General features: G+C 71.8%; 45 protein-coding genes, 3 tRNA genes and 2 pseudogenes (2 of these 50 running past the window's edge). 23 read left to right on the top strand and 27 right to left on the bottom strand.

All coding sequences use genetic code 11. The annotated features are described in order from the left end of the window. From IO33_RS0101275 to IO33_RS0101240, 8 genes are all read right to left on the bottom strand, one after another. Positions 1 to 135, bottom strand: the 5' portion of a protein-coding gene (locus IO33_RS0101275) for a cytochrome P450 (RefSeq protein WP_031159053.1). 1,080 nt of this gene lie to the left of the window's left edge; only the first 135 of its 1,215 coding nucleotides appear in the window; the start codon lies at positions 133 to 135; its stop codon lies off the left edge, out of view. Next, positions 132 to 758 carry a GTP-binding protein gene (locus IO33_RS0101270; RefSeq protein ID WP_031159050.1) on the bottom strand — a complete coding sequence of 209 codons (627 nt, stop codon included), beginning with the start codon at positions 756 to 758 and terminating at the stop codon, positions 132 to 134. Before IO33_RS0101270 ends, IO33_RS0101275 begins: the two co-directional genes overlap by 4 nt. Beyond that, on the bottom strand, positions 736 to 1,089 hold the full coding sequence (locus IO33_RS0101265; protein ID WP_031159048.1) for a DUF742 domain-containing protein: 354 nt from the start codon (positions 1,087 to 1,089) through the stop codon (positions 736 to 738). Before IO33_RS0101265 ends, IO33_RS0101270 begins: the two co-directional genes overlap by 23 nt. Continuing rightward, entirely contained in the window at positions 1,086 to 1,508 is a 423-nt protein-coding gene (locus IO33_RS0101260; protein WP_031159046.1) for a roadblock/LC7 domain-containing protein, read from the bottom strand. The genes IO33_RS0101265 and IO33_RS0101260 overlap by 4 nt, the downstream gene beginning before the upstream one ends. A 2-nt stretch (positions 1,509 to 1,510) precedes the next feature. After that, entirely contained in the window at positions 1,511 to 2,896 is a 1,386-nt protein-coding gene (locus IO33_RS50235) for an ATP-binding protein (RefSeq protein WP_051926348.1), read from the bottom strand. A 647-nt stretch (positions 2,897 to 3,543) separates the two neighbouring features. After that, positions 3,544 to 3,620 (bottom strand) — tRNA-Ile (locus tag IO33_RS0101250). Positions 3,621 to 3,795: 175 nt separating this feature from the next. Beyond that, positions 3,796 to 3,868: transfer RNA gene (locus IO33_RS0101245), tRNA-Asn, on the bottom strand. 6 nt (positions 3,869 to 3,874) lie between these two features. Continuing rightward, positions 3,875 to 3,947 (bottom strand) — tRNA-Asn (locus IO33_RS0101240). 160 nt (positions 3,948 to 4,107) lie between these two features. Here IO33_RS0101240 and IO33_RS0101235 point away from each other — a divergent pair. From IO33_RS0101235 to IO33_RS0101220, 4 genes are all read left to right on the top strand, one after another. Beyond that, positions 4,108 to 4,413: a hypothetical protein gene (locus tag IO33_RS0101235; protein ID WP_031159040.1), complete on the top strand. Its 306-nt coding sequence runs from the start codon at positions 4,108 to 4,110 to the stop codon at positions 4,411 to 4,413. Positions 4,414 to 4,512: 99 nt separating this feature from the next. Then, a complete protein-coding gene (locus IO33_RS0101230) occupies positions 4,513 to 5,952 on the top strand; it encodes a xylulokinase (protein ID WP_031159038.1) in 1,440 nt (479 codons plus the stop codon). Between the two features lie 151 nt (positions 5,953 to 6,103). Next, positions 6,104 to 7,837, top strand: a complete 1,734-nt coding sequence (locus IO33_RS0101225; protein WP_031159035.1) for an ABC transporter ATP-binding protein — start codon at positions 6,104 to 6,106, stop codon at positions 7,835 to 7,837. Further along, on the top strand, positions 7,837 to 9,765 hold the full coding sequence (locus IO33_RS0101220) for an ABC transporter ATP-binding protein (RefSeq protein ID WP_031159033.1): 1,929 nt from the start codon (positions 7,837 to 7,839) through the stop codon (positions 9,763 to 9,765). Before IO33_RS0101225 ends, IO33_RS0101220 begins: the two co-directional genes overlap by 1 nt. Positions 9,766 to 9,798: 33 nt before the next feature. Here the strand turns inward: IO33_RS0101220 and IO33_RS0101215 are convergent. The 5 genes and pseudogenes from IO33_RS0101215 to IO33_RS0101195 form a co-directional block, all read right to left on the bottom strand. After that, positions 9,799 to 11,062 (bottom strand): annotated as a pseudogene (locus IO33_RS0101215) (RNA polymerase sigma factor). 94 nt (positions 11,063 to 11,156) lie between these two features. Next, a complete protein-coding gene (dnaG, locus tag IO33_RS0101210; RefSeq protein WP_031159028.1) occupies positions 11,157 to 13,067 on the bottom strand; it encodes a DNA primase in 1,911 nt (636 codons plus the stop codon). A gap of 93 nt (positions 13,068 to 13,160) precedes the next feature. Then, positions 13,161 to 14,423 (bottom strand): NAD(P)/FAD-dependent oxidoreductase, encoded by a 1,263-nt coding sequence (locus tag IO33_RS0101205; protein WP_031159025.1) that lies wholly within the window; start codon positions 14,421 to 14,423, stop codon positions 13,161 to 13,163. Between the two features lie 104 nt (positions 14,424 to 14,527). After that, positions 14,528 to 15,805 (bottom strand): deoxyguanosinetriphosphate triphosphohydrolase, encoded by a 1,278-nt coding sequence (locus tag IO33_RS0101200; RefSeq protein ID WP_031159023.1) that lies wholly within the window; start codon positions 15,803 to 15,805, stop codon positions 14,528 to 14,530. A gap of 115 nt (positions 15,806 to 15,920) precedes the next feature. After that, positions 15,921 to 16,781, bottom strand: a complete 861-nt coding sequence (locus IO33_RS0101195; protein ID WP_031159020.1) for a sirohydrochlorin chelatase — start codon at positions 16,779 to 16,781, stop codon at positions 15,921 to 15,923. Between the two features lie 154 nt (positions 16,782 to 16,935). Here IO33_RS0101195 and IO33_RS0101190 point away from each other — a divergent pair, with 154 nt between their 5' ends. The 4 genes from IO33_RS0101190 to IO33_RS0101175 all read left to right on the top strand — a co-directional run bounded on the left by IO33_RS0101190 (position 16,936) and on the right by IO33_RS0101175 (position 22,496). Continuing rightward, positions 16,936 to 17,616, top strand: coding sequence for a SanA/YdcF family protein (locus tag IO33_RS0101190; RefSeq protein ID WP_031159018.1), 681 nt, complete (start codon positions 16,936 to 16,938; stop codon positions 17,614 to 17,616). Positions 17,617 to 17,618: 2 nt separating this feature from the next. After that, positions 17,619 to 19,088: a hypothetical protein gene (locus IO33_RS0101185; RefSeq protein ID WP_031159016.1), complete on the top strand. Its 1,470-nt coding sequence runs from the start codon at positions 17,619 to 17,621 to the stop codon at positions 19,086 to 19,088. A gap of 112 nt (positions 19,089 to 19,200) precedes the next feature. Next, positions 19,201 to 21,609 carry a molybdopterin oxidoreductase family protein gene (locus IO33_RS0101180; protein WP_031159013.1) on the top strand — a complete coding sequence of 803 codons (2,409 nt, stop codon included), beginning with the start codon at positions 19,201 to 19,203 and terminating at the stop codon, positions 21,607 to 21,609. A gap of 56 nt (positions 21,610 to 21,665) precedes the next feature. Then, the gene (locus IO33_RS0101175) at positions 21,666 to 22,496 is read left to right on the top strand and encodes an arylamine N-acetyltransferase family protein (RefSeq protein ID WP_031159010.1); all 831 of its coding nucleotides are present in this window, start codon (positions 21,666 to 21,668) and stop codon (positions 22,494 to 22,496) included. A gap of 9 nt (positions 22,497 to 22,505) precedes the next feature. Here IO33_RS0101175 and IO33_RS0101170 read toward each other — a convergent pair whose 3' ends face one another. Further along, positions 22,506 to 22,949 carry a gamma-glutamylcyclotransferase family protein gene (locus tag IO33_RS0101170; protein ID WP_037684699.1) on the bottom strand — a complete coding sequence of 148 codons (444 nt, stop codon included), beginning with the start codon at positions 22,947 to 22,949 and terminating at the stop codon, positions 22,506 to 22,508. Between the two features lie 139 nt (positions 22,950 to 23,088). Here IO33_RS0101170 and IO33_RS0101165 point away from each other — a divergent pair, with 139 nt between their 5' ends. From IO33_RS0101165 to IO33_RS0101130, 8 genes are all read left to right on the top strand, one after another. Beyond that, entirely contained in the window at positions 23,089 to 24,741 is a 1,653-nt protein-coding gene (locus tag IO33_RS0101165; RefSeq protein WP_031159005.1) for a M4 family metallopeptidase, read from the top strand. Between the two features lie 296 nt (positions 24,742 to 25,037). Beyond that, positions 25,038 to 25,547, top strand: a complete 510-nt coding sequence (locus IO33_RS0101160) for a hypothetical protein (RefSeq protein WP_031159002.1) — start codon at positions 25,038 to 25,040, stop codon at positions 25,545 to 25,547. Between the two features lie 121 nt (positions 25,548 to 25,668). After that, positions 25,669 to 26,304 carry a class F sortase gene (locus IO33_RS0101155; RefSeq protein ID WP_031159001.1) on the top strand — a complete coding sequence of 212 codons (636 nt, stop codon included), beginning with the start codon at positions 25,669 to 25,671 and terminating at the stop codon, positions 26,302 to 26,304. A 154-nt stretch (positions 26,305 to 26,458) separates the two neighbouring features. Next, positions 26,459 to 27,673: an NAD(P)/FAD-dependent oxidoreductase gene (locus IO33_RS0101150; protein ID WP_031158999.1), complete on the top strand. Its 1,215-nt coding sequence runs from the start codon at positions 26,459 to 26,461 to the stop codon at positions 27,671 to 27,673. Next, positions 27,673 to 30,303 carry a nitrite reductase large subunit NirB gene (nirB, locus tag IO33_RS0101145; protein ID WP_031158996.1) on the top strand — a complete coding sequence of 877 codons (2,631 nt, stop codon included), beginning with the start codon at positions 27,673 to 27,675 and terminating at the stop codon, positions 30,301 to 30,303. The genes IO33_RS0101150 and nirB overlap by 1 nt, the downstream gene beginning before the upstream one ends. Then, on the top strand, positions 30,300 to 30,650 hold the full coding sequence (gene nirD, locus IO33_RS0101140; RefSeq protein WP_031158992.1) for a nitrite reductase small subunit NirD: 351 nt from the start codon (positions 30,300 to 30,302) through the stop codon (positions 30,648 to 30,650). Before nirB ends, nirD begins: the two co-directional genes overlap by 4 nt. A 44-nt stretch (positions 30,651 to 30,694) precedes the next feature. Next, positions 30,695 to 31,279, top strand: a complete 585-nt coding sequence (locus IO33_RS0101135; protein ID WP_031158990.1) for a TetR/AcrR family transcriptional regulator — start codon at positions 30,695 to 30,697, stop codon at positions 31,277 to 31,279. A 101-nt stretch (positions 31,280 to 31,380) separates the two neighbouring features. Continuing rightward, complete coding sequence (locus IO33_RS0101130; protein WP_031158988.1) at positions 31,381 to 32,160, top strand: SDR family NAD(P)-dependent oxidoreductase; 780 nt, start codon at positions 31,381 to 31,383, stop codon at positions 32,158 to 32,160. Between the two features lie 6 nt (positions 32,161 to 32,166). On the opposite strand, the gene IO33_RS0101125 is transcribed toward IO33_RS0101130, so the two are convergent. From IO33_RS0101125 to IO33_RS0101115, 3 genes are read right to left on the bottom strand one after another with little or no spacing between them, the layout of a single operon-like run. Beyond that, entirely contained in the window at positions 32,167 to 33,000 is an 834-nt protein-coding gene (locus IO33_RS0101125) for a carbohydrate ABC transporter permease (RefSeq protein ID WP_031158986.1), read from the bottom strand. Further along, positions 32,993 to 33,895, bottom strand: coding sequence for a carbohydrate ABC transporter permease (locus IO33_RS0101120; RefSeq protein WP_031158985.1), 903 nt, complete (start codon positions 33,893 to 33,895; stop codon positions 32,993 to 32,995). The genes IO33_RS0101125 and IO33_RS0101120 overlap by 8 nt, the downstream gene beginning before the upstream one ends. Next, a complete protein-coding gene (locus tag IO33_RS0101115) occupies positions 33,892 to 35,160 on the bottom strand; it encodes an ABC transporter substrate-binding protein (protein ID WP_031158982.1) in 1,269 nt (422 codons plus the stop codon). The genes IO33_RS0101120 and IO33_RS0101115 overlap by 4 nt, the downstream gene beginning before the upstream one ends. Positions 35,161 to 35,534: 374 nt before the next feature. Here IO33_RS0101115 and IO33_RS50230 point away from each other — a divergent pair, with 374 nt between their 5' ends. After that, the gene (locus tag IO33_RS50230; RefSeq protein ID WP_157857781.1) at positions 35,535 to 35,924 is read left to right on the top strand and encodes a DUF4232 domain-containing protein; all 390 of its coding nucleotides are present in this window, start codon (positions 35,535 to 35,537) and stop codon (positions 35,922 to 35,924) included. A gap of 201 nt (positions 35,925 to 36,125) precedes the next feature. Here the strand turns inward: IO33_RS50230 and IO33_RS0101105 are convergent, their stop codons facing one another. Together IO33_RS0101105 and IO33_RS0101100 are read right to left on the bottom strand one after the other, a co-directional pair. Beyond that, positions 36,126 to 36,524 (bottom strand): cupin domain-containing protein, encoded by a 399-nt coding sequence (locus tag IO33_RS0101105; protein WP_031158977.1) that lies wholly within the window; start codon positions 36,522 to 36,524, stop codon positions 36,126 to 36,128. Further along, positions 36,521 to 38,032: an MFS transporter gene (locus IO33_RS0101100; protein ID WP_031158975.1), complete on the bottom strand. Its 1,512-nt coding sequence runs from the start codon at positions 38,030 to 38,032 to the stop codon at positions 36,521 to 36,523. The genes IO33_RS0101105 and IO33_RS0101100 overlap by 4 nt, the downstream gene beginning before the upstream one ends. A gap of 80 nt (positions 38,033 to 38,112) precedes the next feature. Here IO33_RS0101100 and IO33_RS0101095 point away from each other — a divergent pair, with 80 nt between their 5' ends. Next, entirely contained in the window at positions 38,113 to 38,787 is a 675-nt protein-coding gene (locus tag IO33_RS0101095; protein WP_031158972.1) for a TetR/AcrR family transcriptional regulator, read from the top strand. Between the two features lie 46 nt (positions 38,788 to 38,833). Here the strand turns inward: IO33_RS0101095 and IO33_RS0101090 are convergent, their stop codons facing one another. The 4 genes and pseudogenes from IO33_RS0101090 to IO33_RS52035 all read right to left on the bottom strand — a co-directional run. After that, entirely contained in the window at positions 38,834 to 41,125 is a 2,292-nt protein-coding gene (locus IO33_RS0101090) for an FtsX-like permease family protein (protein WP_031158969.1), read from the bottom strand. Further along, positions 41,122 to 41,808 carry an ABC transporter ATP-binding protein gene (locus IO33_RS0101085; protein WP_031158966.1) on the bottom strand — a complete coding sequence of 229 codons (687 nt, stop codon included), beginning with the start codon at positions 41,806 to 41,808 and terminating at the stop codon, positions 41,122 to 41,124. The genes IO33_RS0101090 and IO33_RS0101085 overlap by 4 nt, the downstream gene beginning before the upstream one ends. Positions 41,809 to 41,873: 65 nt before the next feature. Beyond that, positions 41,874 to 42,287 (bottom strand): hypothetical protein, encoded by a 414-nt coding sequence (locus tag IO33_RS49105; RefSeq protein WP_031158964.1) that lies wholly within the window; start codon positions 42,285 to 42,287, stop codon positions 41,874 to 41,876. A gap of 781 nt (positions 42,288 to 43,068) precedes the next feature. Next, positions 43,069 to 43,386 (bottom strand): annotated as a pseudogene (locus IO33_RS52035) (protein spdB); the annotation flags it as partial. Between the two features lie 406 nt (positions 43,387 to 43,792). Here IO33_RS52035 and IO33_RS0101070 point away from each other — a divergent pair. After that, positions 43,793 to 44,311, top strand: coding sequence for a hypothetical protein (locus IO33_RS0101070; RefSeq protein ID WP_031158960.1), 519 nt, complete (start codon positions 43,793 to 43,795; stop codon positions 44,309 to 44,311). Positions 44,312 to 44,625: 314 nt separating this feature from the next. Here the strand turns inward: IO33_RS0101070 and ppdK are convergent, their stop codons facing one another. Continuing rightward, positions 44,626 to 47,346, bottom strand: a complete 2,721-nt coding sequence (gene ppdK, locus IO33_RS0101065; protein ID WP_031158957.1) for a pyruvate, phosphate dikinase — start codon at positions 47,344 to 47,346, stop codon at positions 44,626 to 44,628. A gap of 406 nt (positions 47,347 to 47,752) precedes the next feature. Beyond that, positions 47,753 to 48,973 carry an ROK family protein gene (locus tag IO33_RS0101060; RefSeq protein WP_031158955.1) on the bottom strand — a complete coding sequence of 407 codons (1,221 nt, stop codon included), beginning with the start codon at positions 48,971 to 48,973 and terminating at the stop codon, positions 47,753 to 47,755. Positions 48,974 to 49,103: 130 nt separating this feature from the next. Between IO33_RS0101060 and IO33_RS0101055 the strand changes: the two genes are divergently transcribed. From IO33_RS0101055 to IO33_RS0101045, 3 genes are all read left to right on the top strand, one after another. Beyond that, positions 49,104 to 50,561, top strand: a complete 1,458-nt coding sequence (locus IO33_RS0101055; RefSeq protein WP_031158953.1) for an MGH1-like glycoside hydrolase domain-containing protein — start codon at positions 49,104 to 49,106, stop codon at positions 50,559 to 50,561. Further along, positions 50,558 to 52,495 carry an amylo-alpha-1,6-glucosidase gene (locus IO33_RS0101050; protein ID WP_031158952.1) on the top strand — a complete coding sequence of 646 codons (1,938 nt, stop codon included), beginning with the start codon at positions 50,558 to 50,560 and terminating at the stop codon, positions 52,493 to 52,495. The genes IO33_RS0101055 and IO33_RS0101050 overlap by 4 nt, the downstream gene beginning before the upstream one ends. 164 nt (positions 52,496 to 52,659) lie before the next feature. After that, positions 52,660 to 54,447 (top strand): alkaline phosphatase family protein, encoded by a 1,788-nt coding sequence (locus IO33_RS0101045; RefSeq protein WP_390982187.1) that lies wholly within the window; start codon positions 52,660 to 52,662, stop codon positions 54,445 to 54,447. A 37-nt stretch (positions 54,448 to 54,484) separates the two neighbouring features. On the opposite strand, the gene dusB is transcribed toward IO33_RS0101045, so the two are convergent. Together dusB and IO33_RS0101035 are read right to left on the bottom strand one after the other, a co-directional pair. Further along, a complete protein-coding gene (gene dusB / locus IO33_RS0101040; protein WP_031158950.1) occupies positions 54,485 to 55,618 on the bottom strand; it encodes a tRNA dihydrouridine synthase DusB in 1,134 nt (377 codons plus the stop codon). Positions 55,619 to 55,698: 80 nt separating this feature from the next. Then, complete coding sequence (locus IO33_RS0101035) at positions 55,699 to 56,574, bottom strand: helix-turn-helix transcriptional regulator (protein ID WP_031158947.1); 876 nt, start codon at positions 56,572 to 56,574, stop codon at positions 55,699 to 55,701. A 101-nt stretch (positions 56,575 to 56,675) separates the two neighbouring features. Here IO33_RS0101035 and IO33_RS0101030 point away from each other — a divergent pair, with 101 nt between their 5' ends. Next, positions 56,676 to 57,671: the 5' portion of an MFS transporter gene (locus IO33_RS0101030; RefSeq protein WP_037684691.1), read on the top strand. The gene runs 426 nt beyond the window's last position; only the first 996 of its 1,422 coding nucleotides appear in the window; the start codon lies at positions 56,676 to 56,678; its stop codon lies beyond the right edge, outside the window.

Genomic DNA, 57,671 nt, shown 5'->3' with positions numbered 1-57,671 from the left:
GGCCAGCTCCACGGGGACCAGCGGTCCGAAGACGCGGCGCATGCGCTCGTAGGCGGCGTGGGGGTCGGCGGCGAACTCGGCGTCATAGAGGGCGACCGGCGCCGGCGGGGTCGCCGCGGGGTCGAGGGGGGTCATGGGAGAGGCTCCACAAGGGGGGCGGGGGTGTGACGGGCGGTCAGGAACTCGATGAGGGTGATGAGCGCGTACACGCAGGACCGGCGGTCCCGGGCGTCGCACTCGGTCAGCGGGGTGTCGGGATCCAGCGCGAGTGCCTGGCGGACCTCGTGCAGGGGGTAGCGGGGCGCGTCGGGAAAGACGTTGATGGCGACGGCGTACGGCGTCTGCTGCTCCTCCAGCAGGCTCAGCACCTCGTGCGAGCCCTCCAGGTCGCGGGCGTCGGCCAGCACCAGGGCGCCCAGCGCTCCTTCGGTCAGGCCCTCCCACAGGGGGCGGAAACGGGTCTGCCCCGGGGTGCCGAACAGGTACAGGACCAGCCGGTCGTCGAGCAGATGGATGCGTCCGAAGTCCATGGCGACCGTCGTGGTCGTCTTGTGCGGCGTGCCGCGCAGGTCGTCCACGCCGACACTCGCCTGGGTGATCGGCTCCTCCATGCGCAGCGGCGTCACCTCGGAGACACTGCCGACGAAGGTCGTCTTGCCGACCCCGAACGCCCCGGCCACGACGATCTTCGCCGACCGGGTCACGGCAGGGGCCAGATAGTGAACGGCGGGCTGGTCAGACAAGTTCGCGGAGTCCACGCAGCACCTCCTCCAGCAGGTCGAGTCCGGGCCGGCCCTCCTGGACCGGGGCGGGGCTGGTCAGATGGCCGCTGTCCATCAACGACGAGACGAGGATGCGGACGGTGGAGGGCGGCAGCTCCAGCGCGGCGGCGATGTCCGCCACGGCCAGACCGCCCCGTCCGCCGGAGAACAGGCGCATCACCCTGCGGGCGTCCGGCCCCAGTCGTTCGGTGGGGCCGGACGCGGCGATGAGGACCGTCTCCAGGCGCACGTCCCGGCTGGGGCGGTTCCGTCCGCCGGTACGGACGTAGGGCCTGATCAGGTCCGGGTCATGCCGCGGACCCGTCATGTCGCGGTGCCGCCTTCCAAGGCGGGGCCGCGGTCCGAGACGCCCATCTCGTGGCCGAGCCGTGCGGCCAGCCGCACCATGTGATGGCTGATCAGGCCCACGTCGGCCGCGGGGCCGGTGGTGACCACCGACAGCATCGTGTTGTGCGCCGCCGCGGTCGTCAGCCCGATGCGGCCCTGTGACTCGATGAGCAACTGGCACATCCCCTTGCCGCCGACGTGCTCGTCCCAGGCCTTGCCGGCGGCGCGCAGCGACGCGGTCACGGCGGCGAGTTTCTCCGCGTCCTCCTGGCCGATCGTCGTCGTACGGGCCTGCAGCAGGCCGTCGCCGCTCATCAGCACCGCGTACTCGACGCCCTCGACGCAGCCGAGCTCCTGGTCGAGCAGCCATCCCAGGCTGTTGCTGTGCGTGTCGCGCATGGTCAGTGTCCTTCGGTAAGTCCGGTGTCTTCGTCGGTCTGGCGCCCTCGGCGGCTGCCGGCCGCCCAGGCGGCGGCGACGCTCGGCCGGCCCGGTACGGCCGGCGTGTCGGGCGCCGGCGCGGGCGCGGGGTGTGTCCTGGCCGGTCGTTGACGGACGGTCAGTCCGCTTGCGGTGGTCGCGGCAGCCGCCGGGGCCGCGGGGTTCCGGGGGGCCGGCACGGCCGCGGGGCTGCTGGTGGCGACGGCCGCGGGGGTGGTGGCGGCGACGGCCGCGGGGGTGGTGGCGGGCGGGCCGGCGGTGGAGAACACCAGGAGGTTCTTCGGCAGCACCAGCACGGCCCGGGTGCCCTGGTAGATGTTCGGCGCGCTCAGCTCGACCCGGAAGCCGTAGCTCTCGGCGAGCAGCGAGGCGACCCGCAGGCCCGTCTGCGGATGGGCGCCGAGCTGGGTGATGTCGTCGCGGTCCTTGCCGGACATGATGTCGCTGGCCCACATCAGCCGCTCGTCGTCCATCCGCAGTCCGGCGTCGTCCACGGTCAGGAAGCAGGCGTGGTGGCCCTCCTCCACCGAGACGTGCACCCGCGCGGTCGGCGGGGAGTAGCGCAGGGCGTTGTCCAGCAGCACCGCGAGGGTGTGGACGACCGCCTCGACCGCGCGGCTCTGCACCGCGACGGTGTCCAACTCGTGGTGCTCCACCCGCTGGTAGCCCTCGATGCGGCCCATCGACGCGCGGATCACATCGCTGAGGGAGGTCTGCGGCCAGCGCCTGGAGAGTTTGTCGCCGGCCAGTACCGCGTAGCCCTGTGCGGTGAGCAGCATCTGCTGCGCGGTGTGGTCGATGTGCACCAGCGTGGCGTACGCCTCGTCGTCCTGGTGGGAGCGCACCCCCTGGCTGATCTCCCGGCTCAGCCGGGACGCCCGTGCCACCACGTTGGACGCGAAGCTGCGCACGGCCGCACGCGTCGCCTCCCGCGACTCCCGGCGGGCCTTGGCTATCTCGTGGTCCGCCGCGGACCGGATCTCGGCGACCCGGTGGTCGGCCGCGGCCTGCGCGTCCTCCCGCACCCGCACCACGGCGGCGGCCGCCTGTCCGGCGACGTCACGGAGCCGGCCGGCCAGGGGCGTGTGCATCAGCGGCGGGGGCAGCGGGAGGTCTGCCCCGCGATGCCCGCCGGGGCCGGCGGCGGCGATCGCGGGCAGCACCTCGGAGGCCAGCTGGCCCATGGCGTGCTCCGCGGCGCGCAGTTGCCGGGTGAGCTGTTCCGCATGGCCCTGGAGCTGGTCGGCCCTGCCTCGCTCGCGTCGGTAGGAGCGGTGGAAGTGTCCAGCGGTCCCTGCGGCCGCCACCGCGACCACGGCACCGACGGCCAGTATCAGATCGGTCATCAAGTCCTCTGCAGAGTGTCCGAGCCGCGAACCGGTCAGTGGATGGGGAGCCGACGGCGGTGGCGGTCCCCGCCAGGCGGGACGGCACTGCCGTCGGCGCAGCGGACCTCGTCGGCCGCCGCTCGCCCGGAGGACATCCATCTGGATGCGGACATGACAGGCCAAAAGCCGGGAATGCACGCGCCGGCGATCCCGCGCACCGCCGGCCCTGTCACGAGGGACGGGCACGGTGGACGGGAAGTGCGGGATACGGCGGGACGGCGGACACGCCCTCACAGGAGGCATCCCGGGTAAGGCGGCGGGTGCGGCGGGCAGGGTGTCCTCCGGGTACGCGGTCATGTCGCCCTGCGCCACGTCCGCGACGCCCGCCGGCCGGCTTCGATCCGGTCCGAGCCTATCGGCAGACCAGTACGGTGTTCGACGGTCCCCTGCCACAACTCTGTGAAGGATCGGCGGCGGCCCGGCATGTCGTCGCACGTCCCTCCCCCTCGAACGGCGCCCCCGTTCCCCTCGCCTGCGTCCAGATGCGAACGTGCCGCAGTGTAACGAGGTCGGGACAGTGCGTGGGAGGGCCGTCCACGAGAGGGGCGCCTGGCGCCCCGTTCCGGGGTCCGGCCAGGTCACATCGTTTCTGCACCTGTGGCGCCTGGTGGGGCGGGTGGGACTCGAACCCACGGCCGACGGATTATGAGTCCGCTGCTCTAACCGGCTGAGCTACCGCCCCATAGCGGCGTGTCGCGTACAAGTGTGCGCGCCGTCTGCCGCAGCATAGCCGCTCATACGATCTCCTGCTTCGGATGGTCGGCTTCTGCGCTGCTCATGACCCTGAGGACATCGGCGCAGGCGCGGCGGTTCCCGTGGACATGAAAAAGGACCCCCAAGGGGTCCTCGTTCACGCGCTCCCCCGACTGGACTCGAACCAGTAACCTGCCGGTTAACAGCCGGCTGCTCTGCCAATTGAGCTACGGAGGACCGAAGCTCCCCCGACTGGACTCGAACCAGTAACCTGCCGGTTAACAGCCGGCTGCTCTGCCAATTGAGCTACGGAGGATCGCCTCGATTGCATCGAACGTACCTCCCTGGGTATTCGCCAGGGGGCGGGCGCTCGCTGCGACACATACATTAGCGCAAGCAGGGGGGTGCTCCGCCAATCGGTTCCCCCGGCGCCCCACGTCGCACCAGTAGACCCAGGCAAGGGAAGGGTGGCAGCCATGCGCTACCGGCTCACGTTCGTCGCCGGACTGGCCCTCGGTTACGTACTCGGCACGAGGGCCGGACGCGAGCGCTACGAGCAGCTGAAGAAGTCCGCTCAGCGGATCGCGCAGAACCCCGCGGTCCGCAACACGGCCGAGTCCGCCGCCCAGCAGGGCCGCCGGTACGCCGGCAAGGCCTTCCACACGGTCAGCCACAAGGTCGGCGACCGGGTCCCCGAAACGGTGGCCCAGCGGGTGCGTTCCCTGCGGGAGCGGAGCCTGGACGGCACCCCCGAGGACGACTGGGGCACGAGCAACACGTAGGGGAACTTCCCTCGGCCGGACGAGCTGTCCGGCCGAGGGACACGGGCACTGTCCCGCCCTCGGCCACCGCATCCTCAGGAATGCTGCAAAATTCTCCGTATGGGGATAGTCGCCGGCTTGGACAGCTCGCCTGATTTCACTCGCATCGTGGTCTGCGACGCGGACACCGGTGCCGTACTGCGGCAGGGATACGCCCCGCATCCGGTGGAGGGTCGCCCGAGCGACGTGGATCCGCAGGCCTGGCTGCTCTCCCTGGGCGAGGCCGCCGGCGGCGGCCTGCTCGAAGGCGTGCAGGCCATCGGTGTGTCGGCGCAGCAGAACGCCGTGGTCCCGCTGGACGCCCAGGGCAACACCGTGCGCCCGGCGCTGGTCGGCGGCGACAAGCGGGCCCAGATCGCGGCGGCGGATCTCGTCGACGCGCTCGGCGGCCGGGAGGCCTGGGCACAGGCGGTCGGCTGTGTCCCGCAGGCCGCCCAGCCGGTCACCAAGCTGCGCTGGCTCGCGAAGAACGAACCCGAGAACGCCCGCCGGACGGCCGTACTCCTCCAGGCGCACGACTGGCTGGTCTGGCAGCTGCTCGGACGTCCCGTGCGCAGGACCACGGATCGCGGCGGGGCGTCCGGTACCGGGTACTGGTCGGCCGCCACCGGCGGCTACCGGCCCGACCTGGTCGAGCTGGCGCTCGGCCATCAGGCGATGCTGCCGGAGGTGATCGGCCCGTCGGACGCGGCCGGTACGACCCCGGAGGGGCTGCTGATCTCCGCCGGCACCGGCGAGACCATGGCCGCCGCGTTCGGGCTCGGCATCGGGCTGGGCGACGCGGTGGTCTCCCTCGGCGCCTCGGGCTCGGTGATGGCCGTGCACCCGGAGGCGCTCGCCGACCAGTCCGGGATGATCACCTCGCTCGCCGACGCCACCGGCATGCATCTGCCGGTCGTCACCACGCTGAACGCCGTACGCACCCTGCGCGGCACCGCCGAACTCCTCGGGCTGCCGGACCTGGAGAGCCTGTCCGAGCTGGCGATGAAGTCCACGCCGGGCGCGCACGGACTGGTCCTGCTGCCCTATCTGGAGGGTGAGCGGACGCCGAACCTGCCGCACACCGCCGGGACGATCGCCGGGCTGCGGCGCGAGTCCATGAAGCCGGAGCATCTGGCGCGGGCCGCGTTCGAGGGCATGCTGTGCGGGCTCGCCGACGCGCTGGACGTGCTGCGCGGGCGGGGCGTGGAGGTGCGGCGGGTCTTCCTGCTCGGCCCGGCCGCCGAACTGCCCGGCGTGCAGGCCTCGGCGCCCTCGCTGTTCGGCGCGCAGGTCGTCGTGCCGCAGCCCGCGGACTACGCGGCGATCGGCGCGGCCCGGCAGGCGGCCTGGGCGCTCGGTGTGTCCCAGGGCACACTCGACCCGCGCACCCCGCCGGCCTGGCAGGGTGCGGCGGCGCAGGTGCTGGAGCCGGGCGACGAGCTGGCCGTGGGGCAGGCGGTGCGGCAGCAGTTCACGGCCGTACGGGAACAGACCCATCCGGGGGCGTTTGGCCTGTGACGTCCCCCGACGCCCGACAACACCCCGGACCCGTAGGGCGGTAAGAGCTTCGCCAACGGGTTAATGAGTTGAGGTAACGCGGGTGGAGTGTTCGACGATAGGGGCCACGGGCACACCGACCAGCCCCGTCGCCGACTCCGAGAGACCTAGCGTGCTCATACGACTTCTGCGTTCCTGTCTCAGGCCCTACAAGAAACCCATCGCCCTGCTGGTGCTGCTGCAGTTCCTGCAGACCTGCGCCACCCTCTATCTGCCCACCCTGAACGCGCACATCATCGACAACGGTGTCGTGAAGGGGGACACGGATTACATCCTGTCCTTCGGCGCCCTGATGATCGGCATCTCGCTGGCTCAGGTCGTGTGCAACATCGGTGCCGTGTACTTCGGTGCGCGGACCGCCTCCGCACTCGGCCGGGACGTGCGCGCCGCCGTCTTCGACCGGGTCCAGTCCTTCTCCTCGCGTGAGGTGGGCCATTTCGGGGCGCCCTCGCTCATCACGCGTACGACGAACGACGTACAGCAGGTCCAGATGCTGGCCCTGATGACGTTCACGCTGATGGTGTCGGCTCCCATCATGTGCGTCGGCGGCATCGTGCTGGCCCTCGGCCTGGACGTACCGCTGTCCGGGGTGCTCGTCGCCGTCGTGCCGGTGCTGGCGATCTGCGTGACGCTCATCGTGCGCCGGCTGCGGCCGCTGTTCCGGTCGATGCAGGTCCGCCTGGACACCGTGAACCGGGTGCTGCGGGAGCAGATCACCGGCAACCGGGTGATCCGCGCCTTCGTCCGCGACGAGTACGAGCAGGAACGGTTCGGGAGGGCCAACGGCGATCTCACCGAGATGCAGCTGGCCACCGGCCGGATGCTCGCGCTGATGTTCCCGATGGTCATGACCGTGGTGAACCTGTCGTCGATCGCGGTGGTGTGGTTCGGCGCGCACCGCATCAACAGCGGCGGGATGCAGATCGGCGACCTGACCGCGTTCCTCGCCTATCTGATGCAGATCGTCATGTCCGTGATGATGGCCACCTTCATGTTCATGATGGTGCCGCGCGCGGAGGTGTGCGCCGAGCGCATCCAGGAGGTCCTCGGGACCGATTCCAGCGTGGTTCCGCCGGCGGCGCCCGTCACCGAGCTGCGCGCGCACGGGCACCTGGAGATCCGGGGCGCGGGCTTCCGCTATCCGGGTGCCGAGGAGCCGGTGCTGAAGTCCATCGACCTGGTGGCCCGGCCGGGCGAGACGACCGCCGTGATCGGCTCCACCGGCAGCGGCAAGTCGACCCTGCTCGGGCTGGTCTCGCGGCTGTTCGACGCCACCGAGGGCGAGGTCCTCGTCGACGGCGTGGACGTGCAGCAGGTCGACCCGAAGCTGCTCGCGCGGACGGTCGGCCTGGTGCCGCAGAAGCCGTACCTGTTCGCGGGCACGGTCGCCACCAACCTGCGCTACGGCAATCCGGACGCCACCGACGAGGAGTTGTGGCACGCGCTGGAGGTGGCGCAGGCCAAGGACTTCGTGAGCGAGCTGGAGGCCGGTCTGGACGCGCCCATCGCCCAGGGCGGTACGAACGTCTCGGGCGGTCAGCGCCAGCGGCTCGCCATCGCCCGCACCCTCGTCCAGCGCCCGGAGATCTACCTCTTCGACGACTCCTTCTCCGCGCTCGACTACGCCACCGACGCGGCCCTGCGCACCGCGCTCTCCCACGAGACCGCCGAGGCGACCGTCGTCATCGTCGCCCAGCGGGTGGCGACCATCCGGGACGCCGACCGGATCATCGTGCTGGACGAGGGCCGGGTCGTCGGCTCCGGCCGGCACCGGGACCTGATGGCGGGCAACGAGACGTACCGGGAGATCGTGCTCTCCCAGCTGACGGAAGCGGAGGCTGCCTGATGGCCGGGCCCATGGGACGCATGATGGCCGGAGGCGGCCCCGACCAGCGCTCGATGGACTTCAAGGGGTCGGGCAAACGGCTCGTCTCCCAGTTCAGACCGGAACGCCTCACGATCTACGGCCTGCTGCTGTGCGTGGTCGTCAGCGTGGGCCTGAGCGTCGTCGGCCCGAAGATCCTGGGCCGGGCCACCGACCTGGTCTTCTCCGGCATCATCGGCCGGCAGATGCCGGCCGGGGCGACCAGACAGCAGGTCCTCGACCAGATGCGGGCCCATGGCCGGGGCCGGATCGCGGACATGCTGATGAGCACCGACTTCACCCCCGGCAAGGGCATCGACTTCGATGCCGTCGGGAACACCCTGCTGCTCGCGCTCGGCACGTTCCTGATCGCCGGCCTGCTGATGGCGGTGGCGACCAGGCTGGTCAACCGCGCCGTGAACCGCACGATGTACCGCATGCGCGAGTCCGTGCAGACGAAGCTGTCGCGGCTGCCGCTGTCGTACTTCGACAAGCGCCAGCGCGGCGAGGTGCTCTCCCGCGCCACCAACGACATCGACAACATCGGGCAGACGCTCCAGCAGTCGATGGGCCAGCTGATCAACTCGCTGCTGACCATCATCGGCGTGCTCGCGATGATGTTCTACGTCTCCTGGATCCTCGCGCTCGTCGCGCTGGTCACCGTGCCGCTGTCGTTCCTCGTGGCCACCCGGGTCGGCAAGCGGTCGCAGCCGCACTTCGTGCAGCAGTGGCGCTCCACCGGCAAGCTGAACGCGCACATCGAGGAGATGTACACCGGGCACACCCTGGTGAAGGTGTTCGGCCGGCAGGAGGAGTCGGCGAAGCAGTTCGCCGAGCAGAACGAGGCGCTGTACGAGGCCGCGTTCAAGGCGCAGTTCAACAGCGGTGTGATGCAGCCTCTGATGATGTTCGTGTCCAACCTGAACTACGTCCTGGTGGCGGTCGTCGGCGGTCTGCGGGTCGCGTCCGGCACCCTCTCCATCGGTGACGTCCAGGCCTTCATCCAGTACTCGCGGCAGTTCTCGATGCCGCTGACGCAGGTCGCCTCGATGGCGAACCTGGTGCAGTCCGGTGTCGCCTCGGCCGAGCGGATCTTCGAACTCCTGGACGCGGAGGAGCAGGAGGCGGATCCGGTGCCGGGCGAGCGGCCGGAGGAACTGCGCGGACGGGTCCGGCTGGAGCACGTGTCCTTCCGGTACGACCCCGAGAAGCCGCTGATCGAGGACCTCTCGATGACGGCCGAGCCCGGTCACACCGTGGCGATCGTCGGCCCCACGGGTGCCGGCAAGACGACCCTGGTCAACCTGCTGATGCGGTTCTACGACGTGTCGGGCGGCCGGATCACCCTGGACGGCGTGGACATCCGGCGCATGTCCCGCGACGAGCTCCGCTCCGGCATCGGGATGGTGCTGCAGGACACCTGGCTGTTCGGCGGCACCATCGCCGAGAACATCGCCTACGGCGCGTCCCGCAAGGTCACCCGCGGCGAGATCGAGGAGGCCGCGCGGGCCGCGCACGCCGACCGGTTCATCCGGACGCTGCCCGACGGGTACGACACCGTGATCGACGACGAGGGGACGGGGGTCAGCGCGGGTGAGAAGCAGCTCATCACCATCGCGCGGGCGTTCCTGTCCGACCCGACGATCCTCGTGCTGGACGAGGCGACGAGCTCGGTCGACACCCGCACGGAGGTGCTGATCCAGAAGGCGATGGCGAAGCTGGCGGCGGGGCGGACGTCGTTCGTGATCGCGCACCGGCTGTCCACGATCCGGGACGCGGACACGATCCTGGTGATGGAGAACGGGTCCATCGTCGAACAGGGCGCGCACGCCGAGCTGTTGGCGGCCGACGGTGCGTATGCCCGGCTGTACAAGGCGCAGTTCGCACAGGCCGTGGCCGAGGTGGACTAGTCAGCGCGGGGGCCGCCGGCGGGCGGCCCCCGCTCAGTCCAGGTAACCCCTCAGCTGATCCGCGAAGGCGTGGTCCCGGAGCTTGTTCAGGGTCTTGGACTCGATCTGCCGTATCCGCTCCCGCGTCACGCCGAACAGCCGGCCTATCTCCTCCAGCGTCCGCGGGCGGCCGTCGATGAGGCCGTAGCGGAGCTGGACGACCTTGCGCTCGCGCTCGCCCAGCGTGGACAGCACCGCTTCCAGATGCTCCCTCAGCAGCAGGAACGCGGCCGACTCGACAGGGCTCGCCGCATCCCCGTCCTCGATCAGGTCGCCGAGGGCCACGTCCTCCTCCTCGCCGACCGGGGCGTGCAGGGAGACCGGTTCCTGGGCGAGGCGCAGTACCTCGGAGACCCGCTCGGGCGGCAGGCCGAGGTGGGCGGCGACCTCTTCGGGTGTCGGCTCGTAGCCCCGCTCCTGGAGCATGCGGCGCTGCACGCGGACGACCCGGTTGATCAGCTCGACCACGTGGACCGGGACGCGTATGGTGCGCGCCTGGTCGGCCAGGGCCCGTGACATGGCCTGGCGGATCCACCAGGTGGCGTACGTCGAGAACTTGTAGCCCCGGGCGTAGTCGAACTTCTCGACGGCCCGGATCAGTCCGAGGTTGCCCTCCTGGACCAGGTCGAGCATGGTCAGGCCGCGGCCGACGTACCGCTTGGCGACGGAGACGACGAGCCGCAGGTTGGCCTCGATGAGCCGCCGCTTGGCCATCCGCCCCATGACGACGAGCCGGTCCAGGTCGAGTGCCAACTGGCCTTCCAGATCGGGGGTGTTGCCCAGCTTCTCCTCGGCGAACAGGCCGGCCTCCACCCGGCGGGCGAGTTCGACCTCCTCGGCGGCGGTGAGCAGCGGGATACGGCCGATCTCGCGCAGGTACTGGCGGAACAGGTCGGCCGAGGGGCCGCCGGTCTCGGCCCTGGCGGGGACCCGGATCCCTACGGGTTCGCCGGCCTCCTCGGGTTCGTCCCTGAGCGCTTCCGCCGGCGGTTCCGTCGGTTCGGTGGATATCGCCTCCGGGTGCGCGGCGGCGCGGCTCTGCGGGGGCACGGCCATGAGAACGTCCGTCTCCGCGTCCGGCTCGTCCGCGGTGGTGCTGGTGGCGCTGTCGGTCTGAGTGAGGGTCTGGGTCTGCACGGGGGCGACCTCCAGGATGATCGCTGCTGAAGGTGTGCGGCAGCGGTACTTCGGGAGTGGAGAGTCGACGGCCTGCGCTCCGAGGACTCGGGCACCGCCCCCAGTGTGGGGGAAGACGCATCCCCGCCACGAGGGGCTTGCGGTGACTTTTTGCGTCCGTTCCGTCACCCGGCGGTTACTCGGTCAGCCGGACTATGCGACTGGCAAAGGCGCCTCTACAGCGCCTGTGCCCCGCGCTCCCGCAGCGCCTGGTCGTACTGCTGGAGGATCCACAGCTCGTTCTGTACGGCGGCCAGCTGGGCGGGGTCGCCGCCGGCGGCCAGGCGGGTCAGCTGGGACTGGATGTCGCGGATGCGGCGCTCGACGGCGCGGCGCCGGATCTGCACCAGGACCGTGCCGGCGTAGGTCTCGTCCACCGTGCGGCGCAGGATCGGCTCGACGGCCAGCTCGGTGACCATGGCGCGGACCGTGTCGTCGGGCGCGGCCTCACGGACGCGGACCAGGTACTCCTGCGGGTCCGGGACGCCGTACTCGGCGCCGCCCGACTCGGCGACCGCCTGGCGCACGGCCGCGTACGGAGGGGCCGTGAACTCGTCCAGGCCGTAGGCGTCGAAGGCCGGGGAGACCAGTTCGGGGCGCTGCAGGGCGAGTTTGAGCAGTTCGCGTTCGGCGGCGTAGACGGGGTTGCGCAGGGTCAGCGCCGGGCCGGAGGCGGCGGTCTGGGGGGCGGCGGCCGCCCACTGCTGTTCGGGTCCGCGTGAGCGGTCCTGCTGCGGGCCCCTGCCGCCGCGGTCCCTCGCCCAGCGGGCCAGCTGGGCGACACGCCGGACCACGAACTGGGTGTCGAGGATGCCGAGCATGCCGGCCAGTTCCACGGCCACCTCGTGCTGGGCGCCGCTGTTCTTGATCCGGGCGACGATCGGGGCGGCCTCGTCCAGCGCCGCCGCGCGGCCCGCCGGGGTGTCCAGGTCGTACCGGTTCACGATCTGGCGGAGCGCGAACTCGAAGAGCGGGGTGCGCGGTTCCGCCAGGTCGGCCACGGCGTCGTCGCCCTTGGCCAGGCGCAGCTCGCAGGGGTCCATGCCGTCGGGCGCGATCGCGATGTACGTCTCGGCGGCGAACTTCTGGTCGTCCTCGAAGGCACGCAGGGCGGCCTTCTGACCGGCCGCGTCGCCGTCGAAGGTGAAGATCACGCGGGCCGAGCCGTTGTCCATCAGCAGCCGGCGCAGGATCTTGATGTGCTCGCCGCCGAAGGCCGTACCGCAGGTCGCGATCGCGGTCGTCACACCGGCCAGATGGCAGGCCATGACGTCCGTGTAGCCCTCCACCACGACCGCCCGGCTGGACTTCGCGATCTCCTTCTTCGCCAGGTCGATGCCGTACAGCACCTGGCTCTTCTTGTAGATCGCCGTGTCGGGGGTGTTCAGGTACTTGGGGCCGTTGTCCGCCTCGTACAGCTTGCGGGCGCCGAAGCCGACGACCTCGCCGCCGATGTCGCGGATGGGCCACATCAGGCGGCCCCGGAACCGGTCGATGGGTCCGCGGCGGCCCTCCTGGGAGAGCCCGGAGAGGATCAGCTCCTTGTCCGTGAAGCCCTTGCCGCGCAGGTAGCGGGTGAGGTGGTCCCAGCCCTGGGGGCTGTAGCCGACGCCGAAGTGGACGGCGGCGGCCTGGTCGAAGCCGCGCTCGGCGAGGAAGATCCGGCCGGTCTCGGCCTCGGGGCCGGTGGCGAGCTGCTCGGCGTACCACTGCGCGGCGATCTTGTGTGCCTCGACCAGGCGGATGCGTTCGCCGCGCTGGTGGGCCGGGTTGTACCCGCCCTCCTCGTAGCGCAGCGTGATGCCGGCCTGGGCGGCGAGCCGCTCGACCGCCTCCGAGAAGGAGAGGTGGTCCACCTTCATCACGAAGGTGATGGTGTCGCCGCCCTCCTGGCAGCCGAAGCAGTGGAAGAGTCCCTTGCTGGGGCTGACCTGGAAGGACGGCGACTTCTCGTCGTGGAACGGGCACAGGCCCTTGAGGTTGCCGCCGCCCGCGCTGCGCAGCTGGAGGTACTCGGAGACCACGGCGTCGATCGGGACCGCGTCCCGTACCGCCTTCACGTCCTCGTCGTTGATCCGTCCTGCCACGCGTGAATTCTACGGGGGCGCAGTGACACCCGTGGGGCACGCGCGGCGCCCCGGAAGGAGCGCGGGCGCACGACGGCAGGCCCTGGCAGCCGCCTAGGCGAGCGAGTCCAACGGGACATGCGGGTCGGCCAAGGCCTCGGGATCCACCGGCACCGCGGCGCGGATGAGCCTCTGGATCTGCTCTGTGACATCCCACACGTTCACGTTCATCCCGGCCAGCACGCGTCCCTCCTTCACCCAGAACGCGATGAACTCCCGCTTTCCGGCGTCGCCCCGGATCACCACCTCGTCGTAGGAGCCGGGCGGGGCCCAGCCGCTGTACTCCATGCCGAGGTCGTACTGGTCGGTGAAGAAGTAGGGCACCCGGTCGTAGCCGACGTCCTGGCCGAGCATGGCCCGGGCCGCGGCCGGGCCGCCGTTCAGCGCGTTCGCCCAGTGCTCGACCCGCAGCCGGGTGCCGAACAGGCCGAGCGGGAAGGACGCCACGTCACCGGCCGCGTAGATGTCCGGGTCGGAGGTGCGCAGCCGTTCGTCCACCGCGACGCCGCCGCCTCGCGCCCGGTCGGCCAGCTCCAGTCCCGCCGCCTCCGCGAGAGCGACCCGCGGTGCCGCGCCGATCGCGGCGAGGACGTCGTGGGCGGGGTGCTCCTCGCCGTCGTCGGTGCGGGCGGCGAGGACCATGCCGTCCTGGCCGACGATCTCGGTGAGCCGCCGCCCGAAGTGGAAGCGGACGCCGTGCTCGCGGTGCAGCTCGGCGAAGACGTTGCCCAGCTCGGGGCCGAGCACCCCGTGCAGCGGGGTGGGTGACGGCTCGATCACCGTGACCTCCGCGCCGTACTCGCGGGCCGCCGCCGCGATCTCCAGGCCGATCCAGCCGGCGCCCGCGATCACGAGGTGACCGTTGTCCCGGCCGAGGTGCTGGAGGACGCCCTTGAGCCGCTCGGCGTGCGCGAGCCGGCGCAGGTGGTGCACGCCGGCCAGGTCGGTGCCCGGGATGTCCAGGCGGCGGGGCTCGGCACCGGTGGCGAGCAGCAGCTTGTCGTAGCGCACGAGGGTGCCGTCGTCGCCGAAGCGGACCGTCTTCGCCGTACGGTCGATGCGGTCGACGGTCTGGCCGAGGTGCAGCTCGATGTCGTTCTGCGCGTACCAGGCGGGCTCGTGCACGAAGACGCTGTCGCGCTCCTCCTTGCCGAGGAGGTAGCCCTTGGACAGGGGCGGGCGCTCGTAGGGGTGGTCGCGCTCGTCGCTGATCAGTATCACCCGGCCGGTGAAGCCCTCCGCCCGGAGCGTCTCGGCCGCCTTGGCGCCGGCGAGACCGCCTCCGACGATGACGAATGTCTGATCCGCGTCGACCACTTGATGCCTCCTCGTAAGGGTGCCGCCACATGCGAGCCTCCCGCACGCAGCCTGCCGCGGGAAGAGGGGGTGACCCGATCAGGCCACTGCCGGTCACGTTCCTCTCACATATGCCCCGTCAGTCTCGCGTGCAGCGAGCGCGCCGAGACGTCGGTGAGGGAGGCGATCTGGTCGACGATCACCCGCTTGCGCGCGTGGTCGTCGCCTGCCCCGTCGAACAGGGCCCGAAACTGCGGGTCGAGGCCGTCGGGCGCGCGGGCGGTGAGCGCCTCCGCCAGCTCGGCGACGATCACCCGCTGGTCCGCGCGCAGCCGCTCCTGCTCGGCGCGCTGCATCACATACCGGTCCGCGACCGCCTTGAGCACCGCGCACTCCATGCGGGCCGCGCGGGGTACGACGAGTTCGGCGCCGTACCGGGTGAGCCGGCCGGTGCCGTACGCGGCGCGCGTGGCACCCTCGGCGGCCAGGCAGAACCGGCCGATGAGCTGGCTGGTCGCGTCCTTCAGACGGGCCTGCGCGACCGCTGTGCCGTCGTAGCCGTGCGGCCACCACTCCTCGTCCTGGAGCCGGTCGAGCGCGGCGTCGAGTTCGGCGGGGTCGGTGCCGGCGGGGACGTACCGGCCGACGGCGACCTCGAACACCGCCTGCCGCTCGGGCTCCGCGTGCAGGCAGTTGGGGTCGATGTGGCCGGCGTGCAGGCCGTCCTCGATGTCGTGCACCGAGTACGCCACGTCGTCGGACCAGTCCATGACCTGCGCCTCGAAACAGGTGCGGGTGCCGGGGGCGTGCTCCCTGACCCAGTCGAACACCGGGCGGTCGTCCTCGTAGACGCCGAACTTCCGTGACGCGGGGTCGGTGGGGTGGGCGCCGCGGGGCCAGGGGTACTTGGTGGCGGCGTCGAGGGCGGCGCGGGTGAGGTTGAGGCCGACGGAACGCTTTTCGGTGAACCGTTTGGGTTCGATGCGGGTGAGGAGCCTCAGGGACTGGGCGTTGCCCTCGAAGCCGCCGCAGTCGTCCGCGAAGGCGTTCAGGGCCTGTTCGCCGTTGTGGCCGAAGGGAGGGTGGCCGAGGTCGTGGGCGAGACAGGCGGCTTCCACCAGGTCGGGGTCACAGCCGAGGGCCGCGCCGAGTTCGCGGCCGACCTGGGCGCACTCCAGGGAGTGGGTCAGGCGGGTGCGGGGGCTGGCGTCCCACACCTGGCTGCGGGTGCCCGGCGTGACCACCTGGGTCTTGCCGGCGAGGCGTCGCAGGGCCGCGGAGTGCAGGATGCGGGCGCGGTCGCGCTGGAAGGCGGTGCGGCCGGGGCGTTTGTCGGGCTCGGGGGCCCAACGCTCCGCCGAGGTGGGGTCGTAGGGGCCGTCGTCGAGTGTGGTGCCTTCCATTCTTCGACAGTATGCCCACTCGTCTGCCGAGGTCTGTTGTCGGGCGGGTGCGGGTGCGTCGTGGCTTGTCGCGCAGTTCCCCGCGCCCCTTACCCGGTACTTCGCCGCTGCTTCGTCAAGCCGAAGCCAGTTCCGCCTGCCTCGTCACCCTCGCCTCGTCGTACCGGTGCAGGACCAGGCGGGCCATCGCCGGGTGGGCGCCGAGCGGGGCCGCGGCGATCCACGGTGCCGCCTGCGCGCACTGCGCGGCGAAACGCCCCGGTGCCGTGAGGTACGACGCGATCGCCACCCGGTGCCGGCCGCGGGCCGCCAGTGCGCGGACGGCCGCCGGGACCGTCGGGGCCGCCGCCGAGGCGTAGGCGGGGACGACCGGCACTCCCAGCCGGTCCGCGAGGAGGCGGGCGGTGCGGCGGGTGTCCGTCGCCGAGTCGGGGTCGCGGGAGCCGGCGGCGGCGAGGACGACCGCGCTCGCGCGGCGGGCGGCCGGGTCCATGGCCGTGGGCCAGCCCGCCTCGACGAGACGGTCGTACAGGGTCTCCGTCAGGAGCGGGTGCGGCCCCAGCGGGGCGGCCACCCGGGTGCCCGCCCGCGCCGCGGCGGCCATCTCGGGGATGTCGTGTCTGACGTGGTAGCCACGCGAGAGGAGCAGCGGGACCAGGACGGCGGGGGCGTCGCCGAGGGCGGTGAGGGTGTCCGGGAGGAGGGGCGCGTTCAGCTCGATGTGGCCCAGGTGGACGGCCAGGCCGGGGCGCAGTTCGCGTACGCGGTCCCGCAGGGTCCGTACGGTGTCCAGCGCGCGCGGGTCGCGGCTGCCGTGGGCGACCAGGACGAGCGCGGGCGGGGCCGGGCGGCGGCGTACGGGCGGGGGGACGAGCCGGAGCTGCCCGGTGAGCCGGCTGCCGATGCTGTGCATGAGGTGCGCCGTGCTGTCGAGGTGGAGGTCGGACTCGGAGCGGGAAGGGTGCGACGCCGTCATGGAAGGATCCTGCCGGGGTCAGGTTGCGGGGCCGTTGCCGGGCCGTCACGAGCGTTTTCCGCCGCATCACGTCGTACGGATGCTCGATGTGAGGCGAACCGGATCGCGGTCGCCGGCGTCCTCCATGGTCGACGAGGCGATCCGTGGGGGCCGTATGAAGATCCGACGACCGCGGCTGCCGCGCACCCGTCAGGGGCAGCGGCGGCTGGTGCAGGCCGTGATGGCCGGGTGTGTGCTGGCGCTGCTGCCGGCGACGTGGCTGTACGTGTCCACGGCGGACCGGCTGCGCACGACGGCGGACGCCCCGCGTGCGGAGGTCGCCGTGGTGTTCGGGGCCGGGCTGTGGAACGGGGAGCCGTCGCCGTACCTCGCGCACCGGCTGGACGCGGCGGCGAAGCTGTACCGGGCGGGGCGGGTCGAGGTGCTCCTGGTCACCGGCGACAACAGCCGCAAGGACTACGACGAGCCCGACGCCATGCGCGCCTACCTCACCCGGCACGGGGTGCCGGACCGGCGGATCGTCAGCGACTACGCCGGGTTCGACACCTGGGACTCCTGTGTGCGGGCCAAGAAGATCTTCGGCGTGGACCGGGCCGTACTGGTCAGCCAGGGTTTCCACATCCGCCGGGCGGTGGCGCTGTGCCGGGCGGCGGGGGTCGACTCGTACGGGGTCGGGGTCGACGCGAAGCACGACGTGACCTGGTACTACGGCGGTACGCGCGAGGTGTTCGCGGCGGGCAAGGCGGTGCTGGACGCGGTGTTCCATCCGGATCCGACGTTCCTCGGCCCGCGGGAATACGGGGTCACGAAGGCGCTGGCGGGGGCGCGGGGCTGAGCATGGAGATCACGGACCTGACGCCCGCCGAGCGGCGCGTCCGGGACGCCTTCCCGCTCGGCGAGGGGGTCGACTTCCGGGAGGGCGAGGACGAGGACGCGGCCTCGGGTGCCGCGTGGGGTCCCGAGCGGACGCTGCGGACGGAGGTGCTGCGGGAGCTGCTGCTGGACGGCCCGGTGCGGGAGGGCCGGATCGCCGGTCTGAAGGTGTGGGGCGCGCGCATCACCGGTCGGCTGGACCTCCGGTACGGCACCGTCGCCCATCCGGTCCGGCTGCGCTCCTGCCACTTCGAGGAGGCGCCCGACCTGTACGGGGCACGGGTCGTCGCTCTGGTTCTGAGCGACTCGGTGCTGCCGGGGCTGACGGCCGGGAACCTGCGCGCGGACGGGGTCGTGCGGATCACCTGCTGCCGGATCACGGGGCCGGTACGGCTCCAGGGGGCGCGGCTGTCCGGGGCCTTCTTCGCCAACGGGGCGCGGCTCGGCACACCCGGCGAGGTCCCCGAGGAGGCCGTGCTCCAGCTCAACCACGCCGAGGTGGCCACGGACGTGTGGGCCCCGGAGCTGGTCGCACACGGAAAGGTGCACATGAACGGGGCGGTCGTGCGCAATCAGGTGAACCTCAACGACGCGGAGCTGAACGCCCCCGGTGCCACCGCGCTGCACGCCGAGGTCCTCACGGTCGGCACCGATCTGCACGCCATGCGGCTGCGCGTCCGCGGCCGGGTCAATCTGGGCGGTGCGCGGATCCCCCGTCAGCTCAACCTCGCCCACGCCCGGCTGTCCCACCCGGGCGGCCAGGCCCTGCGCGCCAGCAGCAGTGTCGTCGGCGAGCTGTGGCTGCGGGAGGCCGAGCCGATCGAGGGGGCCGTCAATCTGCGCCGGGCCCAGCTCGACCTGCTGCACGTGCCGCCCGAGGTGTGGCCCCGGCAGGTGCAGACCGACGGACTCGGCTACCGCGTCCTGACCCCGCACCTGCCGGCCGCGCAGCGCCTTCCGCTGCTCGAACGCGAGCCCGACGGTTACCTTCCGCACCCCTACGAGCAGCTGGCCGCGGCGTACCGCACGGTGGGCGACGACGGCGCCGCCCGCACCGTCCAGCTGGCCAAGCTCCGTCGGCACCGGCGCACCCTGCCGCCGTACGCCCGGCTGTGGGGCTTTCTCCAGGACGCGGCCGTCGGCTACGGTTTCCGCCCGATGCGGGCCGCGGGCTGGCTGCTGCTCCTGCTGTGCACGGGCACACTCGCCTTCGCCCTGCACCATCCGCCCGCGCTCAAGCCCTCCGAGGCGCCCGCGTTCAACCCGCTCTTCTACACCCTGGACCTGCTGCTGCCGATCATCGACTTCGGCCAGGAGGGGGCGTTCGCGCCGCGCGGCTGGTACCAGTGGCTGGCGTATCTGCTGGTCGCCGCGGGCTGGGTGCTGGCGACGACGATCGCGGCGGGCGTCACCCGCTCCCTGAACCGGCAGTAGGCACCGGGCCGCGGGACCTCACGCCGTCCCCGGCCCGGCTGGGAGGCCGCCGTGGCGGGCGCGTAACCCGAAGCGGTCGGGGCCGTAACACGGTCGGCGCAGGCTGGGCGGCATGGAGACGATCGCCTCGACGCCCACCCACTGCCCGTACTGCGCCCTGCAGTGCGGGATGAACGTCACGCCCCTGCCGCAGGGGGGCGTCGAGGTGACCGAGCGGACGGACTTCCCGGTGAACCGGGGCGCGCTGTGCGGCAAGGGCCGTACGGCGGCCGAGGTGCTCTCGCCGGCGGTGCGGCTGACCTCGCCGCTGGTGCGGTCCGCCGGCCGGCTGGTCGAGGCGAGCTGGGCGGAGGCACTGGACCGGATCGCCGAGCGGCTCGCGGGGACGCGGGAGGGGTACGGGGCGGACGCGCTGGGCGTGTTCGGCGGCGGCGGGCTCACGAACGAGAAGGCGTACGCGCTGGGCAAGTTCGCCCGGGTGGTCCTCGGCACCTCGCAGATCGACTACAACGGCCGGTTCTGCATGTCGTCGGCCGCGGCGGCCGGCACGAAGGCGTTCGGCCTCGACCGGGGCCTGCCCTTCCCGCTGGAGGACATCCCGAAGACCGGGTGCGTGATCCTCGTCGGCTCCAATCTCGCCGAGACCATGCCGCCGTCCCTGCGGTTCTTCACGGAACTGCGGCAGAACGGGGGCACGTTGATCGTCGTCGACCCGCGCCGCACGCGCACCGCCGAGCAGGCCGACCTGCATCTCGCGCCCCGGCCCGGCACCGATCTGGCCCTGGCGCTGGGTCTGCTGCACCTGGTGGTGGCCGAGGGGCGGACGGACGAGGAGTACATCAGGCGGCGGACGACGGGCTGGGAGGAGGCGCGGGCGGCGGCGATGGCGCACTGGCCGGAGCAGGTGGAGCGGATCACGGGGGTGTCCGTTCCCCGGCTCCGCGAGGCCGTACGCCTGTTCTGCGAGCCGGAGGCGGCGATGGTGCTCACCGCGCGCGGGCCGGAACAGCAGTCCAAGGGCACGGACACGGTGGGCGCGTGGATCAACCTGTGCCTGGCGACCGGCCGGGCGGGCCGCCCGCTGTCCGGGTACGGCTGTCTGACCGGGCAGGGCAACGGGCAGGGCGGCCGCGAACACGGCCAGAAGGCCGACCAGCTGCCCGGCTACCGCAAGCTGGACGACCCGGCGGCGCGGGCGCATGTGGCGGGCGTGTGGGGGGTGGCCCCCGAGGCGCTCCCCGGCCCGGGGCGCAGCGCGTACGAACTCCTCGACGCCCTCGGCACGGACATCCGGGCGCTGCTGCTGATGGGCTCCAACCCGGTGGTGTCGGCGCCGCGCGCGGCCCATGTCGAGGGGCGGCTGCGCTCGCTGGACTTCCTGGCGGTGGCCGACGTCGTCCTGTCCGAGACGGCGGAGCTGGCGGACGTCGTCCTGCCGGTCACCCAGTGGGCGGAGGAGACGGGCACGACGACCAGCCTGGAGGGCAGGGTCCTGCTGCGCCGCCGTGCGGTCGCCCCGCCGCCCGGGGTGCGCAGCGACCTGTACGTCCTGCACGAGCTGGCGGCCCGGCTGGGGGTGGAGAAGGGCTTCCCGACGGACCCCGAGGAGGTCTTCGAGGAGCTGCGCCGGGCGAGCGCGGGCGGCCCCGCCGACTACTCGGGCATCAGCTACCGCCGCCTGGCGGAGGAGAACGGCGTGTTCTGGCCGTGCCCGGCCCAGAACACCGACACCGACACCGGCCCGGCCGCGCATGGCGACAGCAGCATCCCCACGGCTCCCGCCGGACGGCCGACGGCCCCACCCGCACTCACCGGCGCCGAAGCAGCAGCCGACGACCCGGCCCCCGACACCGGCCCGGCCGCGCGAGGCGACAGCGGAACACCCACGGATCCCCCCGGACGGCCGACGGACGGACCCGCACTCACCGGCACCACCGGCGGGCCCGCGACGGTCGACGACGGGGAGGACGCGGTGCTCGACGGTCTGCCCGACGACCCGGCCCGGGACGTCGGCGGCGCGGTGTCGCCCGGAGCCGCCGCGCCCGTGGTGCACCCTGGAACCCCCCGGCTCTTCCTCGACCGTTTCGCCACCGCGGACGGCCGGGCCCGGTTCGTCGCCGTGACGCACCGGGCCACGGCGGAGGAGCCCGACGCCGAGTATCCGTTGCTGCTGACCACCGGCCGGGTGGTGTCCCAGTACCAGTCGGGGGCCCAGACGCGGCGGGTCGCCGAGCTGAACGCCGCCGCGCCCGGGCCCTTCGTGGAGCTGCACCCCCGGCTCGCGGCCCGTATCGGCGCGGCCGAGGGCGACCCGGTCACGGTGGTCTCCCGGCGCGGCCGGGCGGTGGCCCCGGCCCGCATCACCGCGGCCATCCGCCCCGACACCGTGTTCATGCCGTTCCACTGGCCGGGCGAGGGCCGCGCCAACACGCTCACCAACCCGGCGCTCGACCCGACGTCCCGCATGCCGGAGTTCAAGTCGTGCGCCGTGCGGGTCGAGGTCGTAGGACCAGGGGAGTAGCGCGGATCGATCCGCAGGCCGCGGCGGCAGGCGGCCGGGGCACGTAGGTTCGAGGCATGTTCGACTTCGACCAGCACGACCTCGACGCCTATCTGGACCGCATCGGCTGGAAGGGCGGCCGACGGGCCGACCTGGAGACACTGCGGGGTGTGCATCTGGCGCACGCGCTGTCCCTGCCCTTCGAGAACCTGGACGCCGTGTCCGGGCGGGCTCCGTCGCTCGCCCCGGCCGAGGTGATGGCGAAGATGGTGCACGGCCGGCGCGGCGGCTACTGCTACGAGCACAACACGCTGCTCCGGCTGGCGCTGCAGGCGCTGGGGTTCGCGGTGACGCCGCTGGCGGGGCGGGTGGTGCTGGGCGCCGAGACGCCCGAGAGCCGGCCGCGCACCCATGCGATGCTGCGGGTCGCGGTGCCGGGCGAGCCGCGGCCGTATCTCGCGGACGTCGGCTTCGGCGCCGACGGTGCGCTGCTGGTGCCGGTGCCGCTGGTGACCGGCGAGGAGTTCGAGGGCGCGGGGCGCCGGCACCGGCTGGTGCCGCTGCCGCACCAAGGCCCCCTGGAGCTCCTGGAGTTGCAGGTGCAGGACCGCCGGACGCGGGCATGGGTGGGGCAGTACGCCTTCACGCTGGAGCCGTTCGCCCCGCCGGACTTCGAGGTGTTCAACTGGTACGTCGGCACCAGTCCGCGTTCCCCGTTCACCCGCCGCCCCTATCTGCAGCGGACGACCGCGGAGCGCCATCTCGCCCTGGACGGCGACCGGTTGACCGAGACCCGTTCCGACGGCACGGTGAGCGAGCGCAGGCTGGCGGACGAGGCGGAGGCGCGGCGCGTGGTCGAGGAGGAGTTCGGGATCGCCGTGCCCGAGGGGCTGACGCTGCTGGGCTGAGGCACCGGCTCAGCGGCGGGAGAGCCAGTCGCCGCCCTCGATCGGCTTGCCCTCGGCCCGCAGCCGGGCGGCGACACGCGGGGCGGCCAGATACACCCAGGCCCGCACCGGTGTGCCGTCGGCGGTGCGTATGACGTTCCGGGCGACGCGTTCGTAGAGGTTGCGCGGGTCGTCCGGGACGTATTCCTCCAGGCGGTCCAGGGCGGCGAGCAGCGCGGTGTACGCCTGTGTGCGGGCCGTGACCAGTTCACCCCGGACCTCGCCGTCCGGCCGCTCGACGGCGTAGGGGTAGCCGGGGCCGTCGTAGAGCGCCGCGCCGGGCAGCCGGGCCGGTTCCTCCGCCGTGGTGCGCCCGCGCAGGAACAGGTCGTGGTTGACCTCGCCGGGGCGGAGGGTGCCGTAGACGAAGAACGGCAGCGGCGTCCCGGACCGTTCGGGCTCCTCATTGATCACGGAAACGATTCTGTACCCCCTTCGGCTCCTCACACATCTCCATGAAGGGGCTATGGACATGACATGTCAGGGCCCCTTAAATCTCTGGGGACATCAGCGCCACCCCCACGCCCAGTTCGGCGCCTCCCCGAGGAGACAGATGAGCCGGATACGCCAGCACGTCCGAGGGTCCCGTCGTCTCACCACCACCGCCGGCGTCGCCGTCACCACCGCGACCCTGCTGACCGTCGCCCTCTCCCCCGCCGCCCACGCCGACACCAGACCGACCCGGTCCACCGCGATCCAGAACGCGGCGTCGGCACTCCTGGCCCATGCCGCGAGCCTGGGCCTGACCTCCGCCGAGAACACCAGCGTCCGCGATGTGATCGTGGACAAGGACGGCACCCAGCACGTCCGCTACGACCGCACGTACCACGGACTGCCCGTGCTGGGCGGTGACTTCGTGGTCCACCTGGCCCCGGACGGCGCCTACCGCAGCACCGACCGGGCCACCCGCGGCACCATATCCCTCAGCTCGGTCCTCCCGAAGGTCTCCGCCCCCAAGGCCGCCGACCTCGCCGTGAACGCCCTGCGCGCCGCCAACCTCGGCAACGTGCTCAAGGGGGTCAAGGCCAAGCCCGAGCTGATCGTCGACGCCCTGCACGGCGCCCCGAAGCTCGCCTGGCGCACCAACGCGGCCGGCCTGGACTCGCTCGGCAACCCGGTCGCCCGCACCGTGCTGACCGACGCCCGCACCGGGCACCAGATCGACGCCTGGGACAGCATCGAGACCGCCGCCGGCGACGGCAAGTCGCTCTACAGCGGGACGGTGCCGCTGCAGACGACCCAGTCGGGATCGTCGTACCAGCTCAAGGACCCGACCCGCGGCAACACCTTCACCGGTGACGCGGAGGGCAAGACCGACCTGTGCTTCTTCGGCATCTGCTTCAGCCGGGCACCCGCGACCCTCTTCACCGACGCCGACAACCACTGGGGCACCGGCGCCACCTCCGACCGCGCCTCGGCCGCCGTCGATGCCCAGTACGGCACCAACGAGACCTGGGACTACTACAAGAACGTCCAGGGCCGCAACGGCATCGGCGGTGACGGCAAGGGCTCGTACAACCGCGTCCACTACGGCAGCAACTACAACAACGCCTTCTGGGACGACAGTTGCTTCTGCATGACGTACGGCGACGGCGACGGGACCACGTTCGGGCCGCTGGTGGCGCTGGACGTGGCCGGGCACGAGATGACCCACGGCGTCACCTCCAAGACGGCCGCGCTGACCTACTCCGGCGAGTCCGGCGGCCTCAACGAGGCCACCTCGGACATCCTCGGCACGATGGTCGAGTGGTACGCGAACAACCCCTCCGACCCCGGTGACTACCTCATCGGCGAGAAGATCGTGAAGCCCGGCTTCGGCCAGCCCGCCCTGCGCTTCATGGACAAACCGTCCAAGGACGGCAACTCGGCGGACTACTGGAGCAGTTCGGTCGGCAACCTCGACGTCCACTACTCCTCCGGCGTCGCCAACCACTTCGCCTATCTGCTGGCGGAGGGCAGCGGCGCGAAGACGATCAACGGCGTCAGCTACAACTCCCCGACGTCCAACGGCTCCACGCTCACCGGCATCGGCCGGGACAAGGTCGGCAGGATCTGGTACCGGGCGCTGACGGTCTACATGACCTCCTCGACGAACTACGCAGGGGCCCGCACGGCGACCCTCAACGCCGCCAAGGACCTGTACGGCGCGGGCAGCGCGGAGTACAACGCGGTGGCGGCGGCCTGGAGCGCCGTCAACGTGAACTGAGTCCCCTGTGCCGCACCGGCCCCGGGAGTCCCCGACTCCCGGGGCCGTCACCCGTTCAACGGCGGGCGTCGCTCCATTCGTGTTTTCTTCATACCGGTCTCTCGTCTGCTCCCGCACACGGCTGTGACCTGCTCGAACCCGCTCCGGCTAGGCCGTGTGGGGGGCCGGGCCCGCCACCCGTTCACCGCATTCCTGACGAGCCCTCAGGAAGCGGAAGTCCCGGACTGCGACTTACCTCGGTAGGGCAGGGGCGAGCCCCCTGGACACGCCGTCAAGCCGAAGCCCCGGGGAGCACCATGCGCCGCACCGCCCGTCTGCTGACCGGTACCGCGCTCGTCGTGGCAGCCGCGGCACCCGCAGCCGCCGGCGGCACCGGCAGCCTGGAGGTGTATCCCTCCACCGTGGCGCCCGGCGCCCAGGTCAGTGTGAACACCGCCGCGTGCGGCGACAAGGGCTCGGCGACCGGCGACGCGGGCGCGGTCGGCGCCGGCACCTTCACCCTGGCCCCCAGTTCGCACGAGGGCGAGGCGATCGGCCAGTTCCAGGTGCCGCCCGGCGCGCAGCCGGGGACGTACGAGATCGTCGCCGCCTGCGCGGTGGGCGACCGGCAGGTGAAGGGCGACCTGGTGGTGGTGTTGAGCGCGGCGCACGAGCAGGTGCAGCCGCGAGGAAGCGTGAAGACGGGGGTCGGCGGCGCACTCGGCCCCGGCCCCGTGCAGACCACGGCGGGTGTGGCGGCGCTGGCCGTCGCCGCCGCGGGCGGTACCTGGCTCCTGCATCGCCGGGCGAGAGGCGACGGGATCTGACGGACACCCTCCGCTGTCCGTCGGCCGGTACCGCATGTCCCGCCCCCTCCGGGTCCGATGCCCCTCGCGGCCCGGAGGGGGAAGGGGTCTTCGGGGGTCCGCCCCCGGGAGAGGGGTCCGTATGCGCAGGAGCGCCAGGCGTGCCAGGCTCGGCGACACCGCGATAGCCGCGCTCACCGTGGTGGCCCTCGGCTCCGGGGTGTGGCTGCTCGGCGACGCCGGGACGGACACGCCACCGCAGCCGGCCGCCGCCGAGGGCCGCCCGGACCCGGGCGAGGAGCACCTCACGGCCCCCGCGCTCGCGCCCTCCCCGCCCACCCGCATCCGTATCCCCGCGATCCGGGTGAACGCCCCGCTGATGGGCCTGTCCCTCACCCCCTCCGGCAGCCTGGACGTGCCGCCCGCCCGGGAGAAGAACCTGGCCGGCTGGTACGAGTCCGGCACCATGCCCGGCGAGACGGGCACCGCGATCGTCGCCGGGCACGTCGACAACACCGAGGGCCCCGCCGTCTTCTACGACCTGGGCGCGCTGCGGCGGGGCGCCCGGATCGAGGTGGACCGCCGGGACGGCGGCGTGGCCGTGTTCACCGTGGACGCGGTGGAGGTGTACGCGGCCCGCGACTTCCCCGACGACAAGGTCTACGGCGCGGCTCACCGCCCCGAGCTCCGCGTCATCACCTGCGGCGGCGGCTACTCGAAGGCCACCGGCTACCAGGGCAACGTGGTGGTGTTCGCCCATCTGACGGGCAGCCGCTGAACGCTCCGCCCCACGGGTGAAAGGGGCGCGGGGCTGTGCCGCAGCCGCACGGCGGCGACCTCACACGCCCTTGCCGCGGCGGCTGAGGGCAGCGTTCCTCACGGGAAACAGACGTGATGCGGCCGGGTAACGTCCGGACCGCACGCTCAGGGGCATGACCTCGAATACGCGTGTGGTGGTGATCGGCGCCGGCCTCGCGGGCGTACGGCTCGCCCGGCGGCTCGGTGAGCTGGGCACGCCCGCGCTGCTCGTCGGCGAGGAGGGGCACCCTCCCTACAACCGGGTGCTGCTCGCGGAGGTGCTGGCCGGCCGCTACGCCCCGGAGGTGATCAGCCTCCCGGCACCGGCGGGGCTGCTCCGGGCCCGGGTCACCGGCATCGACCGGGCCGCCCGGACGGTCGGCTGCGCCGACGGCACGTCGATCGCATACGACACGCTGGTCCTCGCCACCGGCTCCAACCCCGTACTGCCGCCGCTGCGCGGTCTGTTCACGCCCGGCCACCGGCTCCCCGAGGGTGTCCACGCGTTCCGCACCATGGACGACTGCCTGGGCCTCGCCAAGGCGGTCCGGCCGGGCGTGCGCGCGGTCGTCGTCGGCGGCGGGCTGCTCGGTGTCTCCGCCGCCCGCGCGCTCGCCGTGCGCGGCGCGCAGGTGGTCCTCGCCCAGCAGGCCGAGCGGCTCATGGAACGCCAGCTCGACCCGGACGCCTCCCGGCTGGTGCTGCGGCACCTCACGGACCTGGGCGTCGAGGTGCACACCGAGTGCCGGGTGCGGGACGTGCGCTGTCTCGCGGGCGCGGTCCGCTCCGTGGAGCTGGCCGACGGATACGCCCTGGACGCCGACCTCGTCGTGGTCGCCTGCGGGGTGCGCCCGCGCACCGGCCTCGCCGAGCAGGCCGGTCTCGCCGTGCGCAAGGGCGTCCTCGTCGACGACGCCCTGCGCACCTCCGACCCGCACATCCACGCCGTCGGCGACTGCGCCCAGCACGACGGCACGGTCTACGGCCTGGCCGCCCCGGCGCTGGAACAGGCCGACGCGCTCGCCGCCCTGCTCGCCGGCGACACGGACGCACGCTACCGCGGCACCCGCTCCCTGACCCGGCTCACCCTCACCGGCCCGGGCTCCCCCTTCGACCTGGCCGCGTTCGGCGAGACCGAGGCGCGCCCCGGCGACGACGTCGTGCGGCTCGCCGACGCCACCCGCGGCACCTACCGCAAGGTCGTCGTCCGTGACGACCGCCTGGTCGGCGGGGTTCTCGTCGGCGAACTCGGCACCGTCGGCGCGCTCGCCCGCGCCTGGGAGGGAGCAGAGCCGCTCCCCGACGACGGCCCCCTGCTCCACCTGCTCACCAACGACGGAGGCTCCTGATGTCCACGGACACCCGCACGGACACCCCCACGATCGTGCTCGTCGGCCACGGCATGGTCGGCCAGCGCTTCCTCGAAGCGCTCGCCGAGCGCGGCCTGACCGCCACGCACCGCGTGGTCGTGCTGTGCGAGGAGCCGCGTCCGGCGTACGACCGCGTCGCCCTCACCTCGTACTTCTCGGGCCGGACGCCCGAGGACCTGTCGATGACCGACATGCGGTTCATCGAGGACCACGGCATCGAGCTGTACACCGGCGATCCGGCGGAGCGCGTCGACCGCGCGGCGAAGCAGGTCACGGCAAGGTCCGGCAAGGTCTTCGGGTACGACACGCTCGTGCTCGCCACCGGCTCCTACCCGTTCGTGCCGCCGGTGCCGAACAAGGACGCCGAGGGCTGCTTCGTCTACCGGACCATCGAGGACCTGCTCGCCATCGAGGAGTACGCGAAGACGCGGGCGAGGACCGGTGCCGTGGTCGGCGGCGGGCTGCTCGGTCTGGAGGCGGCCGGTGCGCTCAAGGGCCTCGGGATGGACACCCACATCGTGGAGTTCGCGCCGCGTCTGATGCCGGTGCAGGTCGACGAGGGCGGCGGCGCGGCGCTGCTGCGGACCATCGAGGGCATGGGCCTGACCGTGCACACCGGCACGGGCACCCAGGAGATCGTCACCGGCGCCGAGGGTGCCGTCACCGGCATGAAGCTGTCCGACGGCTCCGAACTGGCCGTCGACATGGTCGTGTTCAGCGCCGGGGTGCGCCCCCGCGACCAGCTGGCCCGGGACTGCGGTCTCGCCGTCGGCGAGCGCGGCGGCATCAGCGTGGACGAGCGGTGCCGTACGGTCGGCGACCCGCACGTGTTCGCGATCGGCGAGTGCGCGCTGGCGGCGGACGGGCGGGTCTACGGCCTGGTGGCGCCGGGTTACGAGCAGGCCGAGACGGCCGCGGCGGCCATCGCGGCGGACGAGGGCGAGCAGCGGACGTTCACCGGCGCCGACCTGTCCACCAAGCTGAAACTGCTCGGCGTGGACGTGGCGTCCTTCGGCGACGCGCACGGCACCACCGAGGACTGCCTGGACGTCGTCTACTCCGACTCCCGCGCGGGTCTGTACAAGAAGCTGGTCATCGGCAGGGACGGCACGCTGCTCGGCGGCGTCCTGGTCGGCGACGCGGAGACGTACGGCACCCTGCGGGCTCTGACCGGCTCCGTGCCGCCCATCGCCCCCGAGTCCCTCGTCCTGCCCGCCGGAGCGGACTCGGGGGCCCAGCTCGGCCCGTCCGCGCTGCCGGACGAGGCGGTCATCTGCTCCTGCCACAACGTCAGCAAGGGCGCGATCAGGGGCGCGGTCGGCGAGCACCGGTGCACCACCGTGTCCGAGGTGAAGAGGTGCACCAAGGCCGGTACCGGCTGCGGCAGTTGTGTGAAGGTGCTGGGCCAGCTGGTGGACGCCGAGCTGGAGGCGTCCGGCATCGAGGTCGACAAGGGCCTGTGCGGCTGCTTCGCCCAGACCCGCGAGGAGCTGTACGAGATCGTCCTCGCCCTGCGCATCACCTCGTACCAGGACCTCCTCGACCGCTACGGCCGCGAGGGCGCCCGGGGCGGCGACGGCTGCGAGACCTGCAAGCCGGCCGTCGGCTCGATCATCGCCTCCCTCGCCCCGGCGATCGGCGCGAGCGGCTATGTCCTGGACGGCGAGCAGGCGGCGCTGCAGGACACCAACGACCACTTCCTGGCCAACCTGCAGAAGAACGGCTCGTACTCGGTCGTGCCGCGCATCCCCGGCGGCGAGATCGCCCCCGAGAAGCTGATCGTGATCGGCGAGATCGCCCGGGACTTCGGGCTCTACACGAAGATCACCGGCGGCCAGCGGATCGACATGTTCGGCGCGCGGGTCGAGCAGCTGCCGCTGATCTGGGCCCGGTTGGTGGACGCCGGCTTCGAGTCCGGACACGCCTACGGCAAGGCGCTGCGCACGGTGAAGTCCTGCGTCGGCTCTACCTGGTGCCGGTACGGCGTCCAGGACTCCGTCCGGATGGCGATCGACCTGGAGCTGCGCTACCGGGGCCTGAGGTCGCCGCACAAGCTCAAGTCCGCCGTCTCCGGGTGCGCCCGCGAGTGCGCCGAGGCCCAGTCGAAGGACTTCGGGGTCCTCGCGACCTCCAACGGCTGGAACCTGTACGTCGGCGGCAACGGCGGTGCCACCCCGCGTCACGCGGACCTGCTCGCGCAGGACCTGTCCGACGCCGAACTCGTCCGCCTCATCGACCGGTTCCTGATGTTCTACATCCGCACCGCCGACCGGCTGGAGCGCACGAGCACCTGGCTGGAGCGGATCCCCGGCGGCCTGGACCACGTACGGGACGTGGTGGTGCACGACTCGCTCGGCATCTGCGACGAGCTGGAGCAGCTGATGCGGGCGCACGTCGCCCACTACCGCGACGAGTGGGCCGAGACCATCGACGACCCCGAGAAGCTGGCGCGGTTCGTGTCCTTCGTGAACGCCCCGGACACCCCGGACCCGGTCGTCGCCTTCGTCCCCGAGCGTGACCAGATCAAGCCCGACCTGCCGCTGCTGTCCATCGGCATCCGCCCCTCGGACACCGCGGCCGACGTCCTGGAAGGAAGCGCCCAGCGATGACCCTGGCTCTTGAGACCACCGACCTGAAGGTCCAACTCCGGCTGGCGGAAGGCTGGTTCACGGCCTGTGACCTCAGCGCGCTCACCCCGGGCCGCGGGGTGGCCGCCCTGCTGCCGGACGGCCGCCAGGTGGCCCTCTTCCGCGACCGCACCGGCCGGCTGTACGCCGTCGACAACCGCGACCCGTTCACCGGCGCGGCCGTCCTCTCCCGCGGCCTGACCGGCACCCACCAGGACCGCCCGTTCGTGGCCTCGCCCCTGCTGAAGCAGCGTTTCGACCTGATCAGCGGGCAGTGCCTGGACGACGAGGCGGTGCGGGTGACGGCGTACGACGTCCGCACCACCTGAGCCTTACTTGACCGAACGGTTCAGAAAATCCTAGGCTGTGGTCCATGGCCAGGACCAAGGAATTCGACCCCGACGCCGCGCTGCAGTCAGCCCTGGAGCTGTTCTGGCGGCGCGGCTACGAGGCGACGTCGATGGCCGACCTGGTCGCCCACCTGGGCATCGGCAGAGCGAGCCTGTACGCCACCTTCGGCAGCAAGCACGCCCTGTACCTGAGCGCGCTGGAGCGGTACGGGCAGACCCAGAACCCCCTGCTGACCGAGGAGCTGTCCCGGCCGGGCCCGGTGCTGCCGGCCGTACGGGCGCTGGTACTGCGGTTCGCCGCCGAGGCCACGGCCGAGGCGACCCGGCAGCGGGGCTGCCTGGTCACCAACACGGCGGTCGAACTGGCCGCGCACGACACGGCGGCCGCCCGCAGGGTGGAGCAGAGCTGGGACCACCTGGAGACCCTGCTGCACTCCGCCCTGGTCCGCGCCCAGGCGCAGGGCGAGCTGGCCGCGGACCGCACCCCCCTGCCCCTCGCCCGCACCCTGCTCGTGCTGCTCCAAGGCCTGCGGGTGGTCGGCAAGGCCTCGACCGACCCGGCCCGCGTCCACGACGCGGCGGAGCAGGCACTGGCGCTGCTCGGCTGAACCGTGACGCCCTCCGTCCGGGGGGTTTCCTTCGCCTCCATACTGAACCGATCAGTCATGAAAACGGCCGTCAAGAACGGTCGTCAGGAACAGGGGAGATCATGACCGCCACCGCACGCAACCGCTTCTTCGGCCGGACGGCCCTCGTCACCGGCGCCGGCACCGGCATCGGGCGGGGCATCGCACTCGCCTTCGCCCACGAGGGCGCGCACGTGGTCGTCGCGGGACGCCGCGCGGAGCCCCTGGACGAGACCGTCGCGCTGATCGAGCGGGCGGGCGGCAAGGCGCTGGCCGTCACCGCGGACGTGACCAGCGCCGCCGAACTGCGGGCCCTGGTGTCCGCCGCCGTGGACCGGTTCGGCTCCCTCGACGTGGCGGTGAACAACGCCGGCGTGCTGACCGGGCGCGGTGTGCCCGCGGCGGACCTGCCCGAGGAGGCCTGGCGGACGATGCTCGACATCAACGTCACCGGAGTCCTGCTCGCCCTCCAGGCCGAGGTCGCCCAGATGCGGACCCAGCCGAACGGCGGGGCCATCGTGAACATCGCCTCCCGGATCGGCGTCCACAGCCGGCTGCGCGGTACCACCGGCTACGCCGTCACCAAGGCGGCCGTGTCGGTGCTCAGCCGCAGCGCCGCCCTGGACCACATCGCCGACGGTGTGCGCATCAACGCCGTCAGCCCCGGCCCCACCGCCACGGACATGTCCTTCAAGCCCGGTGAGACGGAGGCCGACCGGGCCGCCCGGATGCGCACCGAGGCCCCGCTCGGCCGGGTCTCCACCGTCGAGGAGATCGCCGCCGCCGTGCTCTACCTGGCCTCGGACGACGCGGCCTCGGTCGTCGGCACCGACCTGGTGGTGGACGGCGGCTCCACCGCCTGACCCGGTTCAGTCGATCCCGGACCGCTCCACCCCCGCCACGATCCACCGCTGGAAGCACAGGAAGACCAGCAGCAGCGGCAGGACCGACACCACGGCCGCGACGAACAGCTCGTGCAGCCGGATCACCTGGGACGTCGTGAACGACGACAGCGCCACCTGGACCGTCCAGGCGTTCTGGTCCTGCCCGATCACCAGCGGCCACAGGAAGGAGTTCCACGCACCCAGGAAGACGATCGTGCCGACCGCCGCGAACACCGGCCGCGCGTTCGGCACGACCACCAGCCAGTACGTGCGCCAGTACCCGAGCCCGTCGACCTGCGCCGCGTCCTCCAGCTCCCGCGGGAAACCGAGGAAGTACTGGCGGAAGACGAAACAGGCGAACGCGGAGAACAGCGTCGGGACGATCAGCCCGCGCAGGGTGGAGATCCAGCCCAGCGACGACACCAGCACGAAGCTCGGCACGAAGGTGACCGCGGCCGGGACCAGCAGGGTGCCGAGGATGCCGTAGAAGACCTTGTTCGCGTGCCGGTACGGGATGCGGGCGAGGCCGTAGCCCGCGAGGGACGCGAGGAGCAGGGTGCCGAGCGTCGTCGCGACGGCGATCAGCGCGGAGTTGAGCAGCGAGCGGGCGAAGGGGACGGACGGGTCGTCGAACAGCTCCCGGACGTTCCCCCACCGCAACGCGCCGGGAAAGAAGCTCCATTCGGGCGAGGTGATGTCCCGCTCGCTGGACAGCCCGTCGCGCACGAGCAGATAGAACGGGATCAGGAAGACCAGCGCGAGCACGACGAGCAGCACCAGCCTGAGCGCCCGCCCGGCCCGTACCAGGGCGTCATCCATCGGCGTCCGTCCTTCCCAGTCTCAGCCAGCGCGCCTGCCCCACCGTGACGAGGGCGATGATCAGCGCGAGGATCACCGCGCCCGCACTGCCGAGCCCGAGGTTCTGCCCCTGTCCGAGGGCGGTGTAGTAGAGGTAGACCAGCGGCGGCCGGGCGTAGGGCGGATAGCCCCGGGCGTCGGACAGCAGGTTGTAGAACTCGTCGAAGGCCTGGAAGGCGTTGATGACGAGCAGCAGCACCACCGCGACCGAGGTGGCCCGCAGCTGGGGCAGCGTGATGTGCCGCAGCACCGTCCAGCCGGGCCGGGCCCCGTCCACGGCGGCCGCCTCGTACAGCACCGGGTCGATCCGCTGCAGCCCGGCCAGGAACAGGATCATGTAGAACCCGGCCTGCAGCCAGAGCCGTACGCTCACGATGACCAGCCAGTACCAGGGCGGATCGGTGGTGGACAGCCAGGCCACGGGATCCCCGCCGAACCACCCGAGGACGGTGTTCGCCAGCCCGAACCGCACCCCGTTGAAGATCGACATCTTCCACACCAGCGCGGCGACGACATAACTGCACGCGGCCGGGAGGAAGAAGACCGAGCGGAAGAACGCGCGCGCGTGTTCCAGCCGGTTGACCATCAGCGCGAGGGACAGCGAGAACACGTACGTGGCCGGCACGATGAAGGCGGTGAAGACGAGGAAGGTCCGCAGGCTGTCGACGAACGCGTCGTCCCGCAGCATCGCCGTGTAGTTGTCCAGGCCGACGAAGTGCGTGGGCGTGACGGTGTTGTGCGCGTCGAAGAAGCTGAGGCCCACGCTCCACAGCAGCGGCACGTACGTGAACAGCGCGAGCCCGAGCGCGAACGGCCCCACGAACACCCAGAACCAGAGGGTCCTGCGGCCCCTCACGACGGCTTCTTCGCGTGCTTCACCCGGTCGAGCTCGCCCCTCACCTTCCGTACGACGGCCCGCAGTTCGCCCTCCGGTCCGGCCCCGCCCCTGATGATCCGGCTGAGCGCGTCCTGGTAGGCCGTCTGGCTGGCCGGGGTCCACAGCAGGGGCTGGGCGTAGCCGTGGTCGGTGGTGAAGCGGACGGCGTCGGCGGCGGCGCCCGACCGCAGCCCGGCCGCCTTCTTCGCGAGGGAGATCCGGGCCGGGATGTGAAAGCCGTAGGACAGCGCGAAGTCCTCCTGGTAGTCGGTCCGTTCGACCCACAGCCACTTCACGAACTCCTTGGCGGCCTCCTGGTGCCCGCCGCGCGCGCTGACCGCGGCCCCGTACGCCCCGACGGGCACCGAGGGCTTCCCCTGGCCGCCGTCCTTCGGGAACGGCAGCACGCCGAAGTCGTCCCCCAGCTCCTTGCGCACCTGCGGCAGCGCCCACAGCCCGGACCACTGCATCGCGGTCAGCCCCTGGACGAAGGCGGACGGGTCGGCCCAGTCGGCGGGCGCGCCGAGGAGGAGGGACTTGTCGGCGTACAGCTGGTGCAGCTTGCCGAGGGTGCGGGCGGCGGCGGGGTCGTCGAAGCCGACCTTGCCGTCCTCGGTGACGAGCTGGAGTCCGGCGGCGTACAGGGGTGTGCCGCCGAGCACACCGGCTCCCCCGTCGTTGCCCAGGAACAGCCCCTTGACCTTGCTGGTGGTGAGCTTCTTCGCGGCGTCCACGAGGGCGTCGAGCGTGGCGGGCGGCTCGACCCCGGCGTCCTTCAGCAGACTCCTGCGGTAGTAGAGCATCTGCATGTCGATGACCTGCGGAATGCCCCAGATCCTGCCGTCGTACGTCTTCGGCGCGAGCACCGCCGGGTTGAAGTCGTCCTCGACCCCCTTGAGGAGATCGGTGAGGTCGACGACCTGGCCGCCCTGGATCTGGTCCAGCGTGGGCCCGTTCACCTCGAAGACGTCAGGGCCGGAGCCGGTGAGCAGGGCGGCGGCGGTCTGCTGGTCGTAGTTCCCGGGCCGCCACTGCACCGTGACCCGTGCCTTCTTGTACGCCGCGGCGTACCGCTGGACGGCCTGCTCGGTGCCGGCCTCCCCGTACTGGTGGTACCACTGCGACAGCTCCGCGCCCTTGGCACCGCCGCCGCCACGCCCGGTGTCGGACCCGCAGCCGGCGAGTAATCCGGCACCCGCCGCCCCGGCTCCCGCGACCAGCAGTCCCCTACGGCTCATCGTCATCGTCGGCGCCCCCTGACGTCGGTCGTCCTCGTCATCGATGCACAGCCCAACGATCAACCATGCCCGTCGATTACGAAAGGGGAGTTGCAGCCGTGTGTCAGGGGGCAGGCGCATCAGGGGGCAGGCACAACTTTTCCGGCCCCGGGCGCATCCAACACAGTGACGTTCATTCCATCCATTCGCCCGACGGAGGCGGATACGCCATGTTTCCTTATGCGCACCTCCCGAAAACCTTCCGGACCTCCCCCAGGCGCGGCGCGGCGGCCGTACTGACCGCCGCACTCCTGGGTGTGACGGCCGCGGGAGCCGCGTGGAGCGCGACCCCGGCGGCACCCGCGCCGGCGCGGGCCTCGGCCACCGTCCGGACCTGCACCGTGAGCGACCTGTACCTCTCCATGGGCCGTAAGGAGGGCGCGGCGGGGTCGCTGTACTGGGCGATCCAGTTCACCAACACCAGTACGACCGCCTGTGCCCTGCGCGGCTACCCGGGCGTCAGCGCCCTGGACACCTCCCACCACCAGATCGGCCCGGCCGCCACCCACAGCGGCTCCTCCTACGGCACCGTCACGCTCGCCCCCGCGCACTCCGCCTCGGCGATAGCGCGCACCACCAACGGCCCGGTGGGCGGACCCTGCCTGCGCACCGCCAGCTACCTGCGGATCTACCCGCCGGGCTCGCGCTCCGCGGCGCTGGTACCGGCGCCCTGGAAGACCTGCTCGGGCATCTTCCAGGTGGGGCCGGTGAACGTCGACGGCGCCTTCTGAGAGCACGGGCGCCCGCTGCGCCGAGAGCGCGGGGGTCCTCTTGCGCTGAGAGCACGGGGCCTCTTGCGGTGAGCGCACAGGCGTCCTCTTGGCGCCCCTCTTCTGCCGAGAGCACAGGCGTCCTTTGTGCGGGGGCAGGAGAGCCGAAGGGGCGGCAGGCCGGGACCGGCCACCGCCCCTCGCGCTTCTCGGCTGCGCGGATCACTCGCCGGGAGCGGTGCGCTTCTCCAGCCCCGACCCCCGGCGGCGGGTGATCGACATCAGATCGCTCGGAGCGTCCAGTTCGAGGCGGTGCCAGCGGCCGCGGGGCACGATCACCGCCGTACCCGCGCCCAGCCGCACCATCTCCTCGGCGCCGCCCTCGGCGGTGGGGCGCAGATACAGCCGCACGCCGCCGGCCAGGCAGCACACGGCCTCCTCCGCGTCGGGATGCACCTCCCAGTGGTCGGCGTGCACATCGGCGTCGGTCTCCACATGGAAGGCCGCGACCTGCCAGGCGCCGGGATCGCCGCCGGTCATCCGCCGGGCGCCGGAACGGACGCCGCCGTCGGGCCGGAATTCCAGCATCGAGGAGAAGAGGTCGACGGGGTTGCTCGTCATGACGGTGTTCCTTCCATGCGCGTGGCGGTGGGAGCAGCAGGGGTATCGGCAGCTACGGGAGGATTCGCGCCGGATCCGGTACCCGGACCCGCGCTCGGAGCCGGACTCCGGTTCGGGCGGCGGGGCAGCACGAAGACCGCCACGGCCGCAGCGAGCAGGAAGAGGACGGCCGTGACGGCCAGGGCCAGGGCATAGCCGTCGTCGAGGGCGCCGGGGTCGGTGGACGCGCCCGTGCGGCGGGCGGCCACCGTGGCCAGCGTGGCCACGCCGATGCATCCACCCAGCTGGCGTGCGCTGTTGAGCAGGCCGGAGGCCATACCGGCCTCGCCGGGCCGGACGCCGGTCGTCGCGGCGGCCGCCGCCGGGACGAAGACCAGCCCGATGCCGACGCTGGTGAGCAGGGACGGCCCGAGCACGTCGGTGAGAAAGCCGCCGTGCGGGCTGATCCGGGCGAACCAGGCCATACCCGCGGCGGCGAGGAGCGCGCCGGGCACCAGGGCGGTGCGGGGCGACCGGTTCGCGGTGATCCGGGTGGCGGCGACGGTGGCCGCGACCGAGCCCGCGCAGAACGGCAGGAACGCGGCACCGGTCGCGGCGGCGCCGAGGCCCAGAACCTGCTGGAGGTACAGGGAGACGAAGTAGAACGAGGCGAACTGCCCGGCCGCGGCGAGGAACACCAGCAGATCGGCACCGGTGACCCAGCGGCTGCGCAGCAGGCCGAGCCGCAGCAGTGGTGCGGTGGCCCGGGATTCGACGAGGACGAACGCGGCCAGGACGAGGGCCGCGCCGCCGAGAGCGGCCAGGGTCCCCCGGCTCCCCCAGCCTTGGACATCGGTCCGTACCACCCCGAACACCAGCAGCCCGGTGCCGCCGGTCGCCAGCAGCGCCCCGAGCGCGTCCGGCGCCTCCCGCCGGACGGGCCGCAGGGCGCTCGGTACGGCCGCGTGGACCAGCGCGAGGGCGGCTGCCACGATGGGCAGATTGACCAGCATCACCCAGCGCCAGCCCGCGTACTGGGTCAGCACCCCGCCCGCGAGTACGCCGAGCGCACCGCCGAGGGCGTTCATCCCGCTCCACACGCCGAGGGCGCGGACGCGGGCGGGGCCGTCGGTGAAGGTGGTGGTCAGCAGGGCCAGCGCGGCCGGCGCGGTGGCGGCGGCGCCCACGCCCTGTCCCGCGCGGGCGGCGATCAACTGCCAGGGTTCCTGGGCGAGTCCGCCGGCGAGCGAGCAGCACCCGAAGACGACGAGCCCCGCGACGAACAGCCGCCGCGGGCCGTACAGATCGCAGGCCCTTCCCCCGAGCAGCAGAAACCCACCGAAGGTGAGCGCGTACACATGCACCACCCAGGACAGATCCAGCGGCGCGAAACCGAGCGCGTCACGGATCGCGGGGAGCGCGATGTTGACCACGGCCATGTCGAGAGCGACGACGAACTGGGCTACGGCAGCGGCGGCGAGCAGCGCCGCGGGCCTGCCGCGTAAGGCACCGCCTAAGTTTCTATACATGTAAGAAAACTAACGCACCCGACCGTCGTTGTCGACGGACCGAGACTCGGACCGGCCCCGACGACGGCATGATGGGACCCATGCCGCAACCGCCCGCCCCGCGAAGGACCACCGGCCGACCTGCCCGTATCTCCCGTGCGGAGATCATCCGGACGGCGCTCCGGATCGTCACGGAGGAGGGAGTGAACCGGCTGACGATGCGCCGCCTGGCCACCGAGATCGGCAGCACGCCCATGGCGCTGTACCACCACGTCCGCGACAAGGAGGAACTCCTCGTCCTGCTGCTGGACGACTACGCCGCCCGCGCCCTGCGACGGCCGGCCGCCCCTCCAGCCGATCCGCGCGAACGCGTGATCGCCGCGGCGACCGCGATCCACGAGGTGCTGTCCGCCTGCCCCTGGACGGTGGACGTGCTCACGGCGGACGACCTCCTGTCCACGTCCGCGCTGTGGCACGTCGAGCAGATCGTGGACGGTCTGACGGAGTGCGGACTGTCCCTGGACGACGCCGTCCACGGCTACCGGACCATCTGGTACTACACCGCCGGAGAGATCGTGGTCCGCGCGACCGCCGCCCGCCGGCGCGCCACCGACGACCGCCCGACCTACCGCGACCGCGTCTTCACCGACCTCGACCCCACCGAACTCCCCCGCCTGGCCGAGGCATCGAGCCGCTGGGGCCCCCTGACAGCCGAGAACACCTACGCCACCGGCCTCAAAGCCCTACTGAACGGCCTGCTCACCACACCCGGCTGACCAACACACCGGGGCGGCACCCACACCAGGCACCGCCCCCACCCCCTCAGTCCCGCCGAATCAATTCCGGATCGATACGACGGCCTACCAGAGGGAGCGAGCCTAGGGCGGCTACGGCTACGGCTCCGAGCGCACAGGCGAGCAGCAGCGGCACCCCCTTCCCGTCCCAGAAGATCGCACCGCCCCCGGTGACGAGGTAACTGGACTCGGCGGCCTTTCCGGTGACGACGGCCAGCACCAGCCCCACGGTCAACGGCACCACGACCTGCGCCACCTGCGCGGCCCGCAGGGTGCCGGGGCGTGCGCCGAGCAAGGCCAGCGCCGTGATCTGCGGCTTCCGTTCCATGGCCCTGTCCGTCGCCGCGACGAGGTAGGCGGCCACACCGATGATCAGACCGAGCACCATGCCGATGGCAAGCAGGGTTTTGACGACGGCGATCTGCTGGAGGGCGGTTACGTTGATGCCGTAGGGGTCCACGGCGATGGTGGGATCTACTCCGCCGATGTCGTCCAGTACGTTTCGTACCGTTCCCGGGTCAGAACTGCTGAGAAGGACAAGAGAAGCAGTCTCGGGCCGATAGCCCGCGGGGAGGAACGACGGTGGAAGCAGAACATCGGCATCGAGCGCTGGAATGCCGGCCCAGTCGCGGTACCGAAGGGTCTCTTTCGGAACCCTGAGGTGCATGAAGCGCCCATGGCTTGCCTTCCGTAGGTGGAAAGCAAAGGCATCCCCCAACTTACTGTCCCACTGGAGCGGTTGTGTCCGCTCCATGAGCCGAACGGGACGGCCGTCCACACATCCGTTGGCATTCGGCACCAACTCATGCATTTGACGACACGTGGCGATCACGGCATCGACGGTGGGCGTGAACGTGTCGGTGTGAGGATCCATCCAGGAAGTCATTTGGACCGCGTGTCCCCGGATTCCCCTGATGCTCTCCAAAGCGTGCTGTTGCTCGGCCGTCACACCGCCGAGTTCGATGCTGTAGATCTGCACGGGTGATTCGTGCTTGGACACCTGGTCGAGTTCGATCAAAACGCCTTGGACGAGCGAAGCCGCGTACACCAGAAGAACCAGGCCCGTCGCCACGCGGAGCGCACCGCCCGGCTCTGCCTCGTTGCGACGCATGGCGAGGCCCAGGAACAGCGAGCCGCTCCAGCGGCCGACCCTGTGGGCGAGGACTCGCGAGAGGAGCGGAAGCGTCAGTACGAGGCCGACGCCGATGAATACGACGGCAAGCGGCATGAGGATGGCGGAGACTTGAGTGTCCCGCGGTGCATGGCCCGTCGCGCCTGCCACGCAGTACCCGGCGACAATACCCAGCCCTGGAATGAGAGGGAGCAACCCCCATTTAGTCGGAGGCTTCTGGACGGCACTGCGCCGTACGGCAAGCGGGTTCGCCGCCGCCTTCCGAGCACCCGCCCGGCCCGCGAACCAAGCAAGGGCAGGACAGCCGACCAAACAGACGAGGATCGTCGAGGAGCTGAGAGCGCCGTCACTCGGGTACCACTTGAACCCTGGAAGCCCCGCGCGGCTGATCAGTTGGTTGACCAACGCATAGATGACCAGGCCCAGTACGGCACCGAGCATGGCGGCAACAACCGTCTCGGCTGCATTGACCCGCTGAACCGCCTTCGTGCTCAAGCCGAGAAGTCGTAGCGCGGCCAACCGCCGTACTCGGACGGCCGCCGAGAGCCTGGCACACACCGAGAGAAAGACCGCCAGTGGCAGCAGTACGACACCGGCGAGGGTGAACCGTACGATGTCGAGCGTCGAAGACTCCACTGTGGGGCTCGGCGGGTAGGACTCGCCGAAAAGCGTTACGACGTCGGCGCCCTTGAGGTCACCCAGGGAGACGCCAATGTACGCGTACAGCTCATCGGGGTGCGCCAGGCCCACGCCGCCGATGAGCCCTCGCTCCCGCCCTGGGAGGAGTTTGGCCAGCCCCGGCTCTGCATGGAGTACCTCGTGCAGCCGCGGAGACAGGATGATCTCACCCGGGCGCGGTAGTCCCGCCACCCCCGGTGGCGGCTGGATGTGTTTGGTGCCCGGTGCGATGAAGACACGGGTCATGGGCCGGGAACCGAGCGGGTCCGTCCGGGTCAGTTCCCGTGGGGCCCCCTTGGTGTCGGTGCAGTGCCCCTGCACGTCCCTGGCACAGGTCGGCTGGCGTGCGGCCATGCGAGCGTCCTGGGCTGCCAGGATGCCGGGAATGGTCAGGACTACGGCGAGGCAGCTCACGCCGATTGCGCTGCCCAGGGTCATGAGGAGGAATCTCACCCTGTTCCCTCGCCCGCTGCCCAGGAGCAGGCGCAGCCCGAGGAGCAGTTCTCTCACGTCGCCTCCTGGCCCTGGGGGGCGAGAGCACCGTCGCACATCGCGTAGTGGGTGTCCGCTCTGGCTGCCACGTGCTGGTCGTGCGTGACGAGCACCACGGCCGTCCCCTGGGACCGTGCGAGCGCCAGGAACTCCTCCAGTACGGCCGCGGCGTTGGCGCTGTCGAGAGAGCCGGTGGGCTCGTCGGCGAACACTACGGCCGGCTGGTGGACCAACGCCCGGGCGACGGCGACACGTTGATTCTGCCCTCCGGAGACCTGCGAGGGTCGGCGGCGCCGCAGATCAGCGAGGCCGAGGCGACCGAGTACCTCGCCCGCGGCGGCGAGCGCGGGAGCCTTGCGTTGCCCGGCCAGGCGAAGCGGCAGAGCTGCGTTCTCCTCGATGGTCAGCTCCGGGAGCAGTTCGCCGTACTGAAAGACGAACCCGAACCGCTCGCGGCGGAGGGCACTGAGTTCCTCATCTGGCAGCTCAGCGAGGACGCGCCCCTCGAAGCAAACCTCGCCGCGGGCGACGGGCAGTACCCCGGCCAGGCAGTACAGCAATGACGACTTGCCCGAGCCGCTCTGCCCCGTGATGGCCGCGACCTCGCCGCGACGAAGGGAGAGCTCTGCGTTTCGGACGGCAGGGGTGTCACCGTAGAAAAGATCGACACCCGCGGCGGACAGGACTTCTGACGTATTGATGGTGTCCCCTTAGGGAGAGCGCGAGCCCGGATGCGGGAATCCGGGCTCTGCATGTCCGGTGAGTGCTAGTGATTGGCGAAGTGCCGCGCGCGCGAGCAGTTGTCTGGGCGGAGGCTTCCCCGGTCGCGACACGCACGCATGTACGCGTTTTCGGTGTAGCGCTGAGCGCCGTCCCAGTTGGAGTGATGCATCCACACCGACCGCTTCTGCTTGCCGTAGTACCGGACCCAGTCGTGGCCCTCGACGCGGACCTGCAGATAGACGTTGTGGCCATCGCTGGGGTCAAAGTCGAAGAGCCGCCCCTGCCATTCGAAAGCTCCGTGGTTGGTTTCCGCCGGGTTGAACTTGTACTGCCCATCCCTCAACCTGACGCCCTCCGACTTGAGCGTCGGGATCGGTGAGCCCCAAGCCGCAGTCGCCGTCCCCGCAGCGGTCAGGATCAGACCGGCCGCCGCCAACCCCGCCAGCGCCTTCTTCATCTTGGTACCTCCGTCATCAGCGGTAGCTCCTACTGCCACCGTGAGATCACGGACTGTAACGTGCCGAAAGCGCAGGGAAACGATCTGTCCTCCCCATCACCACCACATCAGGTGATCCACAACCAGACACCGGCCGAAAGCCGCCGCTCCTCCTCGACGTGCCCCCCAACTCGCCGACTGCGCCAGTGTCGTGAGCGACGGCATCCAGGACCGGAGGGCGGCCCTTGCCCGATGCCGTGAAGGCTGCCGCGCAGGGCCGGTTCCTGATCCCGGTCGGCCCGCCGGCTGCTGCTTGTGGGCGCGAATCAGAGCCACGGTCGGCAGCCCCTCCGGTCGGCTGGGAGGTGGGCCGTGTCGAGGGACGCGTTGCCTGTGCCGTCGGCGCCTGGAGGTGCCGGCGAGGCGGCACCCCTGCACAGGTGTAAGAGCACCGCCCTGAGCTGGAAAGTCGACATCCACCGCCCCTCCTAGGGCACTCTGGGCACATCGCCCGGCACGGGTAAGGACAGCGCATTGGGAGGGGGCATCACGGCTAGGCCTGCGAGGACGGCTAAGGTCGCCGCATGGGTGGGGAGACCAAGGCGCCAAGCGCTCGAAGAACCAAGAACCGCACATGCCTGAAGTGCGATAGCCCGCTGCCCGACAGCACGCGGCGCACACCGCGTCTGTTCTGCTCGCTACGGCATGCGGCAACGGGCGTGTTGATGAGCGTGGTCGTCGTCTTCCTGCTGGTCGTACGGCTGTCCCACCTGTGGGCGCTGTTCGACTGAGCCGACCAGGGCGCCGCCCTCAGACGGACCTTGGAGTCGAAGTGGCCGGCCGACCGGAAGCAGGATGCCATCTCCTGGTGAAACAGGGCCGGGTCCTCGCTGCGCCGGATATCGTCCACCACCGCGTCCAGCACGTCGTCCGAGAGGGCCGGCCCTTCCAGGGCGGGCGCCGTGACCGGTTCCACGCGGGCCGAGACGGGCAGTTCCCAGCGAGGCGTGACACCGGGCGCGACGCGGGCCGTCACGCTGGTCAGCGCCCGGCCGATCGCCTCACCGGCGCGGGCCATCTCCATCGTCGACCATGCCCTGGAGAGCGTCTTCGCGGTCTTGAGGAAGCGGCCTGAAAAGCGGAAGTTGCCCGAACGGCAGTCACGCCGTCCAAAGTGTGATGGGAGGGGGCGACCCGGCACAGGCTGGCCAACTGTCCGACGGCGATGAACAGTTACGGAAGGGCGAGGGCCGCCTCCCATGTGAACTCCCGCGCGGCGCAGTCGATCGCCCCGCCTGTGCGGTGTCGTCGGGGACCTTTTTGTCGGGGCGGTGGTTGATGTAGCCCCAGGGTGGGTCGAAGGTATCCGCTGACTGCCAACGACGACCGCGAGGGCGCGGCAGCAGGCCGCGCCTCTTCGCCTCGCCAGACACGGGCGCCCCGGCTCCGGCCACCCGCCCCCCGCCGGCTTCATGCAGTCCACACCCGGGATGATGGCCCCAAACCACGACTCTCATGGGGAGACCATGAAGGCCCGCACCACCGGGGCCGCACTGCTCGCAGTTGCCGCCCTCTCGCTCACCGCGTGCTCCGGCTCCGGCTCCGGCTCCGGCCCAGCCGTCCACTCGGCCGGGCCGAAGACGCTCCCCCGCAAGACGCCGGCCGCGCCCACCGGCCTCACCGCCAAGCAGGCCGCCGCCATGCTGGCCGAGGCCACCGGCGTCACCACCCTGGGAAACCCGACCGACAACACCACCTCTTGCTCCGGGAAGGCCGCCGGTAAAGAAGCGAGCCCGAGCGACTGCCTGCAGCTCATCACCACCGACACGGTGTCGATCTACGAGTATTCGTCACCCGGAATCGCCGCCCACCGAGTGGAGTTCATGGCCACCGAGGACTGGCGACGGGTCGGCCGGTTCGCCCTCGCCTGGAATGCCCGGGAGCAGAGGCTCGTCGACGACAGCCACCGCGCCGACCTGGTAAAGGCCCTCCAGAAGGTGGACGCCGTCTACGACCTGGACGTGGCGAGCGCCAGAAAGTCGTGAAGTGAGCCGCAGGGGTCGGGCGGCCAGGGGCGACCGCCGCGAGTCGAGGCAGATGTTCTGCCACCGCTCGGCACCGACATGGCCAGCCGCACCTGGAGGGCGCAAGGGCCTCACGCGGGTTCAACGGCACCCAACGCCGGCAAACACCGTTTCACCTGGTCAGCGACATAGCTTGGCGGTCTGCGCCGATGATGCGCGGAGAGGCGGCACCCCCGCACAGGGCGCCGCCTCTCCTCTCGTGCGCCGGAGCCGCCGCCGATCGGTGAGGGTCGGGGACCAGCGGCGGCTCCGGGGTTCAGTGGCCCGCGAGGGGCCTAGCGGTGGTCGCTGCCCACCGAGTTCGTCGCCGCGCGCCCCGCTTCGAGGCGGGCGACCGGGATGCGGAACGGGGAGCAGGAGACGTAGTCCAGGCCGACCTCGTGGAAGAAGTGGACGGACTCGGGGTCACCGCCGTGCTCGCCGCAGACGCCGAGCTTCAGGTCGGGGCGGGTACGCCGGCCCGCCTCGGCCGCCGCCTTCACCAGGGAGCCGACGCCGTCCTTGTCGATGGTCTCGAAGGGGGAGACACCGAAGATCCCCTTTTCCAGGTACGCCGTGAAGAAGGAGGCTTCGACGTCGTCGCGGGAGAAGCCCCAGACCGTCTGGGTCAGGTCGTTCGTGCCGAAGCTGAAGAACTCCGCCGCCTCGGCGATCTGGCCGGCCGTCAGGGCCGCCCGCGGGAGTTCGATCATCGTGCCGATGGCGAGCTTGAGCTGCGTGCCCGTCGCCGCCTCGACCTCCGCGATGACCTTGTCGGCCTCCTCGCGGACGATCTCCAGCTCCTGGACCGTGCCGACGAGCGGGATCATGATCTCCGCGCGCGGGTCGCCCTTCGCCGACTTGCGGGACGCGGCCGCCTCGGCGATCGCGCGGACCTGCATCGTGAACAGGCCGGGGATCACGAGGCCCAGGCGCACGCCGCGCAGACCCAGCATCGGGTTCTGCTCGTGCAGGCGGTGCACGGCCTGGAGCAGGCGCAGCTCGTTCTCGTGCGGTTCCTGGCGGGACTCGGCCAGGGCCACCCGGACCGAGAGTTCCGTGATGTCGGGGAGGAACTCGTGCAGCGGCGGGTCGAGGAGGCGGATGGTGACGGGCAGGCCGTCCATCGCCTCGAAGAGCTCCACGAAGTCCTTCTTCTGGAGGGGCAGCAGCGCCTTCAGGGACTCCTCGCGCTCACTCTCCGTGTCCGCCAGGATCAGCCGCTCGACCAGCTCGCGGCGGTCGCCCAGGAACATGTGCTCCGTGCGGCACAGGCCGATGCCCTGGGCGCCGAAGCGGCGGGCGCGCAGCGCGTCTTCCGCGTTGTCCGCGTTGGCGCGCACCCGCAGGCGGCGCTTGCGGTCGGCGAAGGCCATCATGCGGTGGACCGCCTCGACCAGCTCGTCCGCGTCGTCGGCGCCGGGGTGCATGCGGCCCTCGAAGTACTCCACGACGGGAGAGGGGACGACCGGGACCTCGCCGAGGTAGACCTTGCCGCTCGAACCGTCGATGGAGATCAGGTCGCCTTCCTCGACGACATGGCCGCCCGGGACGGTCATACGGCGGCGCTTGGTGTCGACCTCCAGCTCCTCCGCGCCGCAGACGCAGGTCTTGCCCATGCCGCGGGCGACGACGGCCGCGTGGGAGGTCTTGCCGCCGCGCGAGGTCAGGATGCCCTCGGCCGCGATCATGCCGTCCAGGTCGTCGGGGTTCGTCTCGCGGCGGACCAGGATGACCTTCTCACCCGAGCGGGACCACTTGACGGCCGTGTAGGAGTCGAAGACCGCCCTGCCCACCGCGGCGCCGGGGGACGCGGCGATGCCGCGCGCGACCTTGTCGACCTTCGCGTGCTCGTCGAAGCGCGGGAACATCAGCTGGGCCAGCTGGGCGCCGGTGACGCGCTGGAGCGCCTCCGTCTCGTCGATCAGGCCCTGGTCCACCAGCTGGGTCGCGATGCGGAAGGCGGCGCCCGCCGTGCGCTTGCCGACGCGGGTCTGGAGCATCCAGAGCTGGCCGCGCTCGATGGTGAACTCGATGTCGCAGAGATCCTTGTAGTGGTTCTCCAGGGTCTCCATGATCTGCATGAGCTGGTCGTACGACTTCTTGTCGATCTGCTCCAGCTCCGCCAGCGGGACGGTGTTGCGGATGCCCGCGACCACGTCCTCGCCCTGGGCGTTCTGCAGGTAGTCGCCGTAGACGCCCTGGTGGCCCGAGGCGGGGTCACGGGTGAAGGCGACGCCCGTGCCGGAGTCGGGGCCCAGGTTGCCGAAGACCATCGAGCAGACGTTGACGGCCGTACCGAGGTCGTGCGGGATGCGCTCCTGGCGGCGGTACAGCTTGGCGCGGTCGCCGTTCCACGAGTCGAAGACCGCCTTGATGGCGAGGTCCATCTGCTCGCGCGGGTCCTGGGGGAAGTCCCGGCCGGCTTCCGTCTTGACGATCTTCTTGAACTTGGTGACCAGCTTCTTCAGGTCGGCCGCTTCGAGGTCCGTGTCGACGGTGACCTTCTTGGCCGCCTTGGCCGCGTCGAGGGCCTCCTCGAACAGCTCGCCGTCGACGCCGAGGACGGTCTTGCCGAACATCTGGATGAGGCGGCGGTAGGAGTCCCAGGCGAAGCGGTCGTCGCCGGCCTGCTTGGCGAGGCCCTGGACCGACTTGTCGGAGAGGCCGATGTTCAGGACCGTGTCCATCATGCCGGGCATGGAGAACTTGGCGCCCGAGCGGACGGAGACCAGCAGGGGGTTGTCGGGCTGGCCGAGCTTCTTGCCCATGCGGGACTCGAGGGCGTCGAGGTGCGCACTCACCTCGTCACGCAGTGCCGCGGGCTCCGCACCGCTCTCCAGGTAGACCTTGCAGGCCTCGGTGGTGATGGTGAAGCCGGGAGGGACCGGCAGACCGAGGTTGGTCATCTCGGCGAGGTTGGCGCCCTTGCCGCCGAGGAGGTCCTTGAGGTCCTTGTTGCCCTCGGTGAAGTCGTAAACGAACTTCACTACGTGGGGTTCTTTGTTTTCCGACACGGGTCTCGACTCCTTGAGGCCACGGTGGCTGCCCTGACGGCGAGGAACATACCCAGATCGAAGGCGCATGGGTACGTCCACTTGCGTGTCATGCGCCCGTAACCGTTCGTCCGCCAGCGGATCGAAAGTCAAAGCTTGGCAAGCCGAGACGGGCGCATGTTTTCACTTCTTGAACGCACACACCTCCAAACGGCGTAGATTCCGCTCAGATGAGCGGCCCTCAGCACGCCCGATTTCGATCGATGAACGATCAAGGGGTGGCACCCAGTGCCACCCCTTGGAGAAGTGCAGTCGCCCATGATCCGCTCATCTGAGCGCAACCCTTATCAAGGGTGGCGAGAATCACGCTGCCACAGCGCGCCGGATTTCACCATGCGGACGCCGGAACGGGACGAGAACACCGACGTCACACGCCCAGCGCCAGCAGGCGCTCCTCGACCCGCTCCGGCGCGTAGAGGTGTTCAACGACCAGCGCCCCCGCTCCGATGAGCGCGGCCCGCTCCCCCAGCCGGGAGGTGACGACATGCAGGTGGGCCGTGGAGCGCGGCAGCGCCCGCTGGTAGAGCAGCTCGCGCACACCGGTGACGAAGGGGGTCCCGGCGAGGTCGCCCGCGATCATCAGCACGCCCGGGTTGAGCAGGGTCACCACGGTCGCCAGTACGTCACCGACCCGGCGCCCGGCCTCCCGGGCCAGCGCCGCCGCCTGAGGGTGCCCGGCGGCGAGCAGGTCCCGTACGTCCGCCCCGGAGGCGGCCGGCACCCCGCTGTCCGCCAGCCGCCGGGCCACGGCGCCCCCGCTCGCGACGGCGGCGAGACAGCCGTACGAGCCGCAGCGGCACAGCGCCTCCGCGCCCACCCGGATGTGCCCGATGTCGCCCGCGCCGCCGTCGATCCCCCGGTAGACCGCGCCGTCCACGACCACTCCGGCGCCGATGCCGGTGGACACCTTGACCAGCACGAAGGCCGCGCAGTCGGGGTGCCCGGCGCGCTGTTCGGCGTAGGCCATCAGGTTGGCGTCGTTGTCCACGAGGACGGGGACCGGACCGGCGCCGGTGTGCTCGGTGAAGGCGCGGGACAGGCGGCCCGTGATGTCGTAGCCGTCCCAGCCCGGCATCATCGGCGGATGCACCACCCGGCCGGTCCCGCTGTCCACCGGGCCGGGTACGGCGAGCCCGATGCCGCAGACCTCCGCCGCCCGGCGCCCGGCCTTCTCCAGCAGCCGGTCGAACCAGTGGCCGAGTTCGCCGAGCACGGCCTCCGGGCCGTGCTCGACGACCAGGGTCCCCGCGTGCTCGGCGAGTATCTCGCCGGTCAGCGACAGGACGGCGGCGCGGGCGTGCCGGGTGTCCAGGTCGGCGGCGAGGACGACGGCGTGGGAGCCGTCGAACTCCAGGGTGATGGCGGGCCGGCCGCCGAGCGGCGAGTCGACCGGACCGCCGGCGCCCTCACGCAGCCAGCCGGCCCGGAACAGCCGGTCCAGGCGCTGGCCGACGGTCGCGCGGGACAGTCCGGACGCCTGCTGCAGCGCACCGCGCGTCACGGCCCGTCCGCTGCGGACCAGTTCGAGCAGCTCTCCGGCACCTGCCTGGCCGCCGGCTCTGACAGCCCTTCCCGGACGTCCGGTCATGCGCACCCCCTTGTGTTTCCCAAGACTGCATTACATATTGAGTTTTGCGTGTTAAATAGACGTAACTCTACGGTCGTTGCAACAGAACCCGGTCTTCCGGCCGGGCGTCTTCGTCTTCGGGGAGCCCCGAGTGGATCGCAGCACGCAGCTCACCGCCCGTCCCGCGGAGCACGAGAGCGCATACGGCCCCCCGCCGCCCGGCACGTCGCTGCGCGTCGCCGCGGCCCGGGTGCTCGACGCGAACTGGACGGGCCGCTCGACGGTCCCCTCCCGGAGCCTGTATCCGCACCAGTGGTCCTGGGACTCGGCGTTCGTGGCGATCGGGCTCCGGCACCTGTCGCCCCTGCGGGCGCAGACCGAGCTGGAGACGCTGCTGGCCGCCCAGTGGGCCGACGGGCGCGTCCCGCACATCGTGTTCAACCCCTCCGTACCGCTCGACGCCTACTTCCCCAGCCCCGACTTCTGGCGCTCCACCACCGCCGGCCGCACGGCCGGTGCCCCGCGCACCGTACAGACGTCGGGCATCGTGCAGCCACCGGTGCACGCGCTGGCGGCCTGGCTGGTGCACCGCGCCGATCCCGGTCTGTCCAGGGCGCGCGGCTTCCTGACCCGGGTCTACCCGCGCCTCGCCGCCTGGCACCGCTATCTGCTGCACCGCCGGGACCTGGGCGGCGGCGGGCTGGTGTCGGTCGTCCACCCCTGGGAGCAGGGCATGGACAACAGCCCCTGCTGGGACGCCCCGCTCGCCCGGATCACGCCGGCCCCGGCCCGCTCCTTCCGGCGCGCCGACCTCGCCCACGGCGCCCCCGAGGACCGGCCGACGGACCTGGACTACGGACGCTATGTGCGACTGGCGGCCGACTACCGGGACGCCGGGTACAGGGACAGGGTGGGCGGGGAGTTCGCCGTCGAGGACCCCGCCTTCAACGCCCTGCTCATCGCCTCCGAGCACGCACTGGCCCGGATCGCCGAGGAGCTGGGCGCGGCCGGCACCGCCCGGCGCGCGCGGGCCGAACGACTGACGGCGGCTCTGGTGGAGCGGCTGTGGGACCCGGCGGCCGGGATGTTCCTGTGCCGGGACCTGAGGGGCCGGCCGGGGCTGATCCGCGAGCGGGGTGTCTCCGGACTGGTGCCGCTGCTCCTGCCCGGCCTGCCGCGCGCGATCGCCGCCGAGCTCGTCCGCACCCTGCACGGCCCGCACTTCGGGCTCGGCGACCGCACCCGGCTCGTGCCCAGCTACGACCTCCTCGGCGAGGCCTTCGACCCGCACCGGTACTGGCGCGGCCCGGCCTGGTTCAACACGAGCTGGCTGCTGGAGCGGGGCCTGCGTGTGCACGGCGAGCGGGAGCGGGCCGACGCGCTGCGCGCGGCCGTGCTGCAGCTCGCCGAGGCCACCGGTTTCGCGGAGTACGTCGACCCGCGCACCGGTGAGGCCTGCGGCGCGACCGGCTTCGGCTGGACCGCCGCACTCGCCCTCGACCTGCAGCACGAGCTGCACCAAGAGCTCCTCAAGGGCGCCCGCGAGGGCGTGTCCAAGGCGGCCACCGGCACGTTCGACAGAAATGACGAAGGAGGCGACCGGGGATGACGGACCGGCATCATCTGCTTGTGCACGGGGCGACGTTCGCCGCCGTGGGCGACCGGGGCGACATCAGCGGGGTGCGCGGCAGCGGCTCCCCGGAAGGCTTGTTCGTACGGGACGCCCGGCACCTCAGCCGCTGGCAGCTGACCGTCGACGGTGCGGTGCCCGAGGTGCTCACCCCGGTGGCCGACGCCGACGCGGCCCGCTGTGTGCTGGTCCCGCGCGGCGGCCGGCAGGAGCCCCCGGGGCACACGCTCTTCCGCCACCAGGCCGTGGGGGACAGTTCGTTCGTGGAGTCGCTGCGGGTGACCAGCAACCGCCCGGTGCCGACGACGGTCCGCCTCGCCATCACCGCCGACGTCGACTTCACCGACCAGTTCGAACTCCGCTCGGACCACCGCACCTACGCCAAGGCCGGCGCCGTACGCTCGCGCGAGGTCCTGGACGACGGCATCGAGTTCACCTACCGGCGCGCCGAATGGCGGTCCTGTACGACCATCACGGCCGACCCCGCGCCCGACGCCGTGGAGGAGACCGGTACCGGCGCCCGCCGCCTGGTGTGGACCCTGGACCTGGCCCCGCACGGCACGACCGAGGTGCTGCTGCGTGTGATCGCCCGCCCGCACGGCGAGAAACGCGCCCTGCGGGTGCCCCGCGACCCGGCGTCCATGCACGAGCAACTCCTCGATCTGGAAGGGGAGTTCGTGCTGGGCGTGGCCTTTCCGACCGGCTGGCCGGAACTGGCGGAGGCCTGCGCGCGGGGTCTCGCCGACCTGGCCGCGCTGCAGGTGCCGGCCACCGGCCCGGACGGTGAGGAGCTGCGCGTCCCGGCCGGTGGCGCCCCCTGGTTCCTCACGCTCCTCGGCCGGGACGCCCTGCTCACCTCCCTGTTCACGCTGCCGTACCGCCCGGAACTGGCCGCCGCCACGCTCCCGGCGCTCGCCGCGACCCAGGCGACCGGCGCCGGCCCCTCCCCGGTCGCCCAGCCCGGCAAGATCGTGCACGAGGTACGGCACGGGGAACTGGCGCACTTCGGGCAGGTGCCGTTCCGGCGGTACTACGGCTCGGTGGACGCGACCCCGCTGTTCCTGGTCCTGCTCGGCGCGTACGTCGAACAGACCGGGGACACCGGACCGGCCCGCCGCCTGGAGCCGCACGCCCGGGCCGCCATCGGCTGGATGCTCGACCACGGCGGCCTGACCTCGCGCGGCTACCTTGTCTACCGCGCCGACGAGGGCGGCCTCGCCAACCAGAACTGGAAGGACTCCCCCGGCGCGATCTGCTGCGCCGACGGCACCCGGCCCACCGGCGCGGTGATGGCGGCGGGCGCGCAGGGCTACGCGTACGACGCGCTGCGCCGCACGGCGTGGCTGGCGCGCACGGTGTGGGGCGACGAGACGTACGCGGCCCTGCTGGAGCAGGCGGCGGCCGATCTGCGGGACCGGTTCCAGCGGGACTTCTGGATGGAGGAGCGCTCCTTTCCGGCGCTCGCGCTGGACGGGGAGGGCCGCCAGATCGACGCGCTGGCCTCCGACGCCGGGCATCTGCTGTGGTCCGGGCTGCTGGACAAGGAGTACGGCGAGGTGGTGGGCCGGCGGCTGCTGGAGCCGGACTTCTTCTCCGGCTGGGGGGTGCGGACGCTGGCCGCGGGGCAGGGGGCGTACCACCCCCTCTCGTATCACCGGGGTTCCGTGTGGCCGCATGACAACGCGCTGATCACGTTGGGTCTGGCGCGGTACGGGTTGCATGACGAGGCCGGTGTGGTGGCGCGTGCGCTGGTGGACGCGGCGGTGGTGGCGGGGTACCGGCTGCCGGAGGTGCTGGCGGGGTACGGGCGGGACACGCATCCGGAGCCGGTGCCGTACCCGCACGCGTGTGTGCGGGAGTCCCGGTCCGCCGCGGCGCCGCTCGCGCTGCTGACCGCGGTGGGGGGTGCGTAGCGCCGTCGTGAGGCGCGGGGGCGTCGTGGCTGGTCGCGCGGCTCCCCGCGCCGCTCGGGCCGGCGCGGCGCCGTTTGCCAGGTGTTTGCCCGGCGCCGGTGAACAGGGGATGCGAGGGGGCCGTACCCGTGGGCGTCACGGGTGTCGTACGGAAGGACCCTCGGGTGTCTCAGGACACGAGCACGCGCCAGCTGGAAACCGAAGCGCCGAAGGACGATGCTCCCGCCGCGCCCATATCCGGCCCGCGCCGTTCCTTCCCGCGGCCCTGGACCGGCTGGGCGGCGCGGGTGCGGCGGTGGCGAAAGGCTCATCCCACGGCCGCTCAGGGCCTCTCCGTCACCGTGACCGTGCTCGCCGCCGCTCTGGTCGTCGCCGCGCTCGTGATGCCGAACTCGGTGGTGCGGCTGGGACCCGCGAAGTTCGTGCGGATACCGGCGGAAGCCGTGATCGGTGCCGCCGTGTTGCTCGCGCTGCCGCGGCGGCCGCGGGTGGTGACGGCCGCCGTGTCCGGGGTCGCGCTGGCCGGGATGACCGTGCTGAACGCGCTCGACATGGGCTTCAACCAGTACCTCGGCCGCCCCTTCAACGTCGTCCTCGACTGGAGCCTGTTCGGTGACGCGGAGTCGTATCTGGAGGACTCCCTCGGCCGTACGGCCACCCTCGCCGCCGTGGCCGGTGTGATCGCGGCGGTCCTGCTGCTCTGTGTGCTGCTGGCGCTGGCCATGGTCCGGCTGAGCAACCTGCTCGCCCGGCACAGCGGCACCGCGACCCGGGGCACGCTGATCGCGGGCGTCGTCTGGATCACCTGCACCTCGCTCGGCCTGCAGATATCCGGCGTGCCGGTCGCCGCCGACAGCACCGCCACCGCGCTGAAGACCCAGGCCCGCCGTATCTCGGCCACGCTCAGGGACGAGGCGGCGTTCGAGAAGGTCGCGAAGGTCGACGCCTTCGGGAACACCCCCGCCGGCCAGCTGGTCCCCGACCTGCGCGGCAAGGACATGATCTTCACGTTCATCGAGAGCTACGGCCGCAGCGCGATCGAGGACCCGATCATGGCGCCCGGCGTCGACCAGACCCTCGACGCCCGCACCAAGGCCCTGGCCAAGGCCGGTTTCCACGCCAGGAGCGGCTGGCTGACCTCGGCGACCTACGGTGGCAGCAGCTGGCTCGGCCACTCCACCACCATGTCCGGCCTGTGGATCAGCAACCAGCAGCGCTACCGCACGGTCATGGCCAGCGACCACCTCAGCCTCACCGACGCGTTCAGGAAGACCGGCGCCTTCGACACGGTCGGGGTCATGCCGGGGGTGCAGAAGGCGTGGCCCGAGCAGAAGTGGTACGGCCTCGACAAGGTCTACAATGCCTTCCAACTCGGCTACCGGGGACCGAAGTTCAGCTGGTCGACGATGCCCGACCAGTACGCGCTGCAGCAGTACCAGGACCGGGTGCACAGCAAGCGGCCCGCCGACGGCAAGGCGCGGATGTCGCTGCTGATCCTCACCTCCAGCCATCAGCCCTGGGCGCCGATCCCGAAGATGGTCGGCTGGGACCGGCTGGGTGACGGCTCGGTCTTCAAGGGCATCCAGGCGGCGGGCAACAACCCGGCCGACGTCATCGCGGACACCACCAGGTCCCGCCAGGAGTACGGCAAGTCGATCCAGTACTCGGTGACCGCGCTGACCCAGTGGCTGCAGCGCTACGGCTCCAAGGACACGGTGCTGGTCTTCCTCGGCGACCACCAGCCCATCGCCCGGGTCAGCGGCAACCACGCCAGCCGTGACGTGCCCGTCTCGATCGTCGCCAAGGACCCGAAGGTGCTCGACAAGATCGCCGGTTGGGGGTGGACGGACGGCCTGCGTCCGGCCCACGACGCCCCGGTCTGGAAGATGAGCGCCTTCCGCGACCGCTTCCTGACGGCCTACGGCTCGACCCCGCACCCGAAGAAGGGCTGACCGAAGCGACGGACCGGGGTCCCGAGGCGGTCACCGCTCAGCCGCCGGAGGTGTCCAGCTCCGCGTCCTCGCTCACGCCCGCGCAGTCGTAGGGGTCCTTCAGCCAGCCGTCCGGCAGCACCACCCGGTTGTTGCCGGACGTGCGGCCGCGGGGCCCGTCCGCGCCGGCCGGCCACGGCTGGTCGAGGTCCAGCTCGTCCAGGCCCGCCCGCAGCTCCGCCAGCGAGGACGTGATCGCGAGCCGCTTGCGCATCTCGGAGCCGACCGCGAAGCCCTTCAGATACCAGGCGACGTGTTTGCGGAAGTCGACGACCCCCTTGGACTCGTCGCCGATCCACTCGCCGAGCAGGGTGGCGTGCCGGACCATGACGTCGGCGACCGCACGCAGGTCCGGCCGGGCCACGTCCTCGGCGCGTCCCTCGAACGCCGCGACCAGGTCGGAGAACAGCCACGGCCGCCCGAGGCAGCCGCGCCCCACGACCACCCCGTCGCAGCCGGTCTCGCGGACCATCCGCAGCGCGTCCCCGGCCGACCAGATGTCGCCGTTGCCGAGCACCGGGATCTCCGGCACATGCTCCTTCAGCCGGGCGATCGCGTCCCAGTCGGCGGTGCCGCCGTAGTGCTGGGCGGCCGTACGGCCGTGCAGGGCGATCGCCGTGACGCCCTCCTCGACCGCGATGCGGCCGGCGTCGAGGTAGGTGATGTGGTCGTCGTCGATGCCCTTGCGCATCTTCATGGTGACGGGGAGGTCACCGGCGCCGCTCACGGCCTCCCGGAGGATCGCCCGCAGCAGGTTCCGCTTGTACGGCAGCGCGGAGCCGCCGCCCTTGCGGGTGACCTTCGGGACGGGGCAGCCGAAGTTCAGGTCGATGTGGTCGGCCAGGTCCTCCTCCGCGATCATGCGGACGGCCTTGCCGACGGTCGCCGGGTCGACGCCGTACAGCTGGATCGAGCGCGGCTGCTCGCTCGCGTCGAACCTGATCAGCTGCATGGTCTTCTCGTTGCGCTCGACCAGCGCCCGGGTCGTGATCATCTCGCTCACGAACAGGCCCTTGCCGCCGGAGAACTCCCGGCACAGCGTGCGGAAGGGCGCGTTGGTGATCCCCGCCATGGGGGCGAGCACGACGGGCGGCGTCACGGCGTGCGGGCCGATGGAGAGGGGGTGGGTCATCAGAGGGCTCCGAAGCGAACGGGTCGGGCGTACGGCGGATACGACACGGGACAAGGAACCATTGTCCCTCATCGGGGCCGTCACCCGTCCGCCAGCTCCGCCAGCCGCTCCAGCCGCTCCTCGGTCTCCTCGTCGGCGGGGATGTACGCGACCACCCGGTGGGCCGGTGACTGCGGGGCCAGCCACATGGTGCGGTGTTCGAGGCGGACCAGGCCGACCACCGGGTGCCGGTACCGCTTGACGTGCGGGGACAGCGGCGCGACCTCGTGCCGTTCCCACAGCGCGCGGAACTCCTCGGAGGCGGCCAGCAGCCGGTCCCGGTGCTCCTTCCACACGGGCTCGGCGACATGCTCGGCCATCGCCACCCGGTACTTGGCGATCAGGTCGCGCAGCATCTCGTCCCGGTCGAGGAAGTCCCGCTTCCAGCGCGCGCTGGTGGCCAGCAGCCACAGACAGTTGCGGTCGGCCACCGGGAGTTCGGTGAGGTCGCCGAAGAGCTGGGCGAAGGGGCGGTTGGCGGCGAGGACGTCGTAGCGGGCGTTCTGCAGGGAGGCGGGGTAGGGCGCGAGCCGTTCGACGACCTTACGCGCGGAGGTGGAGACGACCGGGCACTCGGGGTCGATGCGCGGGTCCGTGGTCCCGGCGAGGGCGAAGAGGTGGGCGCGCTCGGTGGGGTCCATGAGCAGGGCGCGGGCGACCGCGTCGAGCACCTGCGCGGAGACATGGGTGGCGCGGGCCTGCTCGATCCACGTGTACCAGGTGACCCCGACCGCGGAGAGCTGGGCGACCTCCTCGCGGCGCAGGCCGGGCGTGCGGCGGCGCGGGCCGCGCGGCAGGCCGACCTGTTCCGGGGTGACGCGCTCGCGGCGGCTGCGCAGGAAGGCGGCCAGTTCCCGGCGCCGGATGTGCTGCGCCCTGGGGGGCTCGGTGCGGTGTTCCGGCGCTGCGATGGTCATGCGGCAAGGGTGCCGTCCCGTCGTAGGCCGGTTCCAGTTGGTGCCGGTACCTGGATGACCACCGCCTGGTACCCCGCTGGGAGCTGCCGGAGAGTCGGGGCGTGACCACGACGACCCCTGTGCGTACCGGAGCCCCGCCCCGCGGCCTGACGGCCCTCGGCCTGCTCACCCTTCTGCTCGGGACCGCGCTGCCGATGATCGACTTCTTCGTCGTCAACGTCGCCCTGCCGGCGATCGAGCGCGATCTGCACGCTCCGCCGGCCACGCTGGAGATGGTGGTGGCCGGATACGCGGTGGCGTACGCGGTGCTGCTGGTCCTCGGTGGCCGGCTCGGCGACACCTACGGCCGGCGGCGGCTGTTCCTGTGGGGCGTGTCCGCCTTCGGGCTGACCTCGCTGGCCTGCGGACTGGCGCCGGGCGCCTGGTGGCTGGTGGCGGCGCGGGTCGCGCAGGGTGCCGCCTCGGCGGCGCTGCTGCCGCAGGTGCTGGCCACCATCCACGCGACGACGTCCGGTGAGCGGCGGGCCCGGGCGGTGGCCCTGTACGGCTCGGTCGGCGGGGTGTCCGTCGTGCTCGGGCAGGTGCTGGGCGGGATGCTGGTCGCCGCGGATCTGGCGGGGACGGGCTGGCGTGCGGTGTTCCTGGTGAACGTGCCGGTGGCCGTCGCCGCCCTGGCCTGTGCGCTGCGGTCGGTGCCGGACAGCCGGTCCGAGCGGCCCGCGCGCGGTGATCTCGCCGGTACGGCGCTGCTGGCGGCGGCGCTGATCGCGCTGCTGCTGCCACTGACCGAGGGCCGGGCGGCGGGCTGGCCGCTGTGGTCGGTGCTGCTGCTGTGCGCGGCGCCACTGCTCGCGGCGGGGTTCTACCTCGCGCAGCGGCGGGACGAGCGGGCCGGCCGGAGCCCGCTGCTGCCGCCGTCCCTGCTCACCGCCCCCGAGGTGCGCCGGGGCCTGCTGCTGGGGCTGCCGGTGTTCGTCGGCTTCGCCGGGTGGATGTTCGTGAGCGCGGTGACCCTGCAGGAGGGCCTGGGCTACGGGCCGCTGCGGGCGGGGCTGACGCTGGTGCCGATGGGGGTGGCACAGTTCGCCGCGTCGATG

Source organism: Streptomyces durhamensis, assembly GCF_000725475.1.
Taxonomy (GTDB): domain Bacteria; phylum Actinomycetota; class Actinomycetes; order Streptomycetales; family Streptomycetaceae; genus Streptomyces; species Streptomyces filipinensis.
The sequence above is the reverse complement of the archived record's forward strand: the minus strand, read 5'-3'. Positions and strand labels throughout refer to the sequence as shown.

Excerpts from the sequence above, each read along its gene's own strand:
- IO33_RS0101265 (WP_031159048.1), bottom strand. The coding sequence starts at position 1,089 with ATGACGGGTCCGCGGCATGACCCGGACCTGATCAGGCCCTACGTCCGT.
- IO33_RS0101260 (WP_031159046.1), bottom strand. The coding sequence starts at position 1,508 with ATGCGCGACACGCACAGCAACAGCCTGGGATGGCTGCTCGACCAGGAG.
- IO33_RS50235 (WP_051926348.1), bottom strand. The coding sequence starts at position 2,896 with ATGACCGATCTGATACTGGCCGTCGGTGCCGTGGTCGCGGTGGCGGCC.
- IO33_RS0101235 (WP_031159040.1), top strand. The coding sequence starts at position 4,108 with ATGCGCTACCGGCTCACGTTCGTCGCCGGACTGGCCCTCGGTTACGTA.
- IO33_RS0101230 (WP_031159038.1), top strand. The coding sequence starts at position 4,513 with ATGGGGATAGTCGCCGGCTTGGACAGCTCGCCTGATTTCACTCGCATC.
- IO33_RS0101220 (WP_031159033.1), top strand. The coding sequence starts at position 7,837 with ATGGCCGGGCCCATGGGACGCATGATGGCCGGAGGCGGCCCCGACCAG.
- IO33_RS0101200 (WP_031159023.1), bottom strand. The coding sequence starts at position 15,805 with ATGGAAGGCACCACACTCGACGACGGCCCCTACGACCCCACCTCGGCG.
- IO33_RS0101195 (WP_031159020.1), bottom strand. The coding sequence starts at position 16,781 with ATGACGGCGTCGCACCCTTCCCGCTCCGAGTCCGACCTCCACCTCGAC.
- IO33_RS0101190 (WP_031159018.1), top strand. The coding sequence starts at position 16,936 with ATGAAGATCCGACGACCGCGGCTGCCGCGCACCCGTCAGGGGCAGCGG.
- IO33_RS0101185 (WP_031159016.1), top strand. The coding sequence starts at position 17,619 with ATGGAGATCACGGACCTGACGCCCGCCGAGCGGCGCGTCCGGGACGCC.
- IO33_RS0101180 (WP_031159013.1), top strand. The coding sequence starts at position 19,201 with ATGGAGACGATCGCCTCGACGCCCACCCACTGCCCGTACTGCGCCCTG.
- IO33_RS0101175 (WP_031159010.1), top strand. The coding sequence starts at position 21,666 with ATGTTCGACTTCGACCAGCACGACCTCGACGCCTATCTGGACCGCATC.
- IO33_RS0101165 (WP_031159005.1), top strand. The coding sequence starts at position 23,089 with ATGAGCCGGATACGCCAGCACGTCCGAGGGTCCCGTCGTCTCACCACC.
- IO33_RS0101160 (WP_031159002.1), top strand. The coding sequence starts at position 25,038 with ATGCGCCGCACCGCCCGTCTGCTGACCGGTACCGCGCTCGTCGTGGCA.
- IO33_RS0101155 (WP_031159001.1), top strand. The coding sequence starts at position 25,669 with ATGCGCAGGAGCGCCAGGCGTGCCAGGCTCGGCGACACCGCGATAGCC.
- IO33_RS0101150 (WP_031158999.1), top strand. The coding sequence starts at position 26,459 with ATGACCTCGAATACGCGTGTGGTGGTGATCGGCGCCGGCCTCGCGGGC.
- nirB (WP_031158996.1), top strand. The coding sequence starts at position 27,673 with ATGTCCACGGACACCCGCACGGACACCCCCACGATCGTGCTCGTCGGC.
- nirD (WP_031158992.1), top strand. The coding sequence starts at position 30,300 with ATGACCCTGGCTCTTGAGACCACCGACCTGAAGGTCCAACTCCGGCTG.
- IO33_RS0101135 (WP_031158990.1), top strand. The coding sequence starts at position 30,695 with ATGGCCAGGACCAAGGAATTCGACCCCGACGCCGCGCTGCAGTCAGCC.
- IO33_RS0101130 (WP_031158988.1), top strand. The coding sequence starts at position 31,381 with ATGACCGCCACCGCACGCAACCGCTTCTTCGGCCGGACGGCCCTCGTC.
- IO33_RS0101125 (WP_031158986.1), bottom strand. The coding sequence starts at position 33,000 with ATGGATGACGCCCTGGTACGGGCCGGGCGGGCGCTCAGGCTGGTGCTG.
- IO33_RS0101115 (WP_031158982.1), bottom strand. The coding sequence starts at position 35,160 with ATGACGATGAGCCGTAGGGGACTGCTGGTCGCGGGAGCCGGGGCGGCG.
- IO33_RS0101105 (WP_031158977.1), bottom strand. The coding sequence starts at position 36,524 with ATGACGAGCAACCCCGTCGACCTCTTCTCCTCGATGCTGGAATTCCGG.
- IO33_RS0101100 (WP_031158975.1), bottom strand. The coding sequence starts at position 38,032 with ATGTATAGAAACTTAGGCGGTGCCTTACGCGGCAGGCCCGCGGCGCTG.
- IO33_RS0101095 (WP_031158972.1), top strand. The coding sequence starts at position 38,113 with ATGCCGCAACCGCCCGCCCCGCGAAGGACCACCGGCCGACCTGCCCGT.
- IO33_RS49105 (WP_031158964.1), bottom strand. The coding sequence starts at position 42,287 with ATGAAGAAGGCGCTGGCGGGGTTGGCGGCGGCCGGTCTGATCCTGACC.
- IO33_RS0101070 (WP_031158960.1), top strand. The coding sequence starts at position 43,793 with ATGAAGGCCCGCACCACCGGGGCCGCACTGCTCGCAGTTGCCGCCCTC.
- IO33_RS0101060 (WP_031158955.1), bottom strand. The coding sequence starts at position 48,973 with ATGACCGGACGTCCGGGAAGGGCTGTCAGAGCCGGCGGCCAGGCAGGT.
- IO33_RS0101050 (WP_031158952.1), top strand. The coding sequence starts at position 50,558 with ATGACGGACCGGCATCATCTGCTTGTGCACGGGGCGACGTTCGCCGCC.
- dusB (WP_031158950.1), bottom strand. The coding sequence starts at position 55,618 with ATGACCCACCCCCTCTCCATCGGCCCGCACGCCGTGACGCCGCCCGTC.
- IO33_RS0101035 (WP_031158947.1), bottom strand. The coding sequence starts at position 56,574 with ATGACCATCGCAGCGCCGGAACACCGCACCGAGCCCCCCAGGGCGCAG.